Origin of the sequence: Streptomyces anthophorae (assembly GCF_049310305.1) — a bacterium.
Lineage (GTDB): Bacteria > Actinomycetota > Actinomycetes > Streptomycetales > Streptomycetaceae > Streptomyces.
The window spans coordinates 9,059,785-9,117,455 of sequence record NZ_JBLWQQ010000001.1 but is presented as its reverse complement, the minus strand read 5'-3'; the positions used below and the strand labels follow the sequence as shown (position 1 = coordinate 9,117,455).

Sequence of the window (57,671 nt, the reverse complement as noted above, 5' to 3'; positions counted from 1 at the left end):
GTCCGCCCGACGCCGCCGATCCTGTCCCGCCTCGCCGCGCTCGACGACGAACTGCGCTCCCCGGCCCCGTACGCAACGTAGCTGCAACGTCCGGACTCCTAGCCTCCCCTGCGAACGCTGCCCAAAGGCGGGCAGCCGCACAGGAGGCAAGCCAACATGACCCGCTATGCAGCGCCCGGAACCCAGGGCTCCGTCGTCTCCTACCAGGCCCGCTACGACCACTTCATCGGCGGCGAGTACGCGCCGCCCGCCCGCGGCCAGTACTTCGAGAACCCGAGCCCGGTCAACGGACAGCCGTTCACCGAGATCGCCCGCGGCACGGCCGAGGACGTCGAACGCGCCCTCGACGCCGCGCACGCCGCCGCGCCCTCCTGGGGCCGCACCGCCCCCGGCGCCCGCGCGGACATCCTCCTCAAGATCGCCGACCGCATGGAGCAGAACCTCGAACTCCTCGCCGTCGCGGAGAGCTGGGAGAACGGCAAGCCGGTCCGCGAGACCCTGGCCGCGGACATCCCCCTCGCCATCGACCACTTCCGCTACTTCGCGGGCGCGGTGCGCGCGCAGGAGGGCAGCCTCTCCGAGATCGACGACGACACGGTCGCGTACCACTTCCACGAGCCGCTCGGCGTCGTCGCGCAGATCATCCCGTGGAACTTCCCGATCCTGATGGCGACATGGAAGCTCGCCCCGGCCCTCGCGGCGGGCAACGCGGTCGTCATCAAGCCGGCCGAGCAGACCCCTGCCTCGATCCACGTCTGGCTTGACCTGGTCAAGGACCTGCTGCCGCCGGGCGTCGTCAACATCGTCAACGGCTTCGGCGTGGAGGCGGGCAAGCCCCTGGCCTCCTCCTCCCGCGTGGCGAAGGTCGCGTTCACGGGCGAGACCACGACGGGCCGCCTGATCATGCAGTACGCCTCGGAGAACATCAAGCCGGTCACGCTCGAACTCGGCGGCAAGTCCCCGAACATCTTCTTCGACGACGTCTGGGCGAAGGACGACGACTTCCGCGACAAGGCCCTCGAGGGCTTCACGATGTTCGCCCTCAACCAGGGCGAGGTCTGTACCTGCCCGTCCCGCGCGCTCATCCAGCAGGGCCACTACAGCGAGTTCCTCGAAGCGGCCATCGCCCGCACCGAGGCCATCAAGCCCGGCCACCCCCTGGACACCGACACGATGATCGGCGCCCAGGCCTCCAACGACCAGCTCCAGAAGATCCTCTCGTACCTGGACATCGGCCAGCAGGAGGGCGCGAAGGTCCTCACGGGCGGCCAGCGCATCGAGTACGACGGCGAACTGGCGGGCGGCTACTACGTCCAGCCCACCATCTTCGAGGGCTCCAACCGCATGCGGATCTTCCAGGAGGAGATCTTCGGCCCGGTCGTCTCGGTCGCCTCCTTCGCCGACTACGACGACGCCATCAAGATCGCCAACGACACGCTGTACGGCTTGGGCGCCGGCGTGTGGACCCGCGACATCAACACGGCGTACCGGGCGGGCCGTTCGATCCAGGCGGGCCGCGTGTGGACCAACTGCTACCACGCGTACCCCGCACACGCGGCGTTCGGCGGCTACAAGCAGTCCGGTATCGGCCGCGAGAACCACAAGATGATGCTGGACCACTACCAGCAGACGAAGAACCTCCTCGTGTCGTACTCGGCACAGAAGCTGGGCTTCTTCTAGAGGCACAAAGAAGGCGCCTGACCTAGTCTTTTGCTCGTCAGGCGCCTTCCGCGCCACCCACTCAGACCAGAGCCCGAGTTGCTTCGTGACTTCCAGTTCCTCCCACAGCAATCCCATTCCTGACCAGCTGTTCCGGACCAGTCGCGGACCAAAGCCTCGACTCAGCCTCACGCGCCGTCAGGCCGACTGACGCGATCCCACTCCGCCATCGACGGCTCGATGAGGCGATTCGCCTGCTCCACCACGCCGTCCAGGAACTTGGCGTAGTGGCGGAAGAGGATCCTGCAAACCGCTTACTGAAGCGCAGGTCTGGGGGAGAATTGAAGCCGCCCGGGGAGCGCCTGGGGGGGAATCGGCTGCGTAAAACTGCACGACTCTGAAAGGCCCAGAGAGACACTCAAGCGCGGCCTGAAGCGTTCAGGCCGAATAAGGGCCAGTTGGTGATCGGACACAGGGCACGGCCGAGCCAACGCCTCACGACCTCGAAGGCCTGAGACTCTTGCACCGCCACGGGCATTTCCGCAGTGCCCTCTGATCGATTGACGCCAGGGACTCCTACGCCAGGGGCTCGTCGGGTCACGAATCGATGGTCTTCCAGAACGCGCACTGGTGTTCCGCGTTGCGGTCGGTCTGGCCGACGGTGGTGGTGGCGAGTGATTGCACCCAACCGTCGCCCTGGAAGGGCATCCAGCGGGGCTGGCCGCTGCTGTTGGGGTTTCCGGCGGCGGCGAACCGGGTCCAATAGCTGATCATCGTCGTGGAGAGCTGTTTCTGGGCAGGCGTCTGCGGGCCGGGGAGTTGCTCGTCGTCGAACAGGTACTGCAGTTCGGCTCCGTGGAACGCGCCGGTGGGGAAGTTGGGCTTGGGCAGGGTGGTGAACCACGGCGCCGTCTCGTCCGCGAACTCGTAGGCGTAGACCGGGGTGTGTGCGGCGAGTGCACGGTCCCGGTCCTGGGCGGTGCATCCCCAGGCCCAGTCGGTCACGACCGTGGCCAGTGCCTCGCCTGCGGAGTGGTACTTGGCGACCGGATACCGGGCCAGAACGCGCCGCAGGTCGGCCGGGCCGAACAAGGCGGCGAGCTGCTCGCGGTAGCTGTCCGGGGTGGTGACCTCTTTGGTGGCGGCCTCGATCGCCGCGGTGAACAGGTGGTGTTCGTCCCGGGTGGTTCCCTGCATGACAGGGACTCGGTTGAAGTGCCCGGTCGCGAAGGCGCGTTCCGGGCTCAGCGGCAGGAGCCCCCCGCCGACGGTGGGGCCCGACCCGACACCTACGTCGGACAGCTTGGCCAGTTTGCGTGCGGGCTTGGCGCGCAGGCAGGCCGCCGCGGTCTCCGGGTTGGTGCAGCCGGCCTTGGCCGCCACCGCGAGACCGTTCTTCTGGCGGTCGGCGCGGGACAGCGGGAACCAGGTCGGAGGTCCCGGCGACCACTTCTCACCGGTGCACTGCGCGCTCTGCACGATGGCCCGGTGGAACAGCCCCGCCGATGTCGGCGCGGCGAGTTGGGCGCAGACGCTGGTCCCACCCGCGGACTCGCCGAAGATCGTGACGTTGCCGGGGTCACCGCCGAAGGCCGCGGCGTTGCGCTGCACCCAGCGCAGTGCGGCCTGCTGGTCCTCGAGACCGAAGTTCCCGGACAGGTTCCGGGCCTTGCCGTGGTCGAGCGCCGGGTGGGCCAGGAATCCGAAGACTCCGAGCCGGTAGTTCGGGCTGACCACGATCACGTCACCTTCGGCCGCCAGCCGCTGCGCGCCGTACAGGCTGCCGGCGCCGCTGATGAACCCGTTGCCGTGGATCCACACCATCACCGGCAGTTTGCGCTTCGCGGGGGCGCGCGGCGTGGTGACGTTGAGGAACAGGCAGTCCTCTGTCGTGCTGGGCTCGTCGATCAGCCCGGCGGCCTGGGCGCAGCGGTTGCCGGGCTTGGTGGCGTCTCGCACTCCCTGCCACGGCTTGGCCCGTTGCGGCGAGGCCCAGCGCAGGGCGCCCACCGGTGGTGCGGCGTACGGGATCCCCTGGAACACCCTGGTCGCCGAATCGGCCCTGCCGCGGACAGCGCCGGCATCGGTTCGGACCACGGCGGAGGAGGCAAGGGCGTTGCCGCCGCGATCCGGTGACAGCGCGTCGACTGCCCCTCCGCCGCCGATCGAGCTCGCGAACGACGCCGCGGTCAGCAGCACCGCACTGCCGACTCTGCCGAGCCGTGGGATGCGTCGGCGCAGCGCGTGGTGTCGATGCAGCAGTTCCATGTCCCACTCCCCCTGACAGCCACCATTCGTGTGTGGGTCACACTAATTTAAGTGTGACCCACACACGAAGTCAAGGTAGAGTCCGCTGGACATGGATCCCCGGCCGAGCAGAGGAGGCAAGCGGATGCCGATCACGGATGACTCCGAGCTGCCGTCAGGGCTGGCCTTGGCGTGGGGCCTTCCCGTCAAGACGACCAAGCTCGGGCGTAAGCCGTCGCGGAGTATCGAGCAGATCGTCGGCGCGGCTGTCGAACTCGCCGATGCCGACGGCTTCGATGCCTTGTCGATGCCCAAGATCGCCCAGCGGCTCGGGCTGACCGCCAACGCGATATACCGGTATGTGAAGTCCCGGGACGAGTTGCTGGTTCTGGTCGCCGAAGCCGCCTGGGGCACGGCGCCCGACCTGGCGTCCGGCACAGGAGACTGGCGCGTCGCGGCAGACGTATGGACGCGGGCGATGATCGACCGGTGCGACGTCCACCCCTGGCTGTGCGATCTCCCCGTCCGCGGTGCCCCCGTGACGCCGAACCTGCTGGACTGGACAGAGGCGATCCTGAAAGTGCTGACCGGCGCCGGGCTGACCCCCACCGAGGCCTTGAGATGCGCGTTCGTGCTGGACGGCTACGCGCGGCAGATCGGCGGTATACGTCGCGACCTGCGGTACAGCACCGCGACTCCGGCACACTCGGAGACCGTGACCAGGTTCCTCCTGCCCCGGCTGCACGAACGCGGCCACTCGGTCCTGGCGTCCATGATGGACGGCAACGACTACACCGACGACGTCGTCGACGATGACGTGACCTTCGGACTCGACCGGATCCTGGACGGAATCGGCGTACTGGTCACAGTAAAACGCACCGCGGAACCTCCCGCGCACGGGGATCGCGGAACCCGCGAATGAGAGCTTCAGCCACAAAAGCTGCTGCCGTCCACCGCGGGGCTCACACGCCCACGCGTCAGGCCAAGCACCGGGATCCGGACCAGGTGCGGGCGAACTGGGACGCTACGTTGCGGCGATCTCAGTGGTGCGAAGCATGCGAGGAAGAGCAGACGGCGTCGGGTGGCGGGCGTGATCACACAGCAGTGTGCTCTCGGGTGGTCTCGAGGTCATTGAGCACCGCGAGGACTGGTCCCCAGCACATGCCGACGGTGTCTCGGTCCGGGATGACGCCGCGTTCTCGTTGCACTCGAACCGGCGCCGCCGGACCAAGATCCGGGCCATTTCCGGACCAGCCCTCGACCGAAGGCTGCGCCAACTACCTTTTCGCCTGGTCAGCATGGGTGCAGCTACTGTACCGACAGCAGACGAAGAACCTGCTCGTGTCGTACTCGGCACAGAAGCTGGGCTTCTTCTAGAGACACGAAGCAAGGCGCCCGACCTCGAGCACCACCCGTCGGGCGCCTTGCCTCTTTCGGCGGTGAAGCGGCAACTCACGCGCTACGTCTATGAACTGACGACACGTCAGGTTACGCTCCGGCGCATGACTTCCACGGTGGTCTGGGGCACCGGGAACGTGGGACGCGCGGCGATCCGAGCCGTCGACGCCCACCCCGGGCTCGAACTCTGCGGCGTGCTCGTGCACGACCCCGCCAAGGACGGCCGCGACGCGGGCGACCTGGCCGGTTGCGACCACGCCCTCGGTCTCGCCGCGACGACGGACGTCGACGCGGTGCTCGCGGCCCGGCCCGGCGCCGTGTTCTACGCGGCCTCCGGCGAGTTGCGGCCCGACGGGGCCCTCGACGACATCTGCCGCGCCCTGCGCACCGGCGCCGTCGTCGTCACCCCGGCCCTCTACCCGCTCTACGACCACCGCAGTGCGCCGCCCGAATTCACCGATCCGGTGCGCGCCGCCATCGAGGAGGGCGGCGGCTCACTGTTCGTGTCCGGCGTCGACCCCGGCTGGGCCAACGACGTACTGCCCCTGCTGGTCAGCGGTCTCGGCACCCGCGTCGACGTGCTGCGCTGCCAGGAGATCTTCGACTACTCGACGTACGACCAGGAGGACTCGGTACGCCATCTCGTCGGCATGGGGCACCCCATGGAGTACGAGCCCCTGATGCTGGCGGAGTCCGTACCGACGATGGTGTGGGGCGGGCAGCTGAGACTGATGGCGCGGGCGCTCGGGGTCGAACTCGACGAGATCCGCGAGACGTTGGAGCGCCGGTCCCTGGAGAGCGACGTCACGACGGCGGCCATGGGCGACTTCGCCGCGGGCACCCAGGGCGCGGTCCGCTTCGAGGTGCAGGGCGTCGTGGACGGCGAGGTGCGCATCGTCGTCGAGCACGTGACGCGGATCCATCCGTCCTGTGCGCCCGACTGGCCGGTGCCGCCCGATGGCGGGGCCGGCGCGCACCGGGTGATCGTCGAGGGCAGCCCGCGCATCGAGGTCACCGTCCAGGCCACCGACGAGGGCGGCAGCCACGCGGCGGGCGGCAACGCGACCGCCGTCGGGCGCCTCGTCGGCGCGATCGACTGGCTCCTGGCCGCGCCGCCCGGACTCTACGACGCGCTCGACGTGCCCGTGTCCCCCGCCGTCGGCCGGCTCGGAAGGAAGCAGCCATGAGCGAAGCAGCCATGAGGATCGACATACCTGAAGGACAGGAACCCATCCCGTACGTGTGGGGCGAGATGGTGCCCGGCATCGGGCCCGCGGCGGCGCAGTTCTCCATGGCCGTGTACGACCACTCGACCCTGGGGCTGCGGGAGTTCGAGGCCGCGCGGCTGCGGATCGCGCAGGTCAACGGGTGTCTGTTCTGCCTGGACTGGCGCACCGAGCGGGACGGCGAGAAGGTCGAGGAGTCGTTCATCGACGCCGTCGAGGACTGGCGCGAGACCGACGCGTTCGACGAGCGGACGCGGCTCGCGGCCGAGTACGCGGAGCGCTACGCCGTCGACCACCACGGCCTGGACGAGGAGTTCTGGCAGCGGATGACCGCCCACTACAGCCAGGCCGAGATCGTGGAGCTGAGCATGGCCATCGGCTCCTGGCTGGCCTTCGGACGGCTCAATCACGTGCTGGGACTCGACGCGGTGTGCGTCCTGCCCAGGTCCTGAACCACCCCTGGGCGGCCGGGACCTGGGCAGGTCGCGGCCGTCACAGGTCAGCGGCGACGATCTTGGCGATATTGCGCTCGGCGAGCGCCGTGATCGTCACGAACGGGTTGACGCTGGTGTTGCCCGGGACGAGTGCGCCGTCGATGACGTACAGGCCCGCATAGCCGTGCAGGCGACCGTAGTTGTCGGTCGCCTTGTTCAGCACGGCGCCGCCCAGCGGGTGGTACGTGAGGTGGTCGCCCCAGATCTTGTACGTACCGAACAGGTCGGTGCGGTAGATCGTGCCCTCCTTCGCGTTGATCTTGTCGAAGATGGTCTTGGCCATGTCGATCCCCGACTGTTTCCACGCCGTCTGCCAGTTGAGGTCGACGCCGCCGGACGTCGGGTTGTACGTGAACTCGGCCCGGTGCGGGTTCTTTGTGATGGACAGATAGAAGGACGCGTACGTCTCGATGCCGGTCGGCAGCGGAGCCACTTCGGCGAAGGCGCCGCCCGCGGCCCAGTTGTCGATCCCGCCGGTGGGGATGGACGCCTGGAGCGCGCCGGTCGGGTCCCACAGGTGGTTGGCGCGTCCGCACATGACGTTGCCGTTGTCGCCCCAGCCCTTGCCGATCTCGCCGTTGAGCGCGGACAGCGCGCCGGTCGCCTTGAGCCGGGTGAGCAGCTTGCTGGTGCCGACGCTGCCCGCGGCGAAGAAGACCCGGTCCGCGGTGACCTCCTTGGTGGTCGTGACGGTGCCGGCGGTGTCGAGCTGGTCCATGCGCACGGTGTAGCCGCCGCCGGCGGCCGGGGCGACGGAGGTCACCTTGTGCAGCGGGGAGATGGTGACCTTCCCGGTGGCCGCGGCCCGCGCGAGATAGGTCTTCTGCAGTGACTTCTTGCCGTAGTTGTTGCCGTAGAGGATCTCCCCCACGAGCGCCGACTTCGGCACCGTCCCCGCGGCCTCCTGCTTCATGTAGTCCCAGTCGTACACATCGGGGACGAACACGAACGGGAAGCCCGAACGCTGGGCGTGCTTACGGCCGACGCGCGCGTACTGGTAGCACTCGGCGGACTCGAACCAGTTCGGGTCGATGGTGGCGACGCCGAGCCCCGCGTTGGCGCGCGGGTAGTACGTGCCGTACATCTCGCCCGCGTCGACGGACGGCAGGATCGCCGCGAAGTTCTCCCGCTTGGGCGTCACCGCCATGCCGCCGTTGACCAGCGAGCCGCCGCCGACGCCGCGGCCCTGGTAGACGGTGATGCCGGCGAAGTCCTCGGCGTCCAGGATCCCGGTGTACTTCGGGATGTCCTTGTCGATCGGGAAGCCGAGGAAGTTGCTCAGGGGCTGCTTGGTTCTGGATCTCAGCCAGAACGATCTCTTGTCGGGTGTGGTGGTGTTGGCGAAGATCTTGCCGTCGGATCCCGGGGTGTCCCAGGCCATGCCCATCTCCACCATGCGCACGTCGACGCCGGCCTCGGCGAGCCGGAGCGCGGCCACGGAGCCGCCGTACCCGGTGCCGATGACGAGGGCGGGCAGGCGTGCGCCGTCGTCGACGGGGGCGAGCGCCGCCGCGGTGGAGCGGTCGGCCGCGGCGGCGTGACCGCTGAGGGCCACGGCGCCGAGAAGAGAACTCGTTCCTGCGAGGAAGCCGCGGCGGGAGATCCCGTTACGGGCCACTTCGGGACGGGTTGAGTCGGTCATTGTACGTTCCTCACTCTCTACGGAATGGGAACGAGTTCTACTGTTGATCGGTAATCAAGTCGATGCATACCGATAGGTAACGTGCGTCCAATTCACGCCAACTTCTACCGATCTTGGACAGCGACCTGGGATCCGATCTCAGACCGCGACGAGCTCCCGCTCACGGTCCGGCGTCTTGGCCGCGGGCTTCTCGGCCGACTTGTTCGGCTTGTTCGGCTTGTTCGGCAGGGAGAGCCGGAAGACCTTGTGCCACGCGGAGAACACCTGCTTGGGCAGCGACCCGGAGACGTAGTCCAGCTCGTACTTCTCGAACAGCGCGCGCACCTTCACCGCGACCTCGGCGTACCGGTTGCTCGGCAGGTCCGGGAAGAGGTGGTGCTCGATCTGGTGCGACAGGTTGCCGGTCATGAAGTGCATGGCCTTGCTGCCGCTGATGTTCGCCGAGCCCATCATCTGGCGCAGGTACCACTGGCCGCGCGTCTCGCCCTTGATCGACCGGCGCTCGAAGACCTGCACGCCCTCGGGGAAGTGCCCGCACATGATCACCGAGTGGGACCAGACGTTGCGGACCAGGTTCGCGGTGAACGTGGCGGCGAGCGTGGGGAGGAACGACGGGCCCGAGAGCAGCGGGTGGATCACGTAGTCCTTGAGCACCTGCTTGCGGATCTTGCGGCCCACGGCCTTGGCCCGCTCGCGGAACTCCGGGTTCTTGCGGCGGCGCTTGTTCAGGTTCTTGCCGAGCTCCAGGTCGTACGCCGCGATGCCGTACTCGAAGAAGCAGGCGTTGATGAAGTTCCACACCGGCTGGCCGAGGTGGAACGGGTGCCACTTCTGGTCCTCGTCGACGCGCATGATGCCGTAGCCGAGGTCGTTGTCCTTGCCGATCACGTTGGTGTACGTGTGGTGCAGCTCGTTGTGCGAGTGCTTCCACTGGTCGGACGGCGAGACGTGGTCCCACTCCCAGGTGGTGGAGTGGATCTTCGGGTCCCGCATCCAGTCCCACTGGCCGTGCAGGATGTTGTGGCCGATCTCCATGTTGTCCATGATCTTCGCCACGGACAGTCCCGCGGTGCCGAGCAGCCAGGCGGGCGGGAAGAAAGAGAACAGCAGCACGCCGCGGCTCGCCAGTTCGAGCGTGCGCTGCGCCTTGATGACCTTGCGGATGTAGGCGGCGTCCTGCTCGCCGCGGCCGGCGATCACCTCGTCGCGGATCGCATCCAGCTCGCGGCCGAGCTCCTCGATCTGTTCCGATGTCAGGTGGGCGGTGGGGTCGATGGCGGTCAAGGTGCTCCTACCGTTCGATGTCGCAGGGGCCCGCCGCGGCGGACACGCAGGTCTGGATGAGGACGCCCGGCTCGGCCTCGGTGATCTCGCCGGTGCGCAGGTCGCGGACGGCGCCCGCCTTGAGCGGCGAGACGCAGCCGAAGCAGATGCCCATGCGGCACCCGGAAGGCATGAGGACGCCGCTCTCCTCGCCGACGTCCAGCAACGGAGTGGCACCGTCCGCGTCGACGGTCTTGCCGGTGGCGCTGAACGTGACCTCGCCGCCGTCGCCGGCGACGACGACGCTGGGGCGGAAGCGTTCGGTGTGCAGGCGCTCTTGTACGCCGTGCTCGCTCCAGTGCTCTTCGGCGGCGTCGAGCAGGCCCGCGGGCCCGCAGGCCCAGGTCTCGCGCTCGGTCCAGTCGGGCACGAGCTCGTCGAGACGGGCGATGTCGAGCATGCCGTCCGTGTCGGTGTGCACCTCGATGAGCCGCAGCTTCTTGTCCGCGGCCAGGTCGCGCAGTTCCTCGCGGAAGATCATGTCCTGTGGCCGGGGCGCGCAGTGGATCATTACGGCGTCGTCGAGCCCGGTGTCGCGCAGCATGCCCATCACGGGCGTGATGCCGCTGCCGGCCGTGAGGTAGAGCACCTTGGCGGGCTTGGCCTTCGGGAGCACGAAGTCACCGGTCGGCTGGTCGAGCTGGATCAGCGTGCCCGGTTTCGCCCTGCGGACCAGGTGGTTGCTGACCTTGCCGTCCGGGATCGCCTTCACGGTGATCGTGACGCGGCCGTCCGGGCGGTGCGTCGGCGAGGTGAGCGAGTAGGCACGCCACAGACGCACCCCGTCGACGTCGACCCCGACCCGTACGTACTGACCGGCTCTGTGGCCGCGCCAGCCGCGTCCCGGCCTGATCACGACGGTCGCGGCGTCAGCGGTCTCGGGATGCACGGCCTCGATGCGCCCACGCAGGTCCGCGCCCGCGCGCAGCGGGCTGGCCAGGTCGAGGTAGTCCGACGGCAGCAGTGGCGTCGTGACCATCTCCAGCAGTTTCCACGCCCTGCTGCGGAGGGCTGTACTCGTCATGGCACCAGCTTGCTGTGCCCCAGGGCGTAAAGTCCTGACCGCAGGACGTAAATCTGGTCGACTGAATTGTTCGCAGGGAACAAAAACGTGAGCCATGCAACCCAGAGGGCCAGCGAACTGGCTCTGGACGAGACAACGGTCACCGCGATTCGGGGCGCGTTGAAGACCACCGCCGACGAGATCGTCCAGGCGATCATCGACGAGGTCCCGCCGTACGCGAACGCCCTGTCGGGCAAAATGGGCGGCACCATCCGCCGGGCCGTCCGCACCGCCCTGGGGCACTATCTGGACCTCGCGAGCGGGAACGCCACCGGTGGCGACGCCGGGGACGCGGCCTACGAGCTGGGCCGCGGCGAGGTGCGCGACGGCCGTTCGATGGACGCCCTGCTCAGCGCCTACCGCGTCGGTGCGCGCGTGGCCTGGCGGTGCCTGGCGGCGGGTGCGGTACCCGCGGGTCTGCCCGCCGCCGAGGTCGCCAAGTTCGCCGAGCTGACCTTCGCCTACATCGACGAGCTCTCCGCCGCGAGCGCCGCGGGCCACGCCGACGAACTGGCGGCCCGGGGCAGGGCCCACGAGCTCCACCTCGTACACCTGGCCCACGACCTCCTCGCCGGCGCGAGCCCGGACGTGCTGCTTTCCTCCGCGCAACGGGCCGGGTGGCAGCCGCCGGACTCGCTGACCGCGGTCCTGCTCCCCGCGGCCCAGGCCCGGCCCGCCTACCGCACGCTCGATCCGAGCACCCTCGTCGTCGACGATCTGCCGGACGCCACCGGTGTGCTGCTCGTCCCCGACGCCGACCGGTCACGGCTCCTGCGGCAGTTGACCGACCGCACCGCCGTGGTCGGCCCGGCCCGGCCATGGACGCGTGCGTCCGCCTCGTACGCGCGAGCCGTACGCGCGCGATCCCTCTCCGCCGACATTCGCGACACCGAGGACCACCTGCCCGAGCTGGTGCTGAGCGCCGACGCGGACGCGTTCGCGGACCTGCGGGCGCGAGCCCTCGCACCGTTGCGGCCCTTGCCTGCCGCTACCGCACGACGCCTCGAGGAGACGCTGCGGGCGTGGCTGCTTCACCAGGGCAGGCGGGACGAGGTGGCGGCGGCGTTGTTCGTCCACCCCCAGACGGTCCGCTACCGGATGTCGCAGCTGCGGAACCTGTTCCCGGATCTCGCATCGCCCCACAGGGTCCTCGAACTGACGCTGGCGGTCGGCCTTCGGGGCGGCTGACGCGTACGCCGCCCGACAGACGATGATGATCGAGACGCACAGACGCACAGACGCACAGACGCGATGACGGCACGACGGCACATACGGTCAGGAGCTTCCATGACGAACCGGGTTCACCGCCCCCGTGAGGACGCGGAGTTCGATTTCATCCTCAAGATGAGCGGAGTTCCGGTCCTGGCCTACTTCGTCGGAACATGGCCCAAGGCCGTCGAGCCGTGCCGGGTGATGGATCTCGTCGTGGGCGGCATCGCCGACGAGTACGCGGGCCGCCTGACGGTGCTCCGCGCCGACATCACGCGCTGCCCGGCCGCGACCGAGCGATACGGGATCACCGGAGCCCCGTCCTGCGTCCTGCTGACGGAGGGCGAGGCGGTGGCGCACGGCACGGGGCCCATGACCACCACCGAGGTACGGGAGTTCCTGGACGGCAGCCTCTGAGCGGCGATCACCCCCGGGATACTGGTCGCCCATGGATGAGGTCGAGGTCGAAGCGATGTCCCCCGCGCCGGTCCCGACGCCGGAGGTCCTGTGGCGCAAGCAGCCCGTGCTGGCGATGACGCCCGCGGCCAGCGGACTCCCCCTGGTCTGGCGCCGCACCCGGTCGGCCTTGCGGCGGGCCGCCCTGGTCCCTGTTGAGGCTTGAGGCGGACCTCACCGAGTTTCTGGCGGCCCTGTGCGTACAGGACGCCGGCACCGACAGCCCACAAGGCGCCGATGGTCAAGGCCGAATACGTCACCTGCCTCTGCCTGGGTACTGGTGCCGGATGGGCGACATACTCGTGGGCACCTGCTCCTGGACCGATCCGGCACTGGTCCGCAGCGGCTGGTATCCGTCCGGGCAGCGGGGCACCGAGGGGCGGTTGCGGTACTACGCCGGGCGGTTCCCCGTGGTCGAGGCCGACGCGTCGTACTACGCCCTGCCTCGGCGGCGCGTCTGCGAGATGTGGGCGGAGCGCACGCCGGACGGCTTCACCTTCGACGTGAAGGCCTTCTCGCTCCTGACCGGGCATCCCACCCGCGCGGCGGTCATGCCGGACGGGCTGCCGCCGGTCGCCCGGGACAGCGGAGTCGTCGACGCCGTGTGGTCGCGATTCGCCGAGGGAATCGAACCGTTGCGGAGTGCCGGTCGGCTCGGCAGTGTGCTGTTCCAGTTCCCGCCGTGGCTGCGGCCCGGCGCCAAGGCCGAGCGGATCCTCGCGCGGACCGCACGACGCACGGACGGCTGGCCGATCGCCGTGGAGTTCAGGCACCCCGACTGGTGGCGCGCGGAACAGGCCGGATCCACACGCGCCCTGCTCGCGGACCACGGCATGACGGCCGTCGCCGTCGACATGGTCCAGGGCCTGCCTTCCTCCCTGCCGCCCGTCACGCCGGTCACCACCTCCCGGCTGGCCGTCGTACGGTTCCACGGGCGCAGCGCGTCATGGGGGCGCGGGAGCAAGGAGGACCGCTTCCGGTACGCCTACTCCGAAGCCGAAATCGTCGAGTGGCTGCCCCGGTTGCGCGAGCTGGCCGACCGGACCGAACAGGTCCACGTCCTGTTCAACAACTGCTGCGCGGACGCCGCCGTACGGGCCGCCGAGCGGATGGAACACCTGCTGCGGGCGGGTCAGGCACCTGTCGTGTGATCCACGATGCTGTCGCCGTTGTTGTGGAACGTGGCGTTGGTGCCGAGGCGGCGGAAGTCGTTGAGAACGCCCGCGAAGGTCTTCCTCGACGGCAGGAATTCCAGCAGGGCGGCCCGGTCGTTCTCCGTGAGGTGCTCACGGAGCAGCTGGTTGTAGGCGTTGAAGGACGCCGCGGTGTTCGCCGGCGCCTTCGCGGCGTCGCCCCGGTGGTCATTGGTGACGGCGATGGACGCGAGGTCCATCAGGAAACAGTCGAACAGGTCCCTGACGTCCCGGGGGCTCCCCTCGTCCCGGAGCAACTCGGCCATGCCCAGTACGACATCGCGGTAGACGGAGTGCCGCCGGGTGAGGTGGTAGGCCGCCATGATGTGGTCCTTCTGCCCGGCGCCCTCCGTCGTCATGAACTTCCGGGGGCTCGGCCCTTCAAGGCCCGGCACCGGCAGTTCCGCGCCCTCGAACATCGCCTCCTCGACCTCGATCCGCGTGTCACGGGAGGCGAGGGGGTGCAGGCCGATCTCGTGGGCGAGCATTCCCATGACGTGACCGATGTCGTACTTCTCGAAGTAGTAGCCGGCGAGGTTGATCTGCACACCCTCGTCGCCCAGGTCCTCCACGTCGGCGGGGGGTTCCTGCTTCAGCAGGTCGCGCTTGTGCAGCGTGATGCGGCAGGGGCGGTTGCCGATGTACGTGTTGATGACCTCGTGGCCCTGGAGCAGTTCGATGATGCGCACCGCCTTGTCGCGATAGCGCTGGTCGGTGTGCTTCAGGTTGGTGAACTCGATGTTCCCCGACCGGAACGGCGCGTAGGCGGGTGCGACGTCGGGAACGGCGTTCGGGTCCGCCGGTGCGCGTGCCGGGACTTCCGTCGCCGTCTCCGTGGGGTCGGTGCCCTCGGCCGGCCGGGGCAGGGAGACCGGGTCGACCCATACGGCCTCGCGCCGTGCGGGTGCGGCGTCGAGGCGGGCCGCGTCCCAACTCGCCTCGCCGTCCTGCTCCCTTGAAGGCCGGTCGGCTGAAGGCGGGGCGATGTCGCCGATCAGCCTGCCGATCAGGGCCAGGTGCCGGCCGCGCAGGCCGGCGGCCGCGAGCGAGGAGTCCTCGGGATCCTCGTGCAGGGCGCCGAGCAGACTGCCGGGAACGTGGGGTCGGTGCGGGGAATCGGCGTCGCGGTACTCGTCCCTCAGACCCAGCTGGTGCGTCAACTCGTGGACCAGGCGCACTGGTTCGGCATCAGCCCACCACACGATCTGATCCATCGTCCGGTCACGACGACCCACCAGGTCCACCGTCAGATGCGGGGACTCCCCCGGCGCCACCAGCTCCACCGTCACATGCAGACGGTCACCGTTCGGCAGACGGTACGCCGGATCGTTCAAGAACTCCCTCACACCCGAGTTCAGCCTGTCGAAGACCAGCTGCGACTGGCCGTCCTCGCCACCGCGCAGTGCCACGCGCACCGTCAGATCCGTCACCGGCTCACCGCCGAAGGTGAACCGCCGCGCGTCGAAGCCCGAACGCACCACGAAACGCGGACGCGCATCCTGCGGACCCACCAGGGCCGGCGGAGTCACCTCCTGAACCGGCTCCGTAGCCACCGTATCCTGCGGTAGCCGGGGGCGCGCCTCACCCGACGGCGGCAGCGGGCGCTGAATGCTGTCGCCGCGATTGTTCGTGCCGAGACTGGCCGCCAGCGTGGTGAAGTCCCGCGCGACACCGAACCAGCCCTTGTCCGCCGGGACCAGCGCACGTACCGGACTGTCCGCCGCCAACTGCTGGACGAACAGCTCCTTGTAGGCGTTGTAGACCTTGGCGGTGTTGGCCGGCTCCTTGGCCGCGTTCACCCGATAGTCACTGGTGATGGCGATCGACGCGACGTCCATCAGATACGTGTCGATCAGATCGGTGACGTCCTTCGCCTTCGCGCCCTCCTCACCGATCCGCGCATCCGCCGCGAGAATGTCCGCCATCCCGAGGACGATGTCCCGGTAGATCCGGTGCCGCGTACTGCTCGGGAACGCGGCCATGATGTGGTCCGCCTGCCCCGCGCTCTCCGTATTCATCGTGCGCGGCGGATTCAGGTGTCCCAGGCCGGGAACCGGCAGCGGAATCCCCTGGAACATCGATTCCTCGTCCGGGATGTCCCTGTTCCGGGAAGCGAGCGGGTGCAGCCCGATCTCGTGGGACAACATCCCCATCACGTAGCCGATGTCGTACTTCTCGAAGTAATAGCTGGCGAGATTGATGTCGACACCCGCGTCACCACGATCGATGACATCGGCCGGGGTCTCCGTCGTGCGGACGTGCAGCGTGATGCGCACCGGGCGACCGCCGACATAGTCACGAATCGTCCGGTGCTTTTGCAGCACGTCAATGATCCGCACCGCCTTGTCGCGATACCGCTCATTCATGTGATTCAGGTTCGTGAACTCGAAGTTCCCCGACTTGAAGGGGATGAACGTCGGCTCGGCGTCCGCGTCCGGATCCGGTGGCGTACGGGCGGGCACCTCGGCCGCCGTGGTGTCCGTGGCCGTGGGCAGCGAGACCGGGTCCACCCACAGCGACGTACGCGACTCCGGCGCCGCATCGCCACGGGCCGTGTCCCAGCTCCGCTCGGTCTCCGGACGGCCCGTATGTACGTCGACGTCACCGATCAGCGCACCCAGCAGTGCCATGTGCCGTCCGCGTAGTCCGGCAGCGAGGAGGGTCGGGTCCTGGGGGCTCTCGTTGACCGCGCCGAGCAAGCTGCCCGGCACATGCGGGCGATGTGGCGCATCGGCTTCCCGGTACTCGTCCCTCAGACCCAGCTGGTGCGTCATCTCGTGGACCAGATGCACCGGTTCGGCATCAGACCACCACACCGTCTGATCCATCGCGGCCCGGTCGCGGTCCACCAGGTCCACGGTCAGATGCGGGGACTCCCCCGGCGCCACCAGCTCCACCGTCACATGCAGACGGTCGCCGTTCGGCAGACGGTACGCCGGATCGTTCAAGAACTCCGTCACACCCGAGTTCAGCCTGTCGAACACCAGCTGCGACCGGCCGCTGTCGCCGCCACGCAGTGCCACCCGCACCGTCAGATCCGTCACCGGCTCACCGCCGAAGATGAACCGCCGCGCGTCGAAGCCCGAACGCACCACGAAGCGAGGGCGGGAGTCCCGGCCGCCCCTTGGGGTCAGGCCGGTGATCTCGTCCGGGAGTTCGCCGCCGACCGTGTCCTGCGGGAGGCGGGGACGTGCCTCCCCGGCCGGATGGTTCGACTCCGTCGACGTTCCCGTGGGCGTCGAACGGCGAATGCTGGAGCCGCTGTTGTTCGTCGCCACGCGCGTGGCGAGCGTCGCGAAGTCCCGCGTGACGCCCCACCAGCCCTTGTCCGCAGGAACCAACGCACGCACCGGGCTGTCCGCCGCCAACTGCTGGACGAACAGCTCCTTGTACGCGTTGTAGACCCGCGCCGTGTTCGCGGGCTCCTTCGCCGCGTTGACCCGGTTGTCGCTCGTGATGGCGATCGACGCGACGTCCATCAGATACGTGTCGATCAGGTCCGTGACGTCCTGCCGCCTCGCGCCCGGCCTTCCGGCCCGCGCGTCGGCGGCGAGGACGTCGGCCATCCCCAGCACGATGTCCCGGTAGATCCGGTGCCGGGTGCTGCTCGGGAACACCGCCATGATGTGGTCGGCCTGGCGCGCGGTCTCCGTGCTCATCATGCGCGGCGGGTCCAGGTGCTCCAGGCCGGGGACCGAGAACGGCATCCCTTCGAGCAGCGGTTCCTCGTCACGTACCTCGACGTTCCGGGATGCAAGGGGGTGCAGGCCGATCTCGTGGGACAGCATCCCCATCACGTAGCCGATGTCGTACTTCTCGAAGTAATAGCTGGCGAGGTTGATCTGCACGCCCTCGTCGCCGCGGTCCACGACGTCCGCCGGGGTCTCCGTCGTGCGGATGTGCAGCGTGATCCGTACCGGTCGGCCGCCGATGTAGTCGCTGATCGTGCCGTGCCTCCCCAACAGCTCGACGATCCGTGCCGCCTTGTCGCGGTGGCGCTGGTCCGAGTCGTCGAGGTTGGTGAACTCGATGTCGCGCGGCGGGGTGTCGGGCGTCGCGTCCGGGGCGTCCAGGTCGTCCGGGGCGGGGTCGGCGCCCGACATGGTGTCCAGCTCGTACGCCTCGTCCGCCGGAGTGCGTTCCAGCAGCGGTACGAAGTCTCCGCCGCGGCGGCGGAGCCGGAGGTGCGGGCTGTCGGAGGACGGGCCCGCGTAGGTGTGCGCGGTGCCGTTCTCCTCGATCAGGGTGACCGAGGTGCCGGTCGCCGCGGCGGCCCATTCGGCCATCACGCGGTCCGCCTCCTGGTTCCAGGGGGCCTCGGCGAGGTGGCGGCGCAGTTGGCCTTCGCGGGCCTCCGGGCTGGGCGCGGGCGTGTTCCGGGCGGGCTTCGGCGGCGGGGGCGAGAAGAGCGAGGAGCGCTCGTCCGGCGTGCCGGGGAGGCCGTTCATCCGCATCAGTTGTGCGGCCGGGGCGCCGGCGCGGACGCGCAGCCGGGCCGCTTCGTGGCGTTCCGTGCCCGGGTGGGCGGCGGCATGCTGGAGCGCGGTGCTGAGGGCGCCGAAGAAGCCGTTGCCCCGGCCGGTCGGCCCGCCCTGGGTGTACGTGGCGCCGTCGGGTGCGGTGAGGACGCCGTCGCGGTCCAGGCGGTAGCGCGGGCCGCCGAGGTCGGTCGGCGGCGACCAGGGCGGGGTGGCGTGGGTGCGGTGTGCGGGCGGATTCGTCGCGGTGCTGGTCGTCGTCTTCGTAGCCGTGGCGGGCGTCGGCAGCGGCGTGGTGACCGGCACCGGTGAGCCGGGCATCAGCGTGGCGTGGAAGTAGCCGTCGTCGGTGAAGAGGACCGGGTCGTCGACCGGGTCGACGGTCGCCGGGTCCGCTCCGTGGGGCAGGAACACCTGGGAGCGGCCCTCCCCGGTGACGACGGTGAGGGGGGTGCCGAGGACGCGGGCGGCGAGCGCGGGAAGCAGATCGGCGCCTCCGTGGTCGGCGGCGACGCGCTGGGGCGGGGTCTGCTCAGCGTGCGTCCGGGTCGTCGAGGTGTCCTGGACCGGCTCGGCGGCGAACGGGCGGGCCAGTGCGGCCACGGCCAGGGCGACGCGTTGCGCGGGCGTCGGCCAGAAGGTCTGCGGCAGCCGTCCGAACGCGTCGAACTCGGACTGCTGCGCGGGCGTCAACCTCACCGCGGCGGCATCGAGTTCGTCCTGCGTGAAGGTGTCCTCGGCATCCAGGGCGAGCCCGTCGAGCAGGTCCTCGTTGCCGTTGTCGCCCAGTGCGGTGGCGAGCCGGTCGCGGGCGGCGCCGATGGCGTCCGCGGTGGCGTTCGGTTCACCGGGGTTGCGCGTGAACCGCTCGACCAGGTCGGTGCCGATCAGGTGCGGCAGCCTTCCGTGCGCGTCGGCGGTGGTGAGCAGCGCGTGGAAGAACGAGGCGCCGTCGTGCGGCATGTCGTGCACGTCGCGCACCGTGGTGCCGTCCGGCGAAGTGAGGGTGCGCGGGGTGGCTCCTTCGGCGTCGGTGACGGTGTACGGGTCGGGGGCCTCGGAGCGCCATGCCGGCTCGGTGTACTCCTGCGGCCGGTCCGGTACGGGGACGGTGGTCGAACCCTGGTGGTGGGCGGTGAGCCGGGACGCGGCGAGGTGGAGCCGGTGGTGGTCCGCGGCGGCGGTGTCGACGCGCTGCTGCCAGAGTCGGACCTCGTCACGGGCGGCCTGCCAGGCGGTCACGGTCGGGGACTCGGCGACGGCCCTCGGCAGGGCGGTCGCACGGTCCGGGTCGCCGTCGCCGAGCGCGGCCCGCTCGTCCGCGCTGAGGCCGAGCCAGGTCTCGCGGGCGCGGGCGCGGGCGTCGTAGTAGTTCGTCTCGGCCTTGGCGAGGTCGCCCGCCGCGTCGGACATGGTGTCCCAGGCGGCGGCGACGTCGTCGGGGAACGAGGTGTCGTCCAGCAGGCCGTAGTCGCGGGCGAGGTCCTCGCGCAGCCACATGAGGACGGTGGTCTCGGCCTCGGCGGCGCGCGGGCCGCGGACCGGTTTGCCGAGCGCCTGCATCGGGCGGCTGTCGGTGAGCCGGTGGTCCGCCTCGGCGACCGTCAGCCAGCTCACCGGGACGGCGAAGAGCATGCTGCGGTCGGTGACGACCTTGAGGTGGGTGCCCAGGGTGGTGTCGTTGGCGCCGCGGAGCGCGTTGGTGTCATTGCTGCCGCCGAACGGAACCGTGGTGCCCGGGATGACCAGGCCGGCGTCCTTGGTGCTGAAGATGGGGCCGGTACCCAGGGCGCCTTCGACGTTGTCGGTGATGCCGGTCTCGTGGGCGTCGGAGGTCTTCGCCCGTTGCATGGCCTCCATGCGGGGCTTGTTCTCGACGGCGAGGAGGCGGGCGCCGGTGCGGTGCATCTTCGCGTACAGGCGCGAGTCGGCGGTGTGGGACTGGCCGAAGAGGCGGGCGGACGCCTGGCTCGGCAGCTGGGAGCCGTGGGCGCCGAGCGCCTCGCGGAAACCGGCGGTCAGACCGCCCTGACCGGTGGCCTCTTGTTGGGCCTGCGCGGCGGCGGTGCCCAGGCCGGTGAGCGGGGTGAGACGGGCCATGCGCACCCGCTCGGCGAGGACGTTGCCGGTGTGCCGCTTGCCGGGGTCGCTGTCGCCGAAGCCGTCGGCGCGGGCGGTGGCGAGGGTCAGGGCGTCCTGCACATTGCCCGCGCCGCGGACGTCGACGGCGAGGATGCCGGAGCCGATCCGGTCGTCGAAGGGCAGGACGTCGGAGGCTCCTGGGGTGTCGCCCGCGGGCGTGGTGCGCCACTCGGCGATGCCGTCGGGGCGGGCCTGCTCGGGTGTCTTCATCCGGACCGCGCGCTCCGGTTCGGGCACGTCGTGTTCGGTGAGCGCGCCGTCGGCGCCGTCGCCGTCCGGGGTGAGCAGACTGGCCGGCGCGGTCTCGTGCAGGGTGCCGACGTGCGACACGGCGCGCGGCGAGAGCCGTCCGCCGGTCGCGTCGGTCATGGTGACACTCAGGATGTAGTCGGTGACGATCTCGGCGTGTGCCTGGGTGGTGGCGATGTTCGGCATCGCCGTGCTGCCCGCGGTCCGGGTGTGCGTGGTGGCCTGCTGCGCGGTGGCGGTGCCCTGGACCGCGGGTCCGGCGATCAGCGGGCCGCCGCCCATGCGCTCGCCGACGCCGAGGGTCACGTCGCCGCCGCGGTCCTGGACGGTGGCGTCGGCGTGGTCGCGGGCGTTGTTGCGGTAGTCCTCAAGCTCGTAGCCGGTGCGCAGTCGTTCGACGGTGGTGGTGACCGGGGTCAGCTTGAACGTCACCTGACCCGGGCTGCCGCCGACGGCCAGCTGATGCGGACGCGACCAGGCGCGGTAGCGGACCGGCAGGGTCATTCCGTCGGTGGTCAGCTCGTGCAGGTGGGCGCGGAGGAAGTCCGGGGAGAGCCGCTGGAGCACCTGCTCGCGGTCGTGCGAGGGCACGCCGATCTTCTCCAGGCGCGGCAGCAGTTGGTGTGCGGCATGGCCCGCGTCGAGCTGGCCGCTGGGGTGGGTGGGGAAGCGGCGACCGCGCAGGAACGCGGGGACGCGGTAGCCGCCGCCGAGGTTGCGCGGAGTGGCGGTGTTCAGCCCGTCCGGGGCGAGTCCGGCCTCGATGGCGTCCTGCATCGGCAGGTGCATCATGACGGCGTCCTTGATGCGGTGCAGCGCGGCGGCCGCCCTGCGCGGGGCGAGGCTCTGACCGAGGCGGTCGGAGACACGTCCCGCGGCGGAGCTGATCGCGGTGCCGGCGCGGGTGCCGATGGTGCCCATCGCGGCGGTCCACCGGTCCCGTACGGCGACGGTCTCGGTGGCGTCGGCGGCCAGCAGGTACATCCGGCCCGCGTAGCTGACCGTGGTGCTGCGGCCGCGGGAGACGGTCTGCGAGATGCTGCGGCCCTTGCCCCAGGCGTACTGGAGGGCCGTCTGGTACGTGCCGGTGGCGCCCTGGTGGCCGGGGGTGTGCTGATAAGGGATGTCACTGCCCTGGAGGCCGACGGTGGCCCGTGTGGTCGTGCCGGAGCTGCCGAGGATGCGGTGCTCGTTGCCGAGGGTGGCCTCCAGGCTGCCGGGCTTCGGGTCGCTCGTGACACGTACGTTGGTCAGCTCGCCGCGGACCGCTGCCTTCAGGTAGTGCGTGCGCAGCGGCCCGGCGCCGCTCAGTCCGGTGATCCGGGTGCCGAACGGCCCGAGGTACTGGCCGAGTTGACCGGCGATGCTCAAGTTGGCCGTCGCGCGGCGCAGTGCGGTGCGTACCGGGGCGCCGGGCGCACTGACGTGCCAGCTGGTACCGGAGGCGCGGTCGGCGGTGTCCTGCATGAGCCCGGTGCGTGGCCCGCCGCCCTCGGCGCTCAGGACGACGTGCGGGGACGTGAGCAGCTTGCGGGTCAGGTCCCGGTCGGCGCCTGCGGTATGCGGCAACGGGCGTGTGCCGTCGAGGAGTTGGTCGGCCTCGACGCTGGAGAGCCGCTGCGGCGACGGGGCCGGCGTGGTGGTCGGGGCGGTCGCCGGGTCCGTGGGGGCGTAGCGCTCGGAGCCGTGGGAGGAGGGCACGGCCAGCTCGACGCGGCCCACGCTCGCGCTGCCGCCGTCGAACAGCGGGCGCGCGGTGACCTTGCTGACGAAGATGCCGCCGCCGAGCACACCGGCCGAGGCGAGGCGGGTCCAGCCGCGCGGGCGGCGGTGGCCCTCGAAGGTGGCGCCCAGGTCGACGCGGTAGCTGTAGAGGTCGGCGGTGCTCTGGAACGCCAGGTTGTCGTGGGTGACGGCGGATGTGCTCCGGGTGGCCGTCTGGTCGGTCCTGCCGTAGCGGGCACCGAGGGTGACGTTGCCGATCTGGGCCAGCGAGGTGGTGCCTGGCACGGGGGTGTGGTCGCGCGGCGAGATGCCCAGTTCGACGCCGCCGGAGAGGGTGCTGGAGGCCTGCTCGCCCTGTCCTGACACCTCGGTGCCGATCACCGCGTTGCGCAACGAACGCTCGCTCATGGTGGTCTCGAACCGCCGGTCGGTGAGCCGGGCCCGCAGGATCAGGGTGTGGTGGCCGCGGCGTACCTTGCCGTCCTCGGTGAGCGTGACCGGAACGCCGGTGGTGGTCAGGTCGTCCAGGCTCTGCGCCAGGGTGGGTCGGTTCAGCGCCTCGCGGACCTGGCGGTCGTTGTGCAGCGCGGTGCGCATCCGGCCGTCGCCGTACCAGAGCTTGGCGAGTCGTGGGTGACGGAGCATCAGCGGCGGGACGAACAGCGACGGGTACGACCGGTGCAGTGTGTCGATGACGGTGTCGGCGAAGACCCGAAGGGGGTCGTGGCTCCGGGGCGCGTTCGTGTCGGTGGTCTCCGTCGGGCCCGTCGCGGGCCTCGGGGTCGGTGCGGGGGTCTGCGGGTCGTCCGGGCGGAAGCCCTCGGCGCGGATCTGGCCGCCGAGGTGCACCGGGTCCTGACGGGTCAGATACCACGGCACGGGCGGTGCGGCGTCCGGGTCGGGGCCCGACCGGCCGGGCGTGCGGCTGTCCCAGCCCGCCAGCCTGCGGGCGTCCTGCGTGGACATCCAGTCCAGGCTGACCACGCGCACCGGCCGGGCGGCGGAGGCCGGCTGTCCGGCCGCCCGCACCATGAGGGTGCGCTCCACCCGGTACAGCGCGACCGGGTGGTTGCGGACACGGCCGGTGACCTTGCGGGCCGCGTCGGCACCGTAGTAGTGGCCGCGCCCGGTGCTCACGTCCGAACGGATCTGGGGCCCGCCCTGGAGGCGTACGTCCACATCGGGGCCGACGAGGCTGTGGTTGGGGCCGGAGGTGACCTGGACGCCGAAGCGGGTGTCGCGGACGTGGCCGCGCTGGTTCTGGTACGTGGTCTGGGTGAGCTCGCGCACCTCCGCCTTGACGGACTCGGCGACCAGCGTGGCGCGGTGCGGCACCGACCGCTCCACGATCAGGTGGCCCAGCGGATGGTGGCCGCTGCCCCGGGTCAGTTCGGGGCTGCTGACCGGCCCCGCGAGCCGCCCGAACAGTCCGAGCAGCCGTCCCGGCCTGACGTAGGAGACGAGCGTGCGGTGCGCCGAACTGCCGGGTCGTGCACCGGAGATGGCGAGCGCCAGGTCCTCCGGCGGGTCCGTCAGGTGCAGGCCGGTGGTGTCGGTCATCCGGGGTTCGACGCCGTCCGGGAAGGTGAGTGTCTCGGGCGCGCGCCGGGTGCCCGTGTAGGGGACGGTGAGGTCGTCCGGCAGTCGCCAGCTCAGGCCGTCCCGCATGGCGAACTCGGCCGTGTGCACGGGCGTGCGCCGCCAGTCCGGCGTCCGGCCCCCATGGGTCGGGCCGGTGGTCTTCGGGGCCTCGGTGACGCGCTCCACCCGCACCCGGTAGTGCACGTCGTCCAGGTGCAGGTGGGAGCCCTCGAAGGCGCGGTGCTCCGACTGGTGGAAAGCCTGGGTGCCCAGCGTGAAGTCGGTCCTGCGGGTCCAGCCCAGCGAGACACCGATCTTCAGCAGCCAGTTGAGCGGCGGGCCCAGGCTCAGCGCACCGGCGATCCGGCGGCCCACGCCGACACTGCGTGCGCCGCCCGTGCCGGACTGGCCGCGCCGCATGGTGTCGAGGCGCGTGGTGCCGCCGTCGATGTCGTTGAACCGTTCCCAGCGGTGGTACGGGACGGCCTCGACGGTCAGCTCGTGGCCGATGCCGGACTTCTCCCGGCCCACGAAGCGGGCGCCGCGCGGGGCGGTGAAAGCGCTGGGCTGTTCGGTGAGCAGCCGCAGCAGCTCGGCCTCGTCGAACTGGGACCGCAGCTTCGGCGGCAGCGCGTCGAGGATCTGCCGGGCGGCCAGGTCGGGTGCCCGGAGGTTGAGCGTGCCCGGGCCGGTGAAGAGGCCGGTGCGGACGGCGGGTGTCCCGGTGTCCGTGGTGCCGTCCGTGCTCTTGTCGTTCGGGTCCGCGTCCGGGCTGATCAGCACGGTGGGCAGTCGGCTGCCGTCGTCGAAGGTGACGGTGCGCGGGGCCGGGCCAGGCGCGGCGGCGTCCGGTCCGGTGATGAGACGTGCGGGGCGGTGCCGGTCGAGCTGGTTCTCCAGCGGGACCGGCTCACCGCTGTCCTTGGGCTTGGTGTCGGCGCTGAAGACGTCGGTGACCCCGCCCATGCCGCGCAGCCACTCGCCGAACGGGTCGGAGCCGTTGGTGTCGGTCTCGGTGTCGGTCTCGGACGTGGCGGCCGTGTCCGTGGGGACCGGCGTCGCCTCCGTGGCCACCGGGGTGGTTGCGGTGGTCACCGGTGTCGTCCCGGTCCTCGTCAGCGGGGCGGGGGCCGGGATCAGGGCATCGAAATGGTCTCTGCCGTTGTACGCCAGGTGCAGGATGCCGTTGCGGCCGCCCGGGTTGAGCCGGGTGACGAAGGTGTCTCCCGGCGCCCCGTGCCGGTCGGGCTGGACGAGCCGCAGGTCGACGTCGAGGGTGTGCGCCAGTGCGTGCGGGAGCAGGTCGCCGAAGGGCGAGGACCACAGCCCCGTCCGCCCGGCCGCCGCGGCGATCAGCCCCTCGGTGCCGATCCGCCGCGCTTCGGCGGGAGTCGGCGCCACCTCGGCGAGCTGCGCATAGCCACTGTCCCCCAGGATCTGCCGCCACTGGCCTGGGTCGCCGTCGGTGACGACCTGGTCCGCGATCCGGTTCCAGTGCTCGGTGATTCGTGCCTGCTCGGCCGGGTCGGTGACCCCGGCGATGGCGGTCATGCGCAGGTCGTCCACCACGGAGAGCACCGGGTCGGGTGTCATGGCGGCGGCCGTGGCGACGAGTTCGGAGCCGGCCAGGCGGTCGCGCAGCAGACCACGCAGCCCGGCGACGTTGCGGGCGGCCCAGGCGGGCGGGATGTCCTGGCCGCGCGCGCTGTCGAGCAGGGACCGGAAGAGGCAGTCGCCGTCGGCGCGGGTGACGAGGCGGACCAGCGAACGGCCGTCCACGTGAACGGTGTTGGTGGGATCGGGTGTCGTCGCCCCCTTGCTGAACAGGGTCACGTCGCCGGCGAGGCTCTCCGGGCGGCTCGTTGCGGGGGCCAGATCGGGCCTGCGGCGCAGCAGTTCGGCGGTGTCGTCGGAGCTGAGGGCCAGCTCGGACAGGGGCAGCGGCTCGTTGGAGAGCGACCAGGTGACGCGCGCGGACGGCGCGTAGCCGAGGCCACGGACGTCGTCGGGTGAGACGAGCGTGCTCGGTGGCAGTTCAGCAGGGGGCGGCGGCAGCAGCGCGTCGAGGGTGGTGTCGGGTCCGGCATCGGCGCGCAGGTCGGCCGCCGCTTGGAGAAAGTCGGTGTACTGCTCGACGGTGGGTCCTGCCGTCGGATCGGCGAGGGTGTCGCCGGTCGTGTCGAGCCGGTCGGTGACCATGCGGTTCAGCAGGTCAGGGGTCATCCGGCCGTCGCCGTAGCGTGCCGCGCCGTGCGTGCTCCGCCAGCGCAGGGCGTCGGCGTAGGCGAGGCCGGACAGCACCCCCCGGTTTTCCGGGCGCTGTTCGGCGTCCGGGCCGAGCGCCTCGCGCAGTGTGCGGACCTGCTGGAGGGTGCGGGCTCGGGCGAAGGGGTCGGCCGGTTCCGGGCCGCGGTGCAGGCCCGCGTCGCGGGCCAGCTGGTCGAGGGTGGCACCGGCGGGTTCGGGGGTGAACAGCCGCCAGCGGCCGGGGCCGTCCGCGCCCTCGGTGAGCACCGCGCGGACGTTGCCGTCACGGTCGCGGGCGGTGCCGACCTCGGTGGTCGGCGCGTACACCGGTCGTCCCGTGCGGTTGGCGACGTGCTGGGCGACGGGCAGTCCGGCCACCGCGGGCTGCCGTCCGGTCTCGCAGGAGAACAGGACCAGCGGCCGGTCCTGACTGCCGTCCTGCGACCACGACGTGAGCACCTCACCGAGCTGCACACCGCTGACCTTGACGCTGGGGTGCTCGGTGTCGTCGGTGCCGAGTGTGACCGTACGAGAGGTGCCGTGTCCGGCGAAGTAGTCGGCGCCGCGCTCGGTGCCGGAGCCGGGCAGGCCGGTGGGCGGTCCGGTGAACACGGTGCGGGAGGTGTGGTCGGGCCCCGACGTGGTGCGCACGCCGCGGAAGCTGTCCTGCCCGAGGAGTTCGCCTCGGCGCTCACCGATCGGTGTGCCGTCCTCGGTCGGGCTCTGCGAGATCGTCAGCGTCTGCACGGGTTGGCCCGGCCGTGGGTGTGTGGCCGACTCGGGGATCCATCGTCGCAGTTGGGCGACCGGCACGGTCTGCCCGTCCAGGGTGGTGACGACCGGCTCCGCCGGGGTGGTTCGGTTCTCGGTGACGGGACGTACGACGATCTTCGCCGGCGGCGGTGGGGTGCCGCCGGTACCGCGACCGCGTCCGCCACCGGGGCCCGGAGCGTGTGCGTCCGTGCCGTGGCCCGACTCCAGATGCACTCCGGTGGCCTCTTCGGTGAGGGGGCGGGACTCGGTGTCGGGCCGGGTGGGCGGGCCGAGGGCATCGGAGAGCGGCAGCAGTACGTCCGCGCCGGGGAACCCGGTGGCGGAGGTGGTGTCGGGGTGCGCGGCGGGCGCAGGACCGGCTAGCGGGCGGACCTGGACGGGGGCGCTCGGTCCGACGCGGGTCAGTTCCACGGCGGAGCGCATCGGGCGACCGGTGCCGTCCGGGGTGACGCCGGGCCCGAAGACGACGGCCCGGTCGGTCCCGGCCCCGTCCAGGACGGCGCTCGCCTCGGGGGTTCCCTCCGGCGGTGGCGGGGTCTGAGAGACGACGATGGTGAGCGGTGACGTTCGCGGGTCCGGGTTCGCCTCGGGCACGGACTCGGTCCGTACGGTGGTGCCGCCGTCGGTGTACGACCCGGTGGTGGCCACGGTCGGCGGAGTGGCGCCGGGTTCGCCGGAGTTCGAAGTGACTTTGGCGTCGGGCGTGTTGGGGGCATCCGGTGAAGTGACCGGGTCCGAGGACGCCGTGCCGTCGCGGGTGCTGACGGTGTGCGTGGACGTGTGCGTATCGGGAGAGGTGACGGTCTCCGGCGCAGGTGAGGTCGGCAGGGCCTCGACGGGTGCCGCGTTCTCCGGGGTGGTGGTCCAGGGCTCGCTCCTCGAAGTGGAGGTGGCGCCGGGACGAGGACTGGTGGAGCTGTTCGAGCCGGGCGTGGGACCGGGGTTGGTGCCGTTGCCGGGCGCGGCCGAGGGCGGGGCGACCGGTGCGGGCCCGTTCCCGGGAGCGTTCGACGTGTCGGCGTCGAGCGCCGCCGAGCCGTCGAGGTCGGACGTCGCGGACGGGGCGGTGTCCGCCGTGGTGCCGGGGGTGCCGGGGGTTCCGGACGCGGTGGTGCCGGGTGTGTCCGGGGCGCCGGACACGGTGGTGTCGGGTGTGTCCGGGGCGCCGGACGCAGTGGTGTCGGGTGGGTCCGAGGCACCGGACGCAGTGGTATCGGGCCCGGTCGAGGCGTCCGTGCCGGGCGCGCGGGAGGTGTTGATGTCCGGTGCGGGCGAATCGCCGGGTGCCGGAGCGGTTCGGGCGCCCGGCTGGTCGGACACCTCGGGGTCGCTCTGCGGCGAGCCGTCCGCCTCCGGCGCGTTCGACGTGTCGGAGGCGGTCCCGCTCGAGGTACCGGAGCCAGGCACGCCGGACGTACCCGTACCGCCCGCGTTCGAGCTACCCGAGTCAGGCACGCCAGACGCGTCGGCGCCCGGGCCACTCGCAGTATCGGAACCCGGCACGCCGGACGTACCGGTACCGCCCGCGTTCGAGCTGCCCGAGCCAGGCACATCAGACGCGTTCGCGTCCGGGCCACTCGCAGTACCGGAACCCGGCACGCCGGACGTTTCCGTGCCCGGCACGTTCGATGTGTCCGAATCGGCCGTGTTCGAAGTACCCGAACCAGGCGCGCCGGACGCGTCCGCGCCGGACCCACTCGAAGTACCAGCACCGGCCACGCCAGACGAGTCCGTACCGCCCGCGTCCGCCCCCTGCGAGTCGACCCCGTTCGACGCCTCCGGGTCGGGGACCGTCGAACCGTCCAGGCCGGACACGCCACTGTTGCCGCCCGACGCGCTCGTCGACCCCGAGCCGGGCGCCGTCGAGGCGTGGGGACCAGCACCGGCCGCCGCGCCGCCGCCCGGCAGCGTGGTGGCCCGGTCGTCGGGGGCCGCTCCCCCGGACGCGTTGCCCGCGTCCCCGAAGTCGTTCCCGCCGACGCCCGGCGAGAGGCCCCGCGTAGTGACCGGCGCGCCCAATCCGTCCAGGACACCACGGACGTGGTCGACGTCGGCCTGGGCGGTGGGTCCGTCCGGGGACACCACCCGTACCTCGGGGACCTGCGACAGGCTGCCGCGCAGACCGTCCCGCAAGGCGATCTCGGCGCTGCCGGGCGGCGGCGTGCCGCGCAGCGCGCCGAGGTCGTTCAGCGCCTGTTGGCGGACGTCGGGCGGGCCGGTGAGTGTCTGCTGCCACAGGTGGCTCTCGTTGGTGGACGACGAGGGCGCGAACGGCGTGTACGGCGGCGGGTCCATGGGCGAGTACGGGGGCAGACCGTCCGTAGGCACGGACGCGTTGCCGGAGGCGTCGCCGGTGGCCGGGGGCTGCGTGGCCGCGGAGCCGTCGCCGCCCTCGCTCTCCGTGTGCGGGCGGCCGTTACCGCTGACCGAGCGCGTGGACCCGGTCTCGCCGCCGCTGACCGTCGGCGGCGTACGCAGGTTGTCGATGGTGTTGCGCAGTTCGGCGCCGCTGTTCAGGGCGGTCGAGGTGAGCGAGGACTCGACCTGGCTGCTGACACCCGCCCCGACGAACGTGGACCAGCTCGTGGACCAGTCCCCGTCGAACACGCCCTTGATGAAGATCTCCGCGAGCGCCTCACCAGCACCAGCGGCCAGGAAGTCGGTCGTCCCCTTGAGCCCGTAGTGCCCGGCGAGGCCCCGCAGGTTGTCGGCGTTGTCGCGCAGGATGGTGCTGTTGCGCCACAGGTTCGGGTTGTTGAGGAACGACAGCGAGTTGTTGTGCAGCAGCGGGGGTGGGTTGCGGGTGATGCCGGGTCCGCCGGGTTCCGGTGTCGGCTCCGGTGTCGGCTTCGGGTCGGGGCCGGGCCCGGGGTCGTTCGGCTTCGGGTGGGGGCCCGGGGTGTGGTCCTTGAGGCCTGGCCCCAGGTCGTTCTTCAGGTTCGGGTTGTTCTTGAAGTCGAGGTCCGGGCCGTCCTTGAGGAACTTGCTGTCGTAGCTCTTGACGATGTTGTGCGCGAACTTGTCGAAGATGCTGGTGAGTCCGCCGGCGGCGGCACCGAACGCGCCGTCCTTGAGGATCTGGTTCCAGTCGAAGCCGTCCGGGCGGCGGTTGTTCGGCGCGAAGTTCATCATCGCCAGGCGCACCGCGAACGTGGTGAACGCCTCGGCGAACGCCTCCGTCAGCGACGGCGCGAGGTGCAGCCGTTGCAGCAGATGGCTGAGTGTGGTGAGGATCATGAAGCGGCTGCGCAGCTTGGCCATCAGGATCTGGCTGGCCGATGCGCCCCCGGTGAAGAACGACATCGCGAGGTAGATGGCGATCTCGATCAGCAGCCGGATGACCTCGGCGATCACCTGCCACTTGGACTCCATGATGTCCATGGAGGTCTTCCGCCGACCCTCGGCGATCTTGTCGAGCTGCTCGGCGAACTGCCGCAGGTAGTTCTTGCCGTTGTCGTCGGTGAGCGTGCCCATCGCCCTGGCGTACGACTTGGACAGGTCGTCCGGCATGGCCTCGGCGATGTCATGGACCGACTTGTCGATCAGCGACGACAGCCGGTCCATCTTCCGGCCCAGGCCGGAGTAGGGCTGACGGCTGTCGTAGGCGAGGTCCTCGTCGGCGTCGATCAGCTTCTCGCCGGTGAGGATGAAGATCATCGCGTTGACCTCGGGCGAGGCCTTGATGCTCATCGGGGTCCGCCCGCGAGGGCGTTCCGGCAGGCCTGCGCGGCCGCTGCCGCCAGGAGGCGGGAGCGGCCGCTACGGCGTACGTCAGTGGTGACCACGGTTGCCGACACCGTCGACATCGACGCCGACGTCGTCGCCCAGTCCCCCGGTCTCGATCCGGCTGTTGCCCCGCTCGACGTCCTCGATGTTCTGGTCGCGGGTGCGCTTCATCATCTCGACCTGGCTGAGCGTGGAGTCGGTGATGCCCACCACGGCGTCCCGGATGGACATCATGGTGTCCTTCGTGGTCTGCCGCTCCTTCTGCTCCTGCGGCTTGGCCTTCTCCGCGAACTCGCCCTCGTGCCCCGGCCAGTTCACCGTGGGCGCCAGTCCGTCGAGGAACTCCTCGGTCATGCTCCTGACGAGCGTCGCGATTTCTTCGAGCTGGCCCGTGCAGGCTTCGATGCGCTGCGGGTCCACGTGGTAGCGCTGCCCCATGGTCAGTCCTCCCCGTCCTCGCCGAGCGCGTCCCGCCAGACGGGCGTGGCCCGGGTGTCGTCGCGTGCCGTGTCCTCGTCGTCGCGCAGCACCTCTGGGCCGAAGATCCGCTCCCAGTCCAGTTCGAAGCCCTTCAGCTCCGGCACGTTGCTGCTCGGCTCGGCGAACGGCGCCATCGCCTTCATGACATGCCGGTTCATCTTGATACGGGCCGCGCTCGACGCCTCCAGAACGCTGGCGGCCAGTTCCTGGGGCGACATGTCGCGGTGCTTGTTCTCCAGGAACTCGATCCCGGTCAGTTCGCCCTGGGGGCCCACGGTGGCACGGACCGCGCGGTCGGAGGAGAGCACCGAGAACGACGCCTGCCGCAGCTCGCGCTCGGTGCGCGCGATCGCCTCCTGGGCCTCCTGGAGTTCGACCATCGCCTTCTCCAGGCGCTTCTCCAGCGGTTCCGTCACGTCGGATCAGCCCCCTTCCCCGTCGGTCTCTTCGGTCTCTTCGTGCTGTTGGTACATCAACTGCCGTCATGATCTTGCCTGGTGAGGGAGGTGCGGCGGAAGCCGGGGCCGGGTGGTGTTCGTCTCTACGGCCGGCAGTTTCGCGGCAGCGCGCGACCGTTCACCGGCCGATGACGGCGGGGGCGCCGCCCTCGTCGGTGCCCCACACGTCCGCGTCCTCCTCCAGGTAGTCGGCGGAGCTGGTGGTCCGTCGGCCGGTGCTGTCCGCTTCCTGGTCGGTACCGCCATGGCTGCCGCCGCTGGTGGTGGTCGCGACGCGGGGGGCCGGCGCGAGGAAGGTGTCGCTGTCCTCTTGGCGGTTCCACGGGTTGCGTCGGCGGCGGTTGCGCCGCTCGCTCTCCTCGGCCGCGTCGACCAGGACGGCGCGCACCCGCTCGCCGTTGCCCTTGTCGGCGCCGCCCGCACCCATGCCGCCGGCGCCGCCCATCGGCATCCCGGGTGTGCCCGGCGTACCAGGGGCGCCCGGCGTCCCGGGCTGCTGCGCGCCGCCACCGCCCATGTCCCCCAGGGAGCCGGTGCCGTTCGCGCCCAACCCCAGGGACGCGCCGACGGATTGGGGGCTGCCGACCGAACCGCCCGAACCGCCTGCGCCGAGATTCAGGTCCGAGGTCGGGATGTGCTGAGTGCTCGGTGTGTCGCCGCCGGTCAGGTTCAGGCCCTTCGGGTCCTTCACGTCGTTCAGATCGTTCAGGTCGTTCAGGTCCTTCAACGGGTCCGAGGTGCTGTTGCCACCGCTGTTCAGGTCGTGCAGGTTGACCTTCTCGGTGTGGCCCTGCGCGTCGGTGGTGGTGGCGAGGCCCGTGTCCGGATCGATGGTCTGGGTACTGCCGTCCGGGTACGTGGTGGTCAACTGCCCGTTGTCGAGCGCGGTGGTGGAGCCGTCCGGGTTGTGCACCGACGCACCGTGGGTGAGGTCGGTGGTCGTGGTGGTTCCGTCCGGGTTGGTCACGGTCAGCGAGCCGGTGTCGGGGTCGAACGAGGAGTGCCCGCCGTCGGCGAACGTGGTGGCGAAGTCGTTGCCGTCCATCCCGGTATGCCCGCCGGTCGGGGTGTCCAGGCTGTTGCCGCTGTTCAGGTCGCCGAAGTTGCCGAGGTCCGACGTGGTCGGGATGTTCGAGTCGATGTTCCCGAGGTCGTTCAGATTGTTCAGGTCGCCCGGGTTGTTGTTGCCGTTGAGGTTGCCCAGGTTTCCGAGGTTGCTCGTGGTGGTGTGACCGTTCGGGTCCGTGGTGGTGGCCTGTCCGTTGGACGGGTCGACGGTCTGGCTGCTGCCGTCGGGGAACGTGGTGGTCAGCCTGCCGTCGTCGCCCAGCGTGGTCTTCGAGCCGTCCGGGTTGGTCACCGAGTGACCGTCGCCCAGGTCGACTGTGTGGGACGAACCGTCCGGGCTGGTGGTGGTGAGCGAGCTGTCGTCCGGGTTGAACGAGGACTCGCTGCCGTCCGGGAAGTCGGTCGCCAGGTCGCCGTTGCCCGTCAGTTGGGTGTGTCCACCGGTCGGGGTGTCCAGGGACCCGTTCCCGAGCTGTTCGTTCAGCGCGTTGTTCGCGTCATTGTTGTTGTTCAAGCCCTGGAGGCTGCCCAGGTTGTCCGTGTGGGTGGACCCGTCCGGATTGGTGGTGAGGCTCTGGCCGGTCCCGGGGTCGACGGTCTGGGTCGTGCCGTCGGGGAACGTGGTGGTCAGCCTGCCGTCGTCGCCGAGCGTGGTCCGGGATCCGTCCGGGTTGAGCAGTTGCTTGCCATTGCCCAGATCCGTGGTGGTGGTCGAGCCGTCGGGGCGGGTGGTGGTGACCTCTCCGGTGCCGGGGTCGAACGAGGTCTTGCTGCCGTCCTCGAAGTCGGTGTTCAGCTTGTTGCCGTCGAGGCGGGTGTTGCCCCCGGTCGGCGTCCTGAGCGCGCTCCCGCCGCCCCCGTTGAGGTTGCCGAGGCTGCCCATGGTCTGCGTGATCGGGACGTTCGGGTTGTTCCCAAGTCCCTGCGCGTCGCCGTTGCCCTGCTGCTGGTCGCCGCCCCCGTTCAGGCCGCCGAGGTCGCCGAGGCTCTCGGTGACGGGATTGTTCCGACCGCCTCCCTCGCCGCCTCCGGCCTGCCCGTCGCCGTTCAGCCCGTCCATGCTGCCCAGGCTCTCGGTGGTCGGGCCGTTCTGCTTCAGGTAGTCGTCGAGCTTGCCGAGGCCATCGCCGCCGCCTCCACCGCCGTTGATGTCACCCAGGCTGTCCTGCAAGCCCTTGGCCTGCTCGTCGGCCGCCTTCTGGGCCTCCTCCTGCTGCTTGCGCTGCTCCTCACGCAACTCTTCCTGGTAGGCCTTGTCCTCTTTGCGCTGCTCTTCCTGCTCCTTGCGCAGCTCGTCCTGGTAGGCCTTGTCCTCGTTGCGCTGTTCCTCCTGCTCCTTGCGCAACTTCTCCTGATAGGCCTTGTCCTCCTCGCGCTGCTTGTTCTGCTCGTCGCGGAGCTCCTCCTGCTCCTTGCGGTTCTTCTCGTTCTCCTCCTCGATGCGCTCCTTCTCCTCCTCGGCCTGCTGCTTCTCGTAGTCGTCCGACGCCGTGCCGGTCGACTTGGGCTTCGGCACGTTTCCGGAGAAGTCCTTGGAGAGGTCGAGAAAGTGGTTGTTCAGGTTCGACTGCACCGTGCGGGCGGGCTCACCCAGGTACTCGTCGATGCCCTGGTTCCAGAGCTTGACCGCCTTGTCGCCGACCTTGGCCCAGTTCTCGATGTTCGTGAGGTCGCCGTACTCCGGGTGGTCCTGGGTGAAGCCGTCCTTCGGGGAGTGGTACGTGCTCGAGGAGTACATGCTGGTCGTCGTCTGGATCTCCGTCATGGCGACGTTGTGCTCGTCCACCCACATCGCCAGGTCGTCCAGGACGTAGCGCAGTACCTGAAGCGGGTCGTAATACGGGGAGTTGGCCCACTTGCTCCATGCCTGGAGCAGTTCCTTCGCCGAGTTCTCCAGGTACGTGCGGCCCAGCGAGAGGGCGCGCGAGTACACGGTGGCGCCCTTGCCCGTCGCGTCTCCTTCGCCGGCCGTCTCGTCGAAGGTCTCGATGTAGTTCTCGTAGTTCTCGCGGACCTTCTTCAGCAGGTTGCGGAAGACCTCCGCCGCCTCGCCCTTCCAGCTCGCGCCGTCGCCGCCGAACCGCTTCTCCCAGTCCTCCAGTACTTCCTTGGTCTCGCGGAAGAACTTGGCCGCATAGTCGAAGGATTCCCCGGTGCGGTCGAACGAGCCGAGGTCGACCGCCGCGTCCTCGGCCACCCCCAGGTTGCTGAACCGGGCGTCCCCGGTGCCGCCGCCGAGCAGCTTCATGAGCGCCTCACGGGGCCCGTTCATGTACCGGGCGAGCGCGACCGTACTCATCTTGTCTTTGTTGTAGTCGGTGAAGTCGTTGCCCGAACTGACCGACGCGTCCTGGTAGTTGTCGCTCCCGGGGTCCGCGAAGTGGATCTCGTCACCCGACTTGACGCGGCCCTCGAAGACGATGCGGGCCTGTTTGATGACCGTCTTCTTGCCGCTGTCGAAGAAGTAGATGTCGTAGTCTTCGCCGCTGTTCTGAAGGAACCCGGAGTCCTTGACCGCGTTGCTGAGGCTGTGCTCCTGGATGTCCATCCGGAAGAGCTTGCCGCCGTGGTCGGAGCGGAGCGTGTCGAAGACGGTGGAGCGGTCCGGCACCGGGTAGCCCGTGATGTGCGTGACCAGGTTGGCCCAGATGTCGCTCTGCGGGTCCTTGGCGTTCTTGTACTCGCCGATGTGGTCCCGTGAGTCCTTGTCGTACCGCTCCGCCACCGGGCGCCCTTTCTCGTCTTCTCTTCGGTCGTCAGCCGATCTCGTCAGCTGGTCTCGTCGGTGGTTCCGGAGCTGCCGGAGGTCAGCGAGTCGACGTCCTCGAACTTCTGAAGCAGGGTCTGCGCGTCGATCGCGTCGAGGTTCTTGTCCTTGGTCTTCTCGGCCTCGTCGATGGTGTCCGTGAGGGCCTCTTTCAGCTCTTTGAACAGGTCCATCTGGTCACCGAGCAGCTTGTCGATCGCCGTGGCCGCGGTGGTGATGCCCTCGATCAGGGTCGGCCCCGAGACCAGGGGCTCCTTGTTCATCTTGCCGAGGCGCAGGAGCTGTTGATCCTGGGAGAGGTTGTCCGCGGTGGTGTGTCCGTCGATGAGCTCGCCGAGCGGGCGGACGCTGCCGCCGTCGCCGTCCTCGCGGTGCTTCTTCGCCTGGGTGTGGACGGGCTGCACCTCGTGGTCCCGGAAGTTCTCCATCTGCTTGAGGTCGAAATGTGTGACGTCGGCCTTGTCGTCGGCCATCGGACGCCTCCTGCCGCTTGCTGCCTGACGGGACGGGCGGCCCGACGGGCGCCCCGAGCAGGGCCCCGGCCGCTTCGCCGGGGCCCGAAGAGGAACTAACGGGCCCGCACGCTGCCCCAGTTGTCGGCGCTCTTGCGCTCGTCACGGGAGTGGTTGTCGTGGATGCTCTGGATCAACTCGCCGTTGTCGCCCAGGAGCTGCGCCATGTTCTTGGTGGCCTGGTCCCACTCCGCCTGGACCCCCCGGTACATCTCCTGGTCCGCACCCTCCCAGGAGGCGATGAGCGGCTTGAGCTCGTCCTCGAGGTTGTTCAGGGTGGTGATGATGTGCTGGGTCTGCTCGCTCAGCTCCTCGATCGCCTGCCGGACCTTGGGGTACTGCACATCGATGATGCCGTCGGCCATGACGTCTCCTCTTCGGTGGCCGGGCGCCGTGGCCCGGAAGACTCACGAGCCCGCGGTCAAGGGGCCCGTGCCGCGGGGTGGTTCAGCGCAGCGCTTCGAAGACGCCCTGGCTGGTCTTGCTGTTGAGGACCTCGGTCAGGTCCTGGTTCTCCTGCGCCAGACGGTTGGCGGAGGTCACGTTGTCCTGGAGGGCGTCGACCATCTTGCTGATCTGGACGACGACCTTCTGCGCCTCGCCGTTCCAGCTGCGGAAGAGCTTGAGGAGGGCCTGACCCTCGTCGCCGCCGACCCCCGAACGCGCCGCGATCTCGGCGACGTTGTTCTGAATTTTCTCGACCTGGTCCCTGGCCGTCTCCAGGGAGGAGACGCCTCCCAGACCCTTGGCATATTCCGCTTTCCTTGCGGCGCTGTCCGCCATGTCGCGTTCCCTTCGCTGGGCGAGTCTCGTCGCACGTTGCTCGCTGAGGCTAAAGAGAACCTGCGCTTCCGCGCAACGCGTGCCGGAAAGATTTGCATATCCGGACCGGGGCCAAAATGCGTGTGTGGCGGCGGAGTTGAGAACGTGTTTCGGTGGGATGAACGCAGACGTGACGGCCCAATCGGGCAGCCGGACATGGACCGTTCACCAATGTCCGCGATACGGACGGAAAACGGGCGCGGGCACCTTCCGAACGGGCATCGCGACGGCGTGAATCCGCCAATGAAGACGCGTCCGTGACGTTGCGCGGATCCGCTCGGAGGGAAATTCTGAGCTTTATCTGAGGTTCGGAGCCGTGACCGGATGCCGTGCCGGCCGAATCGACTCGGTGTGCCCGGCAATCAGTTGACCCGAACCGTTATCCCCCTGTTGTCCCTTTCGCTTTCTCGGCCGCCGTGTCGCAGGCCGGGGCCGTGACCTTGGCCCGGGTCGCGCCGGTGGCGGCGTCCGGGTCGAGGTCGGCGCCCGACGGCAGGGAGGCGAGCAACGGGGCCGGGACCGAGTCGACGTCACCGGCGGCGAAGCCGAGCGCCGTCAGTGAATCCTCGTTGACCACGCGGTACTTCACCCCGTTCTCCGCCACCAGGTAGGTGGTCCCGGCATGTGCGGCACCGCTCGCGTTCAGCGCCCTCACCAGGGCGGCACGGCCGGGACGCACCACCGTGGCGTCGGTACGGACGCACGCGTCCCGCACTCCCGCGGTGCCGGCGGGCACCGCGACCGGGGACAGCGAGGTCAGCGGGGCCAGGACCGACCTGATCCGGACGCCGCCGTCACCGCCCTCGATCTGCGCGCACAGCGCCGTACCGCGCGGCGTGGACTGCGGGGCGGGCGGCGCGTCCGGCAGCTGGGTGGAACCGGCAGGACCGGCATTCTCGGCCCGGTGCTCACGCAGCGCGTCCGCGCCGACCGTACGGGCCCGGGGCGACTTTCCCTGATAGGCGTCCTTCTGCGTGGCCGGATCGCCGAGGACAAGGGCGGCGTCGAGCCGGGTCAGCGGCACCAGGCCGTCCTTGCGCAGCAGGTGGTACGTGCTGTCACCGCCGGGCACGCTGACCTTGAAGACCTGGCCGATGCGGCTGGGCTCACCGCCGATGACCGGGCCTTCTTCGCCGCGGCCCGGGGCGGCGGGCGGCTTCAGGGCGGGCCCGGCGGCGAGTGCGTCCAGGAAGGCCGCCGAGACCGGGATCGGGCGCTGCGAGCCGTATCCGAGGGCATTGCGGGCGTCGGACGCGCGGTCCAGGGGCAGCCGGCTGCCGCGCCAGACCAGGTACTCGGCGCCCTTCGGATCGCGTACCAGCACGCCGCGGTCGGCGGCGATGCCGGTCGAGTCCAGCGGCGCCCCGGCCACCAGAGTGGTGGCGCCGGGCTCGTTCACGCCGGTGTTCGACACGGCTCCGGAGGTGTCGGCCAGGGCGCCACCGGGCCCGGTGACACACATGTGCCAGGCGTCCGCGTCGAGTTGACCGGGAGCGGGCACGGAGTCGGGGGCTCCGGGGATACCGACCGGGGAACCGACTGGGACGCCCTCCAGGGAGGGCGTGTGGACGTCGGAGGTGGCGAGGTCGGAGCCGCCGAGCAGGCGCGCCGACGCGTAGTTGCGCACGGGGTGCAGCACGCCGTCGGTGTCGGTCCACAGGTAGCGGGCGCCGGTGTCACGGTTGACCACCAGGTGCTTGCCGTCGCGCCAGCTCTCGTTGCCGCCGGGGCGCAGAAGTCCGTAGACCGTGGCTCCGGCGCCGATCAGGACCGTCGCCAGGAGGCCGAAGACCACACCGCGGGTGGTGCGCCCCAGCGGGCTCTCGGGGGCGTCCGGGTCGGCCATCAACAGGCCCGAGCTGAGTCTGCCCATCATGAAGGTGTGGGCGTGTACCTGGTCGCGTTTGGACTGCACGGCCTCTCCTCGACGTCCTTCTCTGGTTCCGCCCGCGCGTGCGCTCGGCTCGCGTGCGTACGGGTGTGCTCAGCCGAACAGGCCGCGGAGCCAGCCGAACAGGCCCGCCACCCAGAGCGTCAGGGGCAGCACCGCCACCGCGAGCAGGGTGTGCAGGACCTCGGCGGCACGGCCCCAGTAGGGCAGCATGCGGCGGCCGGGCACCGTCCAGGCGGCGATCACGAGTCCGGCGGCGGCGGCCAGCAGCACCACGAAGACCACCACGCGCGTGGTGCCCTCGGAGTCCACGGCCCAGGCGCGGGCGAGGAGCAGCAGCCCCCAGATGCCCGGGACGGCCAGGGTGAGGCGCTGCCCGATGTGCACCAGGCCGCGCGAGTGCAGGAGCAGCAGCAGGCTGAGCGCCGCGGCGGTCAGCACCTCGGGCAGGTTGGGGTGTTCGGTGAGGACGACCAGGGCGGCCGCGACGACGGTGCCGGTGGCGGCGAACAACGCGGCGACCCAGCGTCCGGCCAGTTCGGTGCGCTCGGCGACCTCGTCGCCCGCGTACGGTTCGATGCCCTCCTGGAGCTGGCCGGCCGACGAGGGCAGTGCGGGCAGCCGCATCCCGGCCAGCTTGAAGGCGAACGGCGCCACCGCTCCGGCGGCGAGCGCGACGACGGTGGCCACCACGGTCACCGCGGCCGGTACGTGCAGTCCTGTGTAGCCCATGAGCGCACCGGCGATCGCGGTGGCCACGGCGACGACAGCGGTGGCGAACAGGGCCGGGGCGCCGACCGCGGTGGCGGCAAGGGCGAGGACCGCGCCGCCCGCGCCCGCGGCGCCCGCGGCGAGCAGCCGGGCACCGGCGACGTGCGCCGCGTCCGGGCCGGTCAGGTCGCCGCCGGGCAGCAGCCACCCGGCCAGGGCCAGGCAGGGCGCGACCAGCAGGCCGAGGGCGGTCGCCGAGAGCCGGTCGCCGACGGCGCGGCTCGCGGACCCTGCGCCCGCGAGGACGAGAAGACCGGTCACGGCGGCGCAGGCGGCGCGGGTGGAGTCGGTGGCGGTGATGCCGGGCCACAGGAGCAGGACGAGGGCGGCCGCCACCGTCACCAGGGCGGTGACCACCAGCGTCCAGCGGGCGGCCGCCGGGCGCCAGGTGTGCAGGCGACGCCCCACGGTGTCGGCCATGCCGTCCACCAGGTCGTCGAGCCGGGCCTCGGGCAGGGCCTCGGTGTGCGGGCGCAGGTAGAGCACGTCTCCGTCGGCGAGTCCGGCGCGTTCGAGGGTGGTCTCCTCGTCGAGCGGGGTGTCACCGAGCCGTTGGAGCGACCAGCCCGCGTGGTCGAGTCCGGACTCGTCGGCCCCTTCGCCGATGTAGCGCAGCAGCGTGGGCAGCAGATCGGCGACCGGGACGTCGGCGGGGACGGCCAGATCGACGGAGACGCTGGGCGCGCGTACGGTCAGGCGGCACAGGGCCGCCACCACGCTGTCGGTCATCGGCTGAACTCTCGTCTTCCGTGGGGGGCTTTGTCGGAGCATTTCCCAAGAGGAACTTCTCCGAGAGGGACGTGCGAAGACTACGGAAAGCGCTCACGGTGACGAACGGCGGCCCCGCGCTGTGGAATTGAGCCTCGCGAGTCGACGGTCGCCTCGTCCCGCGTGGACAGGGCACGTTCCGTGAATGCAGACTACTGCCTACGCCCGCCGGGTCGCACTGCCGACCGGACTCCCTTTGTCCGGGCCGGACTTGCTCCTGGGGCGCGACTGCCCCGTTATGCGCCCGAAGTTTTCATCCGGTGTTCACCGCGCGAGCGGCGCCCCCGGAGAATCGCCGTGGTGCGGTCTTTTCCGAGTGCCGGTGCGCCGGTGCTCGGTACGGGCCGGAAAGTCAGTGAAACCGGAGGTTCTGTTCCTTGAGCGTGGTGCTGTTTCGCCGACCGGCCCGTAGGCGCGGCCCGGAGATGCCCGACGGGCAATTGACCCTCCAGGAGCCACCGGTACTCGCCGAGACGGTGCCGGACACATCGGCGATATGGACCTATTTGCCGATGGCACTGATGTCGGTGTCGATGATGCTGATGTTCCTGCGGACCGGCGGCAGCAACGGCATCTTCATGTATCTGGCGATGGGCGTCATGGTGATCGCCGCCGCCGCGATGCTCCTGGGACAGCTGATGCGCCGCGCCGGTGAGCGCAAGCAGCGCCTCAAGGGCGAGCGGCGCGACTACCTCCGCTATCTGGCACAGATCCGCAAGCGGGTCCGCACCACCATCGTCGAGCAGCAGCGGGCGCTCGCCTGGCGCCACCCGGAGCCCTCCTCGCTGCGTTCGGTGGCCCGCACCTCACGGCTGTGGGAGCGGCGTCCGGCCGACGAGGACTTCGGCGAGGTCCGGATCGCGGTCGGCGAGCAGCAGCTCGCGGTGGCACTGGAGCCTGTCTCCACCCGCCCGGTGGAGGACCTGGAACCGCTGTGCGCGCACGCGCTGCGCCGCTTCATCCGCGCCTACTCCACCGTCCCCGACCAGCCGCTCGGGCTGTATCTGCGGTCCTCGGCACGGGTGTTGCTGCGTCCCGAGGAAGCGGCCGGCGAGGAGGGGGCCGAGCGGGACACCGAGGCGGTGCGGGACCTGGTGCGGGCCGTGCTCGGACAGCTCGCGGTCTTCCACGCGCCCGAGGAGCTGTGGCTCGCGCTGTGCGTCAGCGACGAGCGGCGGGCCGACTGGGAGTGGGCCAAGTGGCTCCCGCACGTGCTGCACCCGCACGAGGAGGACGGCGCGGGCCAGGTCCGCCGGATCACCGGTGACATCACCGAACTGGACGATCTGCTGGGCGCCGAGTTCGCCGAGCGGCCCGGCTTCGACCCGGACGGCCGCCCCGGCCGCGACGAGCCGTACACGGTGGTCGTCCTGGACGGTGTCACCGTCCCCGAGGGGCACCGCTGGGAGGGCCACGGCTACCGCAACGCGCTGGTGCTCGACATCTCGGGCGCCCTGCGCTGGAGGCCCGGCCGCAACACACTGCGGCTGACCGTCGGAGACGGCCGGGTCAATCTGGTGCGCACCGACCGCAGCCGCAAGGAGCGCTCCGTGCCGCTCGGCACACCGGACCGGCTCGGCGTGCTCGGCGCGGAGGCACTGGCCCGACTGCTCGCACCGCGCCGCATCAGCCTGGGCGGCGACATCTCCCAACCACTGGACGCCGACGTCGAGCTGACCACCCTGCTCGGCATCCCGGACCTGCACCGGCACGACCCGCGGACCCTGTTCGAGCGGCACTCCGGGAGCAGCCGGCTGCGCGTCCCGATCGCGGTCGGCGAGAACGGCCGCGCGATGGAACTCGACATCAAGGAGTCCGCGCAGGGCGGCATGGGCCCGCACGGCATGCTCATCGGTGCCACAGGATCCGGCAAGAGCGAGCTCCTGCGCACCCTCGTCCTCGGGCTCGCCCTGACCAACTCCTCCGAGACACTCAACTTCGTCCTGGTCGACTTCAAGGGCGGCGCGACCTTCCTCGGCCTGGACGAACTCCCCCACACCGCGGCCGTCATCACCAACCTCGCCGACGAGGCCGCGCTGGTGGAGCGCATGCAGGACGCCCTGCACGGTGAACTCATCCGCCGCCAGGAACTGCTGCGCGCCGCGGGCAATTACACCTCCGCCCTGGAGTACGAGCGGGCCCGCGCGGCCGGCGCCGATCTGAAGCCGCTGCCCAGCCTGTTCGTGGTGGTCGACGAGTTCAGTGAACTGCTGTCCGCGCACCGCGAGTTCATGGATCTGTTCGTGATGATCGGCCGCCTGGGCCGCTCGCTCGGAGTCCATCTGCTGCTCGCCTCGCAGCGTCTCGACGAGGGCCGGATGCACCAGTTGGAGAGCCACCTCTCGTACCGGATCGGGCTGCGCACCTTCTCCGCCATGGAGAGCCGCGGTGTGCTGGGGGTCCCGGACGCGTACGAGCTGCCGGCCCAGCCCGGCAGTGGCTACCTCAAGTCCGGTGTGGAGTCGCTGACCCGGTTCCGTGCCGCGTACTCCTCCGGCACCTACCGGCGCCGCACGGGCGCCGTCGTGCAGGCCCGGGTGGCCAGCCAGGTGGTGCAGTGGACCAGCGGCTGGGTGGTGCCCCGCACCCTGGAGGCAGCCCCCGAGCCGGAGCCGGCCGAGGAGGAGAACGGCGACGAGCAGACCCTGCTCGACGTCGCGCTCGACAGGCTGCGCGGCTCGGGCCCCGATCCGCACCGGGTGTGGCTGCCGCCGCTCGGCGCGCCCTCGCCGCTGGACGAACTCCTGGGCGGGGTGGTGCCCGACGAGGAGCGCGGGCTCACCGCGGCGAAGTGGTCCGGCACCGGCAGGCTGCGCGTCCCGGTCGGCCTGGTGGACAAGCCGTTCGAGCAGCGCCGCGACCCGCTGGTCGTGGACCTGTCCGCGGCGGGCGGCCACGTCGCCGTCGCGGGCGGTTCGCAGAGCGGCAAGTCGACGCTGGCCAGGACACTGATCGCCGCGCTGGCCCTGACCCACACGCCCCGCGAGATCCAGTTCTACTGCCTGGACTTCGGTGGCGGTGGTCTCTCCCAGTTCGCGGGCCTGCCGCACGTCGGCGGTGTCGCGGCGCGCCTCAACCCGGAGCGGGTGCAGCGCACCGTCTCCGAGGTGATGACACTGCTCGCACGGCGTGAGCAGTTCTTCGTGGACCACACCCTGGACTCCATGCAGTCCTACCGGCGCCGCCGGGCTGCGGGAGAGTTCGCGGACGAGCCGTTCGGCGACGTGTTCATGGTGGTCGACGGCTGGTCCACGGTCCGCCAGGACTACGACGAGCTGATCCCCAAGTTCAATGAGCTCGCCGCCCGCGGCCTGAACTACGGCATCCACCTCATCGTCACCACGACCCGCTGGGTGGAGCTGTCGGCACAGGTCCGCGATCAGTCGGCCACCCGTCTCGAACTGCGGATGGGTGATCCGATGGACTCCGAGATCGACACCCGCAAGGCCCGCTCGGTGCCGCGCAGCGGCGGCCGCGGCATCACCGCCGACAGCAAGATGCACTTCCTGGCGGGCCTGCCACGCCTGGACGGCAGCGGCTCCCTGGAGGACCTGGGCGACGGTGTCTCGCACCTGGTCTCCGAGATCTCCCGCGCGTGGACGGGGGCCCGCGCCCCGCAGGTCCGGATGCTGCCGCACCAGCTCCCCCTGGCCGAACTCCCGGCGCCCGAGAGCACCGAGGGCGGGGGCATGCGGCTGCCGCTCGGCATCGACCAGGACGCGCTCGAACCGGTCTGGCACGACTTCAGCCGCACTCCTCACCTGGTCGTGGTCGGCGACACGGAGAGCGGCAAGACGAACCTGCTGCGCCGTGTCACGGACGGCATCGTCAGCCGTTACGCCCCCAACGAGGCGAAGATCATCGCAGTGGACTACCGCCGCACCCTGGTCGACGCCGTCCCGGCGGAGTACCGCATCGGGCATGTGATCTCCCTGGACAACCTCACGGAGACCGTGGACGGCGCGGCGCGCGCGCTCAAGACCCGAGTGCCGGGCGCGGACATCGCCCCCGCGCGGATGCGCAAGTGCGACTGGTGGAGCGGCCCGCGGCTGTTCCTCCTGATCGACGACTACGACATGGTGTCCGGCAACTCGTTCCAGAACCCCTTCGAGCCGCTCTTCGAGCATCTGGCCCTCGGCTACGAGATGGGGCTGCACGTGATCGTCGCCCGCAGCGCGCTGGGCGCGGGACGCGGTGTCAGCGACGCGCTGATACGCCGCCTGGACGAGGCCAACAACCCGGCGGTGCTGCTGTCCTGCCCGCCCACGGAGGGCCGCCTGTTCGGCAACACGAAGCCGCTCAACCTGCCGCCGGGCCGGGCCCTGCACATCGCCCGCGGCCGGGCACGGCTGATGCAGACGCCGCTGATGGCGGAGTCACCGGAACAGGAGAGCTGAACCGGCTGACACACAAAGGGAGCGGGGGCCACCTGTGGTGCCCCCCCCGCTCGCCCGTTCCTCAGGCGCTCACCGCGGGCCCTGTCCTGCCGGGCGCCAGCCGCGGGCGCGGGCCCGGGGCAGTGCGAACGCCAGCCAGCCGACCAGCAGGACGACGGCGGAGCCGCCGAGCAGCAGGACGGTCGCCCGGCCCGTGGCCCGCTCGGCGTCCGAGGTGTCGCGCACGGTCACCGGTTCCGAGTCCCTCTCGGGGCCGCCGGAACCGGACGTCCCTGAGCCGCCGAGGACCGTGGTGACGGCCGCGTACGGGTCCAGTTGCGGGGTGTCGGCCGGATAGGCGGTGGCGGTGAGCCGCTGGGTCACCTCGCTGGCCGAGTCGTCAGGGCGCGCGGCGCGCACCACGGCGGCGGCGCCGGCCGTGAACGCGGTGGCCGCCGAGGGGCCGCCGCCGAGGTAGTGGCCGGTGCCGCGGGCGCCGCCCGAGACCACCGCGACGCCGGGTGCGGCCAGGTCGACGCCCTCGGTCGGCAGCGCGTCCTTCGGCCGGGAGCCGTTCGGCAGCATGTCGGCGACGGACAGGACACCGGGCTCGGCGGCCGGCCAGTAGCGGCGGGCCGGGACCTCGTCGCTGCCGAGGCTCTTCGGCGGGTCCGGGGTGGCCGCGGCGACCACGACCGCGCCTCCCGCGCGGGCGTCGGCGATCGCCCGGCTCAGCTCCTTGTCCCGCTGGGGCAGCGCCACGCCGATGGCGATCACACCGGCGCGGGCCCGGGCCGCCGCGCGGACCGACGATGTCACGAGCGAGGCGTCGGCCCGGCCGTTCTTGTCGGTGCCGCGCAGCGCCAGGATGTCGGCGCCGGGGGCTACTCCGGCGAGCCGGGTGCTTGCCCCGCCGTCACCGGCGATCAGCCCCGCCAGGAAGGAGCCGTGGCCCACGCAGTCCTCCCCGGCGGCGCCGGACGCGGTGACCCGGCCGTCGAGCCCGGCGGCGTCCTTCGCGACCCCGGTGTCGATCACGGCGACGGTCACGCCCGCACCGGTGCCTTCGCGGCGCACCTTGTCCAGGTCGAGGCGCTGGCGGGACCAGTCCTGCTTCTTCGCCCGCTCCTTGGAGGCGGGCACACAGGACGCTGTGCCGTACTTCGTGTCGAGCGTGGACGGCATCGCGGGCAGGGCCTGGCCCTTCTCGCCGTCCGCCACCGGCAACCGCGGCGGGGCGGCCGGCGCCGGCGGAGCCACCGACAACAGGAGGGCGGCGGCGGCCGAAGCGCCCCAGAGCGCGCGTACGGGCGGCCTCATCGGCGTGCCGCCTTCGGCCCGGCGGTGGTCACGTCGTCGGGCAGCAGGATGCGCAGGTCGTCCAGGGTGGGCGCGGCCAGTGAACTGAGCCGTCCCGCCTGCCGGGTGACCATCGAGTCGACCACCTGACGGGCGAGCCGGGCGTTGCCGAAGGAGCGGTCCCTGGGCAGCGCGTCGAAGTACTCCTTGAGCAGCGGTCCCGTGCCCGGACCGCACTCGTAGCCCATCGCGGAGGCCTGGGCGCGCACGATGGTGACCAGTTCCTCGGAGGAGTAGTCGGCGAAGGCGATCCGGCGCGGGAAGCGCGAGGACAGGCCGGGGTTGGAGCCGAGGAAGCGCTCCATCTCGTCGGTGTATCCGGCGACGATGACGACCACCTCGTCGCGGTGGTCCTCCATCAGCTTCAGGAGCGTGTCGACGGCCTCCTGACCGAAGTCGGCGCCGCCGCCGCGCGGGGTGAGGGTGTAGGCCTCGTCGATGAACAGCACACCGCCGCGGGCCCGTTCGAAGACCTCCTTGGTGAGCTGCGCGGTGTGGCCTATGTAGCGGCCGACGAGGTCGGCGCGGGCCGCCTCGACCAGCTGACCGCGCTCCAGGATGCCCAGTTGGGTGAGGATCTCGCCGTAGAGGCGGGCCACGGTGGTCTTGCCGGTGCCGGGCGGTCCCGTGAAGACCAGGTGGTGGCTGAGCGAGGGCACCGGGAGTCCCGCGGCGGCCCGGTGCCGGGCCGTGGTGATGAGGTTGACCAGGTCGGCGACGTCGCGCTTGACCTCGGACAGACCGACCATGTCGCCGAGGCGGGTCAGCGGGTCGTCCTCCTGGACGGCGCTCCCGCCGCCCTCGGCGCCGGCCGTCGCGGACACGTCCTCGGGCAGCAGCAGCCGCAGATCGTGTTCGGAGACCTGCTGCTGGGTGGCGAGCCGGACCGCCTGCCGGTCCACCATCTCCTCGAACACCCCGCGCGCGGCGCGGCCGTTGCCGAACCCGGCGTCGCGCGGCATCGCCTCGAAGTGCGCGGCCAGCGCCTCCGCGGTGCCCTCCCCCAGCTCGTACTGGTGCTGGGCGCACATGCTCTGCATGATCGCGACCAGGTCGGGCACCGAGTAGTTCTCGAACTCGACGGTGCGTGAGAAGCGGGAGGCGAGGCCGGGGTTGGAGGCCAGGAACGCGTCCATCTCACGGGAGTACCCGGCGGCGACCACCACCACGTCGTCGCGGTGGTCCTCCATCAGCTTCAGGAGCGTGTCGACGGCCTCCCGGCCGAAGTCGGCTCCGCCGTTGCCGCTGTCCGCGGCGAGGGTGTAGGCCTCGTCGATGAACAGGACGCCGCCGAGGGCCCGTTCGAAGGTCTCGGTGGTCTTGATCGCGGTGCCGCCGACGACCTGGGCGACCAGATCGGCCCGGGACACCTCGACGAGGTGGCCGCTGCGCAGTGAGCCGAGCTCGGCCAGGATCGCGCCGTAGAGGCGGGCCACGGTCGTCTTTCCGGTGCCGGGCGGTCCGGCGAAGATCAGGTGCCGGCTCATCGGCGGGGCGGTCATGCCGAGCTGCTCGCGGCGCTGGGCGAGCTGAGTCAGGCTGACCAGGGTGCCCACCTGCTGCTTGACGTTCTCCAGGCCGATCAGCGCGTTGAGCGCGCCGAGCGGGCCGTCCTCGCGGTCCGGGGGCGGCGCGTCGGCGGCGCCCGAGCCCGCCGGGTCGGTGTTCTCGGCGCTGCCACTGCCCCAGGCGTCGCGCTTGCCGTTCCCGGTGCTGTTGAGGCCCTCGACCGCGAGCCGTTCGCCGGGGGCGGTCTGCACCAGGCCGCCGCCCTCGTTCTCCCGGGCGGTGCAATTGACCAGCGACACCGGGGCGGTGGACTCCACCCGGAAGCCGTCCTGGGCGCCGCCGTTGGCCTCGCAGCCGCTGAGCGAGGCGAGCGAGCCCTCACGGAGCAGCCAGCCGTGGCCCTTGGCGGCATGCACGGTGGCACGATTGGCGGTGAGTTCTCCGCCCCCTGCGACGGCCACGCCCTCCTCGGCCGGTGTCTCGACGCGGAAGTCGCGGACGGTGACGTTGCCGCCGTCCTCGACGACCAGTCCGCTCTGCCCGGCGTCGGAGACGCCGCCGCCGGCCAGGTAGAGGGTGCTGCCCGCGGCCACGCGCACGCCGGTGCCGCCCGGTCGTACGATCTCGCAGTCCTCGGCGCGTCCGCGGGCGTTGTCGGTGGCCGCGATGCCGTCGCCGTTCGGTTCCACGAGGCGGGCGCGACGCAGCAGCGGGTTGGCGCCGCCGCGCACGGTGACGGCGGGCGAGCCGCCGATGACCTCCAGACGGTCCAGCTCCGGTGCCGCGTCGTCCTCCAGGAGCAGTCCGCTCTGGTCGGCGTCGCGGACGGTGAGTCCGGTCAGCGCCGGGGAGGCTCCTCCGGCGACGCGGAGGGCGGCGCCGCGCGTGCCGTCCACCCAGCAGTCCTCGAAGGTGCCGCGCGAGCGGTCGGTGACCAGGATGCCGTTGCCCCGGCTGCGCGAGACGCGGCAGCGGCGCAGGACCGGGTCGGTTCCTGCGGCCAGCGCGATCCCGTTCCCCGATGCCCCGGTGACGCGGACGTCCTCCAGGGTGGTGCGGCCCGCGGTGCTCAGGTGCACACCGGTACTGGTGTCGTGCACGACGGTGCGGGCGACCGTGAGGGCGGAGTTCTGCTCCAGGGCGAGGGAGGGCTTGTCGGTGGAGGAGAGGTCGCAGTCCTCGACGGTGCCGCGGGACTCGCCGTTGGCGAGGATTCCATTGCCGCGGGCGTCGCGCACCGTGCAGTCACGGATCCGGGCCTCGCCCTGCTCGGCGATGACCAGGCCGCTGGTGCCCAGGTGCTCGAAGGTGCAGGACTCCACGGTGGTGGGCACGGTGGAGGTGATCACGACGCCGGCGCCCTGGGAGTTGCTGACCCGGCACTCGCGCAGGGCGAGCGAACCGGTGCCGCCGGCCAGCATCGCCGTCCAGGCGGCGCCGATGATCTCGCAGCCGTCGAACGCGGCCTGCCCGCGCCGTACGTCCACCGCCGGCAGCTCCGGATCACCGCCGCGCAGGGTCACCTCGGAGATCATCGCGGCGTCGGCGCGCAGCGCGATCACGCTGCCCGTGCGCGGCCGGATCTCCACGGTGCCGCGTCCCTCGGCGGCGGAGAGGGTGACCCGGGTGGAGATCACCAGGTTCTCCGCGTACGTCCCGGGCCGCACGCTGACCAGCGCGCCGGTGCGGGCGGCAGCGAGTGCCTCACCGATGCTCCGGTAGCGGTCCCCGGTTCCGGGTCCGACCGTCAGTACCTGGCGCGACACGCACCAACCTCCTTGCTACGGCGGCGTCTTGGATCTGCTCCCCCGGACCTGGACATCCGGTCAGACGCTCCACTTCTGTGCGTCCGCGCCGTTGCAGGTCCACAGCTGCACCGGGGCCTTGTTGTCCGGGTTGCTGCCCTTGATGTCGACACACTTGCCGACAACGGTGTTGACCAGGTCGTGGGCCTCGTTCAGGACGAACTTCTGGGCGTCGTTGCCATTGCACCGGGCGATCTGCATCGGGGTGCCCGGGGTGAAGTCGGCATTGGCGACGTCCAGGCACAGGCCGTGGATCCGGACGGTGCCGTCGGAGGCGAACTGCCATTGCTGTGCGGGGCCGTTGTTGCAGTCCCACATCATCAGCTTCTTGCCGTCGGTGAAGTCGGCGGCGGGCACGTCGAGGCAGCGACCCGCGAGGTGGCTGCGCAGGGCCATGGGCGCGCTGAAGGTGACGTTGCCCGCCTTGGCGGGTGTGTTCTTCTCGCCCTCCGGCTTCTTCGCCGGTGCCTTCTTCCCGGCGGGCTCGCTCTTCGGCTTGTCCGTGCTCTTGCCGGACTCGGCGGAGGGCGGGGCGGCGGTCGCACCCTTGCCCGAGCCCTTCTTCTCCGCGTCCTTCTTGTCGTCCTTCGGGGCGCTGGCGCTGGGCGTGGCCGTGGACGCCGAGAACGCCCCCGGGGCTTCGGTCTCGTCGCCGCCGAGGACGGTGCCGGCCGCGGTCGTCTCCTTGGGGCCGTTGTCGTCCTTGTCACCGCCGAGCACCAGGAACGGCACGGAGACGAGCAGCGCGCCCACGACCGCCGCACTGGCGAGCACCGCCTTCCCGGGGCGCCCCACCGCCGCGGCGGACCGCGGCTTGTCGATGGCCGTGGCGGACATGGTGCGCACGAGGGCGGGAAGCCGACTCTTGGCCTCGGTGGCCGCGCCGGGATCCGTCTCGGCGCCCGTCCCCGCGTCGGGCTCGGCATCCGGCCCGGTGTGCGTGCTGGGCGGGTCCGTCGTCGCGGCGTCGGCGGCGGTCGAGCCCTTCCCTGGCTCGGCCGGGGCACCGGGCTCGGCCGGGGCACCGGAATCCGCCCCGGTCGCCTCGGGCGTGGCGGCGGGGCCGGAGGCGGCGCTCGCGGCCGGGGCCGTCTCCTCGCCGTGCGGCCCGGTCTCCGCCGTGGCGGACGTGGGGGGTTGCTGGGCCGAACGCGTCACGGGGTCCTCCCTGTGATGTGGGGCCGGGGTTCGGGGCCGAGCAGGCGGTCCGCCGGGACGAGCAACGGTGCCGCCGCCCCGGCGTTGGCCAGCAGCAGGGCGCCGGATCCGCTCAGAGTCCGGGCCAACTCCCGGGCGGGAAGCCTGTCATGGCGAAGTGTTGCGGGCATGAACTCGTGTGCCGCGGAGGTGAACAACAGCACCACCTGTTCCCCGTCCCGTCCGGCCGCCGTGAGCGGGGCGCCGTCCGGTGCGCGGACCACGGTGACCTCGGCGTCGGCGAGTGCCTCGGCCGCGTCCTCCGCCGCGCCGTACCCGGTGGCGGCCCGCTGCGCCGCCGCGTCCACGGGGTCGGTCGGCTCGGGCCAGCCGAGCATCCGGGCCGACGGCCGGTACTCCGGATTGGCGCGGAACTCACCGACGTCGCCGCCGTCGTCCGACCGCCATTCGCCGAGCACCGCCCACTGCGGCGGGGGCAACTCCTCGGTCCACTCCGGGTCGGCCACCCCGATCCAGTGCCCGGGCGCGCGGCGGGCGGCGGCCCGCACGGCCTCGGGTATCGCGGGGGCTTCGGCCGTGTCCGCGACAGGGGTGACGGCGGCCTCAGGACGTTCGCCCGGGCCGGGTCCTTCGGGCGCCCCGGGCGAGGCCTCTCGCCTGCCGTCCTGCCGTGCTTCGGGCCGCATCTCCACCTGAACTCTTTGGTTCCGTACGAATTCCTGGGTGTGCCGCACGACATGGGCACACGCCGACACAGATCAGGCGTCAACAGGATGCCACACACGTCCCTTCGGTATCGGACCGAGGGAGACCCGTATCGAGCCGCAACCTGCCCGTTTGCCGCCCGACTGCGGAACTTACCGGGAGCAGTGCGGCGTTGGCGGACATAGCGTCGCCGGTGTGTGGCGGGAGGAACGGCCGCGGCGGATGTGACGGGCTAAGTTGGGCAGCCCGAACTGTCGCTCCCCGCGGACGCGTTCGCCCCGCCTCGCCGCACACGCCGACGACTCCGACCCCCACCAGGAGTACCGCATGTCCACCGAGCAGCAGCCTCCCGGCTCGAACGGGGCGGCCACCGCCGCGTCCCAAAAGGCCGGTGCCGAACCGGCATCGGGTGCCGCGTCCGACGAGCCCGGCACCGGCACACGGGAGTCGGGCACCGCGCAGCAGGATCCTGGGCCCGCGAGCTCCGGGGTCGGCGCACTGCCGCCGGAGACACCCGACTCCGGCTCCTCGTCCCCGGACACCGAGAGGACCACCGGTGCGCGGAGGCCGAACGAGGGCGTCGCGGTGGCGACGGCCGTCGCTGCCGTGCAGCCGAACGCCAGGACCCGTACCGGCGTGGACGGCGGACGCCCGCGCAAGCCGGTCCTGGCCGGGGCCGCCCTCGCCGGGGCGGCGCTGATCGCGATACCGGTGCTGCTGATCGGCACGAACGACGACGGGCCCCGCGACGACAAGGGCCCGGCCGCGGCGGAGTCCGACACGGTCCTGAGCGCGGGCTCCTCCCCCGACGACCTCGGCGACTACGTGGCGAAGGAGCCGAAGCCCTCCCCCACCAAGGAGAAGGAGACCCCGAAGGCCGTCGTCAAAACCGTCGCCCCGCCGCCCGCGCCCACGACGAGCGCGCCCGCACCGAAGGCGACACCCAAGCCGAAGCCGACCCCGAAGCCGGACTGGGGCGTCACGACCATCGGTGCGCCCAGCGTGCTCGAGGTCAATCAGGCCTGGACCACCAACCGTATCCGTATGATCATGCAACCCGACGGCAATCTCGTCGTCTACAACGAGAAGAACAAGCCGATCTGGGCGTCCATGACCTTCGGCAAGAACCATCGGGCGATCTTCCAGAGCGACGGCAACCTCGTCGTCCACAACGGCGACGACCGGCCTATCTGGGCCTCCAAGAGTCATGGCCACGAGGGCGCCCGACTGGTCCTGCGCGCCGACGCCAAGGTGGTCATCGTGCACAACGGCCAGGTCGTCTGGTCGACCTGACCCGCAGCGGGGAGTGGCGGCCGGGTGAATACGGTGCCGGTGTGAGGGATTTGGGTGTATTCCGCTGTTCCATTACCCGATCAGTCGGTGTTCGTTGGGCTGGGTGACCGTTTCCCCTGCTTCCAGGAGTCACCCGCCCATGCCTGAGGAATTCGTGCGCCGGCTGCATTTCAAAGGGTTCGACTATGAATGCCGCGTCGTCGAGAACCCTGCCCCCCGGACGGAGCCCATCGTGTTGCTGGGCGGCTCCTTCCAGGACATGTACGCCTTCCGCCGCCTGGAGAAGCCGTGGACCGAGGTGGCGACGGTCATCACCGTCGACCTCCCCGGGTCCGGCAACGCCGACGACCTGCCGGCGCACTACGGCTTCGACTTCCTCGCCGAGGTGCTGGGCCATCTGCTGGAACAGCTGGAGCTGTCCTCCGTCAACCTGTTCGCCGCCTCCTACGGCGTGCCCATCGCGTACCGGCTGGTCCAGCGGCGGCCCGAGCTGGTCAGGCGGCTGATGCTGGCCGGGGCCTCCATGGAATATCCGGCGGAGTGCCGGACGGCCCTGCGGGCGATGGTCGACAGCCTCGCCGCCGGAGACATCTCCAGCGCGTACGGCCGGGTGACGGTCGAGGCACTCATGGCCCACCCCGACCGCCCCGTCCGCAAGCGTGCCGTCACGGCACGGCTCCTGGCGTGCACGATGAGCGCCATCACCGCGGCCGACGTGCCCCGTCACCTCGCCATCCTGGAGCGGGTCCTGGCCACGCCCGGCCTGCCGCCCGGCGGCATCCCCGACGTGCCGGCCCTCTGTTTCACCGGTGAATACGACGAGTTCTCCACTCCGGACCGGGTGCGCGAGGTCGCCGCAACGATTCAGCAGGGACGGTTCTCCCTGATCCGTGAGGCCGACCATCTGCCCAATCTCGAACGCGGCAAGGAGTTCTCCCGACTCATCGCCGACTACTTCACCGACCAGCCGCTCGACGCCCTCGACTTCCTGACCGAGGTCGAACGTCCGGCGCTGGAACGGGTGCCGGTCGGCGCTTCGTCGTAGACACCCGGTCGCCCGGTCCCGTCACCGCGATCCCGCGGCCACCAGCGTCCCGGTGATGGGTTCGAGTTCCGCGACCAGTTCGTCGAGCTCCGCGGGCGAGAGGGCTTCGTAGGGCGCGGCGGCGAGTTCATCGGTCAGGGCTTCGATGCGTTGCTTCGCCTCGCGCCCTGCGTCGGTGAACCGGCCCTCCGCGTCGACGAGTCCGCGCTCGCGCAGGCCGTCCATGACCGCGGCCAGGCGTTCTTTCGGCAGATGGTGGATGCGGCCGAACGACTCCGGTGGGTGGATGCCCATGTCCAGAGCGGACAGGACGTGGGCCTCCGTGCCGCCGATGCGCGCCCCGACGAGCGCGGCGACGTGGCCGTCGGCGCGGTGCTCGCGCAGCATGGTCGCGGAGTGCCACAGCCGGGCGAACGGGTCGCTCGGCACCGCGAGGCTGCGCATCCCGGCGTACATCACCCGGCCCGCCGTGGGCGCGCTCGTCGCCGCCTTGGTGGTCAGGTCCGCCGCGCGCACCACGGTCGTCCCCGCGCCGAGGATCCGCCGCAGGGAGGCCGCGCTCCCCCGCTCCCGCGCGACGAGCGACGCCTCGGGCGGGATCGTCTCCCACGCGCTGGGGATGTGGCGCGCGACCTCCCCCTCGGCGAAGCTGTAGAAGGCCGCGTCCACCACCTGCGCCGGCACCCGCCCCAGCGGCGCGGCGCGACTGGCGAAGTAGCCGTCCCAGTAGGTGCGGTGGCCGAGCGCGGCCAGCTCCTCGTTGCACTCGTCCGCGAAGAACGTGACGAGGCAGATCGGCTCCAGGAGCTCGAACATCCGACGGGCGGTGTGCGTCATGGCCCCCATCATGCCCGCGGCCACTGACACTGCGCCGGAACCCTCACGGCGTCAGGATCGCCCGGCCCCGGATGCGCCCGCCCTCCAGGTCGTCCAGCGCGTCCTGGAAGCGGTCGAGCGGGTACTTCGCGGTGTGCAGGCGGACGCGGTCCTGTGCGGCAAGGACCATCAGTTCGCACAGGTCGTTATAGGAGCCGACCAGGTTGCCGATGAAGTTGATCTCGGCGGAGATGATGTCGATGGTCGGGACGTCGATGTTCTCGCCGTAGCCGACCACGTGGTAGTCGCCGGCCGGGCGCAGCATGGCGACGCCGTCCTTGGTGGAGCCGCCCTCGCCGACGAAGTCGATGACCGTCTCCGCCCCGTGCCCGCCGGTGAGTTCGCGCACCCGGTCGACGTGGCCGCCGTCCGCGACGATGCCGTGGTCCGCCCCGATGGAGGCCGCCAGGGCCACCGCGTCGGGGTTGCGGTCGACGACGAGGAGTTCGGCGGCGGTGAGGGCCCGCAGGACCTGGACGCCGATGTGGCCGAGCCCGCCCGCGCCGATCACCACGCAGCGGTCCCCCGGCCGCAGCTTTCGGGCCGCCTTGGCCGCGGCGTGGTACGCCGTGAGGCCCGCGTCGGCGAGTGCCGCGACGTCGGCCGGTTCGAGGGAGTCGTCGATCCGTACGACGCTGCGCGCTGAGGTCTTGAGGTACTCGGCGTAGCCGCCGGCCGTGTCGATGCCGGGGAACCGGTTGTTCTCGCAGTGGACGTCGTCGCCCGCCCGGCAGGCCCGGCAGAGCCCGCAGGTGATCAGCGGGTGCACGATGACCTTGTCGCCCTCGGTGACGTTGGTGACGGCGCTGCCGACGGCGTGCACCCAGCCGGCGTTCTCGTGGCCGATCGTGTAGGGCAGTGTCACACCGGACTTCTGCGCCCACTGCCCTTCCAGGATGTGGATGTCGGTGCGGCACACGCCGGCGCCGCCGATCTTGACGATGACGTCGAAGGGGCCGGTGATCTCGGGGGCCGGTACCTCGGCCATCTCGAGGTTCTTGCCGTAGCCCACGACCTGGACTGCCTTCACGAGACTCTCTCCTTCGATTGCGATGGGTCGGCCGCGGACTGCGGATAGCGGGTGCGCAGCAGGCCACGACAGAAGTGCGCGTTGCCGTCGATCGACACCCGGACCGCGCGGGCGAAGCGCAGCCGCAGCGGGATCTCGCCGCGCGGGACGCGTCGCCCTTCCTCGTCCACCAGCGCCGGGTCGGACGGTGCCACGCCGAGGCCGAGTGCCTCCCGTCGCCGCAGCAGCGCGGCGGAGGTCGCCGCGTCGGGGAGGTCGCCGAGGACCACGTCGTGCAGGTCCTCCTCGGTGAGGTCGGGGTTCTCGCGGAGCAGGCGCGTCAACGCCCGCTCCATCGCGGCGGAGTGTGCCTTGCGGCGGAACGTGAGCCGCAGCGCTTCGAGGTCCTTCTCGGCCTCGGCCCCGAACGTGCCGCGGTAGCCCGCGTCCGCGGCGAGACCCTGGTTGATGAGGTCCGAGTCGTGGTGGTCGTCGAGCAGCACCACGACATCGCGCGTCCAGGGCAGCGCCGTCAGCGCGTCCTTGGAGTCCGAGGCCATGAGGTACGCGAAGTTGGGCGAGCAGAACGAGGTGGGGAGCCTGAGTCGGACAGTGAGCGCCCCGTCGGGGGTCACCGTCACGGAGCTGACGAAGCCCAGGTCGGTGATCGGCTCGTCCAGCTCCGGGTCGAGGACCGCGTCGAGCGCGGTGCGGGCGGAGTGTTCCCTCACGTCGGCGCGCATGTCAGGCCGCCGCCGGTGTGTCGACACCGAGCCCTGCCGGGACCTCGATGTCGTACATGGCCGCCGCGTTGAGGCCGAGGATCTTCTTCTTCTGCGCCAGAGTGATCGGCGCGTACTCGGGGGTCATGTCCTCGGGGATCTGGAAGTCGACGAACCGCTCGATCAGCCAGCGGGGCGTCCAGAGCGCGTAGTCGCTGGAGAACTGGATGCGGTCCTCGTCCAGCCAGTAGAGCAGTTCGCCGATGATCTGCGCGAAGTACCGCGGCCGGGTGTGGATGAAGGGGATCGCGACGGCGAGGCCCGCGTGCACGTTGGGCTCCTGCGTGGCGATCCAGCAGAAGTCCTCCAGGCGCGGCAGTCCGCAGTGCTCGACGACGAAGTTCATCTCGGGGAACTGCGTGGCCGCCTTGTCGACGTCCGCCACGTCGAAGGCGTCCCGGTCGAGGGGGCGGATCGTCGGTCCCTTGTGGATGTGGATGTTGTTGATCCCGAGTTCCTGGCAGACCTCCAGGTAGCGGTACGTCCACGGGTCGTCGAGCTTGTAGCCGCGGCTGTCGCCCTTCCACTCGGCGGTGTAGAGCTTCACGCCCTTGAGCCGGAACCGCTCGGCGTCGCGCCGCAGTTGGTCGATTCCCTTCTGCTCGTACCGGGGGTCCCAGGAGTGGTTGTACGTCAGCTTGTCGGGGTGCTGCCGGGCGAGCGCGAAGGCTTCCTCGGTCTGCCCGAAGCCACCGCGGTAGAACGCTCCGAGGCGTGCGGGCTGGAAGATGGCGTGGTCGACGTACCCGTCGACGAAGAGGTCCTTCATCAGGCGCTCGCCGCCCTGGTAGAGGTACTCCTCGTACGGCCACACCTCGGATTCCGGGCTGAGGTTGCGGTGGTAGTCGTAGAAGCAGTCGATGAACTGCTTGCCGTGGATGTTGAGTTGGTTCTCCGGGCGTGCGTCCCAGAGTGCGATGTGCGCGTCGACGATGAAGTAGTTCTCGCCGTCCTTGGAATACATCGGTCTCCTCGGCTCTTCGGGTTCTCAGGTCCTCGGCTTCTCGGTGTGCGTCAGGAGAACTGGATGCCGCCGTCGATCATCACGGACTGGCCGGTCATGTAGTCCGCGTCCCGTGAGGCCAGGTAGGAGACGAAGGACGCGACGTCGGTGGGTTCCTCGACGCGGCCGAGCGCGATGGCCTCCGCGTACTTCTTGATGGCGCGGCCCTTTTGCAGACCCTCTTCCTGTGCGAGGCGCTCGTCGATGAGGTCCCACATGTCGGTGCCGACGATGCCGGGGCAGTACGCGTTGACGGTGATGCCGTGCCGCGCCCACTCCATGGCGGCGGCCTGGGTCAGTCCGCGTACGCCCCACTTGGACGCCGAGTAGGTGCCGAGCAGCGCGAACGGGCGGTACGCGACGATCGACGCCGCGCCGATGA

Annotated in this window: 33 protein-coding genes and 1 pseudogene (2 of these 34 only partly in view); 12 read left to right on the top strand and 22 right to left on the bottom strand. The window is 70.9% G+C overall.

Translation table 11 applies throughout. The features are described 5' to 3' along the window. Together ACNYS0_RS41535 and exaC are read left to right on the top strand one after the other, a co-directional pair. A protein-coding gene (locus ACNYS0_RS41535; protein WP_422481902.1) for a GAF domain-containing protein crosses the window boundary here: on the top strand, window positions 1–81 show its 3' end. 1,188 nt of this gene lie to the left of the window's left edge; 81 of the gene's 1,269 nt are visible here — the last part of the coding sequence; the start codon falls outside the window, past its left edge; the stop codon is at window positions 79–81. Between the two features lie 75 nt (window positions 82–156). Continuing rightward, window positions 157–1,680 (top strand): acetaldehyde dehydrogenase ExaC, encoded by a 1,524-nt coding sequence (exaC, locus tag ACNYS0_RS41530; RefSeq protein ID WP_422481900.1) that lies wholly within the window; start codon window positions 157–159, stop codon window positions 1,678–1,680. Between the two features lie 576 nt (window positions 1,681–2,256). Here the strand turns inward: exaC and ACNYS0_RS41525 are convergent. Continuing rightward, the gene (locus tag ACNYS0_RS41525) at window positions 2,257–3,927 is read right to left on the bottom strand and encodes a carboxylesterase/lipase family protein (RefSeq protein ID WP_422481898.1); all 1,671 of its coding nucleotides are present in this window, start codon (window positions 3,925–3,927) and stop codon (window positions 2,257–2,259) included. Between the two features lie 124 nt (window positions 3,928–4,051). Between ACNYS0_RS41525 and ACNYS0_RS41520 the strand changes: the two genes are divergently transcribed. From ACNYS0_RS41520 to ACNYS0_RS41510, 3 genes are all read left to right on the top strand, one after another. Next, the gene (locus ACNYS0_RS41520; RefSeq protein WP_422481896.1) at window positions 4,052–4,828 is read left to right on the top strand and encodes a TetR/AcrR family transcriptional regulator; all 777 of its coding nucleotides are present in this window, start codon (window positions 4,052–4,054) and stop codon (window positions 4,826–4,828) included. A gap of 580 nt (window positions 4,829–5,408) precedes the next feature. Beyond that, window positions 5,409–6,491 carry an NAD(P)H-dependent amine dehydrogenase family protein gene (locus tag ACNYS0_RS41515; RefSeq protein ID WP_422481894.1) on the top strand — a complete coding sequence of 361 codons (1,083 nt, stop codon included), beginning with the start codon at window positions 5,409–5,411 and terminating at the stop codon, window positions 6,489–6,491. Window positions 6,492–6,502: 11 nt separating this feature from the next. After that, the gene (locus tag ACNYS0_RS41510) at window positions 6,503–6,982 is read left to right on the top strand and encodes a carboxymuconolactone decarboxylase family protein (RefSeq protein WP_422482910.1); all 480 of its coding nucleotides are present in this window, start codon (window positions 6,503–6,505) and stop codon (window positions 6,980–6,982) included. A gap of 40 nt (window positions 6,983–7,022) precedes the next feature. Here ACNYS0_RS41510 and ACNYS0_RS41505 read toward each other — a convergent pair whose 3' ends face one another. From ACNYS0_RS41505 to ACNYS0_RS41495, 3 genes are all read right to left on the bottom strand, one after another. Beyond that, on the bottom strand, window positions 7,023–8,666 hold the full coding sequence (locus ACNYS0_RS41505) for a GMC oxidoreductase (protein ID WP_422481892.1): 1,644 nt from the start codon (window positions 8,664–8,666) through the stop codon (window positions 7,023–7,025). Window positions 8,667–8,804: 138 nt separating this feature from the next. Continuing rightward, window positions 8,805–9,950 carry a fatty acid desaturase family protein gene (locus tag ACNYS0_RS41500; protein WP_422481890.1) on the bottom strand — a complete coding sequence of 382 codons (1,146 nt, stop codon included), beginning with the start codon at window positions 9,948–9,950 and terminating at the stop codon, window positions 8,805–8,807. A gap of 7 nt (window positions 9,951–9,957) precedes the next feature. Beyond that, window positions 9,958–11,013, bottom strand: a complete 1,056-nt coding sequence (locus ACNYS0_RS41495) for a ferredoxin reductase (RefSeq protein ID WP_422481888.1) — start codon at window positions 11,011–11,013, stop codon at window positions 9,958–9,960. Between the two features lie 87 nt (window positions 11,014–11,100). Here ACNYS0_RS41495 and ACNYS0_RS41490 point away from each other — a divergent pair, with 87 nt between their 5' ends. The 4 genes and pseudogenes from ACNYS0_RS41490 (at window position 11,101) to ACNYS0_RS41475 (ending at window position 13,868) form a co-directional block, all read left to right on the top strand. After that, complete coding sequence (locus tag ACNYS0_RS41490; protein ID WP_422481886.1) at window positions 11,101–12,240, top strand: PucR family transcriptional regulator; 1,140 nt, start codon at window positions 11,101–11,103, stop codon at window positions 12,238–12,240. Window positions 12,241–12,339: 99 nt separating this feature from the next. Further along, window positions 12,340–12,678, top strand: coding sequence for a thioredoxin family protein (locus tag ACNYS0_RS41485; RefSeq protein WP_422481884.1), 339 nt, complete (start codon window positions 12,340–12,342; stop codon window positions 12,676–12,678). Between the two features lie 43 nt (window positions 12,679–12,721). Further along, a pseudogene (locus ACNYS0_RS41480) lies at window positions 12,722–12,796 on the top strand (aminoglycoside phosphotransferase family protein); the annotation flags it as partial. Between the two features lie 208 nt (window positions 12,797–13,004). After that, window positions 13,005–13,868, top strand: coding sequence for a DUF72 domain-containing protein (locus tag ACNYS0_RS41475; protein ID WP_422481882.1), 864 nt, complete (start codon window positions 13,005–13,007; stop codon window positions 13,866–13,868). Here ACNYS0_RS41475 and ACNYS0_RS41470 read toward each other — a convergent pair. The 9 genes from ACNYS0_RS41470 to eccD form a co-directional block, all read right to left on the bottom strand. After that, window positions 13,850–30,796: a WXG100-like domain-containing protein gene (locus tag ACNYS0_RS41470; RefSeq protein WP_422481880.1), complete on the bottom strand. Its 16,947-nt coding sequence runs from the start codon at window positions 30,794–30,796 to the stop codon at window positions 13,850–13,852. The genes ACNYS0_RS41475 and ACNYS0_RS41470 overlap by 19 nt on opposite strands. 81 nt (window positions 30,797–30,877) lie before the next feature. Beyond that, window positions 30,878–31,270: a hypothetical protein gene (locus tag ACNYS0_RS41465; protein WP_422481878.1), complete on the bottom strand. Its 393-nt coding sequence runs from the start codon at window positions 31,268–31,270 to the stop codon at window positions 30,878–30,880. Window positions 31,271–31,272: 2 nt separating this feature from the next. Further along, window positions 31,273–31,728 carry a YbaB/EbfC family nucleoid-associated protein gene (locus tag ACNYS0_RS41460; RefSeq protein WP_422481876.1) on the bottom strand — a complete coding sequence of 152 codons (456 nt, stop codon included), beginning with the start codon at window positions 31,726–31,728 and terminating at the stop codon, window positions 31,273–31,275. Window positions 31,729–31,888: 160 nt separating this feature from the next. Further along, window positions 31,889–35,563 (bottom strand): AAWKG family protein, encoded by a 3,675-nt coding sequence (locus ACNYS0_RS41455; RefSeq protein ID WP_422481874.1) that lies wholly within the window; start codon window positions 35,561–35,563, stop codon window positions 31,889–31,891. 44 nt (window positions 35,564–35,607) lie between these two features. Further along, entirely contained in the window at window positions 35,608–36,078 is a 471-nt protein-coding gene (locus tag ACNYS0_RS41450) for a type VII secretion system-associated protein (protein ID WP_422481872.1), read from the bottom strand. A 95-nt stretch (window positions 36,079–36,173) separates the two neighbouring features. Then, window positions 36,174–36,482 (bottom strand): WXG100 family type VII secretion target, encoded by a 309-nt coding sequence (locus ACNYS0_RS41445; RefSeq protein WP_422428804.1) that lies wholly within the window; start codon window positions 36,480–36,482, stop codon window positions 36,174–36,176. Window positions 36,483–36,564: 82 nt separating this feature from the next. After that, the gene (locus ACNYS0_RS41440; RefSeq protein ID WP_422428805.1) at window positions 36,565–36,900 is read right to left on the bottom strand and encodes a hypothetical protein; all 336 of its coding nucleotides are present in this window, start codon (window positions 36,898–36,900) and stop codon (window positions 36,565–36,567) included. A gap of 418 nt (window positions 36,901–37,318) precedes the next feature. Then, the gene (eccB, locus tag ACNYS0_RS41435; RefSeq protein ID WP_422481870.1) at window positions 37,319–38,854 is read right to left on the bottom strand and encodes a type VII secretion protein EccB; all 1,536 of its coding nucleotides are present in this window, start codon (window positions 38,852–38,854) and stop codon (window positions 37,319–37,321) included. Window positions 38,855–38,923: 69 nt separating this feature from the next. Next, window positions 38,924–40,330 (bottom strand): type VII secretion integral membrane protein EccD, encoded by a 1,407-nt coding sequence (gene eccD / locus ACNYS0_RS41430; protein ID WP_422481868.1) that lies wholly within the window; start codon window positions 40,328–40,330, stop codon window positions 38,924–38,926. Between the two features lie 464 nt (window positions 40,331–40,794). Between eccD and eccCa the strand changes: the two genes are divergently transcribed. Next, entirely contained in the window at window positions 40,795–44,766 is a 3,972-nt protein-coding gene (gene eccCa / locus ACNYS0_RS41425; RefSeq protein WP_422481866.1) for a type VII secretion protein EccCa, read from the top strand. Between the two features lie 69 nt (window positions 44,767–44,835). On the opposite strand, the gene ACNYS0_RS41420 is transcribed toward eccCa, so the two are convergent. Genes ACNYS0_RS41420 through ACNYS0_RS41405 form a run of 4 tightly spaced genes read right to left on the bottom strand, consistent with a single transcriptional unit; the run spans window position 44,836 to window position 51,262 of the window. Beyond that, a complete protein-coding gene (locus tag ACNYS0_RS41420) occupies window positions 44,836–46,065 on the bottom strand; it encodes a S8 family serine peptidase (RefSeq protein WP_422481864.1) in 1,230 nt (409 codons plus the stop codon). Beyond that, window positions 46,062–49,379: a right-handed parallel beta-helix repeat-containing protein gene (locus ACNYS0_RS41415; RefSeq protein ID WP_422481862.1), complete on the bottom strand. Its 3,318-nt coding sequence runs from the start codon at window positions 49,377–49,379 to the stop codon at window positions 46,062–46,064. The genes ACNYS0_RS41420 and ACNYS0_RS41415 overlap by 4 nt, the downstream gene beginning before the upstream one ends. Before the next feature lie 60 nt (window positions 49,380–49,439). Then, a complete protein-coding gene (locus ACNYS0_RS41410; protein ID WP_422481860.1) occupies window positions 49,440–50,576 on the bottom strand; it encodes a ricin-type beta-trefoil lectin domain protein in 1,137 nt (378 codons plus the stop codon). Further along, window positions 50,573–51,262 (bottom strand): type VII secretion system-associated protein, encoded by a 690-nt coding sequence (locus ACNYS0_RS41405; protein ID WP_422481858.1) that lies wholly within the window; start codon window positions 51,260–51,262, stop codon window positions 50,573–50,575. The genes ACNYS0_RS41410 and ACNYS0_RS41405 overlap by 4 nt, the downstream gene beginning before the upstream one ends. Before the next feature lie 346 nt (window positions 51,263–51,608). Between ACNYS0_RS41405 and ACNYS0_RS41400 the strand changes: the two genes are divergently transcribed. Next, the gene (locus tag ACNYS0_RS41400) at window positions 51,609–52,574 is read left to right on the top strand and encodes a mannose-binding protein (RefSeq protein WP_422481856.1); all 966 of its coding nucleotides are present in this window, start codon (window positions 51,609–51,611) and stop codon (window positions 52,572–52,574) included. Window positions 52,575–52,713: 139 nt separating this feature from the next. Continuing rightward, entirely contained in the window at window positions 52,714–53,619 is a 906-nt protein-coding gene (locus ACNYS0_RS41395) for an alpha/beta fold hydrolase (RefSeq protein WP_422481854.1), read from the top strand. Between the two features lie 21 nt (window positions 53,620–53,640). Here ACNYS0_RS41395 and ACNYS0_RS41390 read toward each other — a convergent pair whose 3' ends face one another. The 5 genes in view from ACNYS0_RS41390 to ACNYS0_RS41370 are tightly spaced (at most 50 nt apart) and all read right to left on the bottom strand, a layout consistent with a single transcriptional unit that may run on beyond the window. Further along, window positions 53,641–54,456, bottom strand: coding sequence for an SCO6745 family protein (locus tag ACNYS0_RS41390; RefSeq protein ID WP_422481852.1), 816 nt, complete (start codon window positions 54,454–54,456; stop codon window positions 53,641–53,643). Window positions 54,457–54,499: 43 nt separating this feature from the next. Next, window positions 54,500–55,525: an NAD(P)-dependent alcohol dehydrogenase gene (locus ACNYS0_RS41385; RefSeq protein ID WP_422481850.1), complete on the bottom strand. Its 1,026-nt coding sequence runs from the start codon at window positions 55,523–55,525 to the stop codon at window positions 54,500–54,502. Next, window positions 55,522–56,247: an iron-sulfur cluster assembly protein gene (locus ACNYS0_RS41380; RefSeq protein ID WP_422481848.1), complete on the bottom strand. Its 726-nt coding sequence runs from the start codon at window positions 56,245–56,247 to the stop codon at window positions 55,522–55,524. The genes ACNYS0_RS41385 and ACNYS0_RS41380 overlap by 4 nt, the downstream gene beginning before the upstream one ends. Window position 56,248: 1 nt before the next feature. Then, the gene (locus ACNYS0_RS41375) at window positions 56,249–57,250 is read right to left on the bottom strand and encodes an amidohydrolase family protein (RefSeq protein WP_422481846.1); all 1,002 of its coding nucleotides are present in this window, start codon (window positions 57,248–57,250) and stop codon (window positions 56,249–56,251) included. Between the two features lie 50 nt (window positions 57,251–57,300). After that, a protein-coding gene (locus tag ACNYS0_RS41370; protein ID WP_422481844.1) for an acetoin reductase crosses the window boundary here: on the bottom strand, window positions 57,301–57,671 show its end. It continues 424 nt past the right edge of the window; the window shows 371 of its 795 coding nt (coding positions 425–795); its start codon lies beyond the right edge, outside the window; the stop codon is at window positions 57,301–57,303.

Coding starts and splice junctions, on each gene's coding strand:
- exaC (WP_422481900.1), top strand. CDS start 157: ATGACCCGCTATGCAGCGCCCGGAACCCAGGGCTCCGTCGTCTCCTAC.
- ACNYS0_RS41525 (WP_422481898.1), bottom strand. CDS start 3,927: ATGGAACTGCTGCATCGACACCACGCGCTGCGCCGACGCATCCCACGG.
- ACNYS0_RS41520 (WP_422481896.1), top strand. CDS start 4,052: ATGCCGATCACGGATGACTCCGAGCTGCCGTCAGGGCTGGCCTTGGCG.
- ACNYS0_RS41515 (WP_422481894.1), top strand. CDS start 5,409: ATGACTTCCACGGTGGTCTGGGGCACCGGGAACGTGGGACGCGCGGCG.
- ACNYS0_RS41510 (WP_422482910.1), top strand. CDS start 6,503: ATGAGGATCGACATACCTGAAGGACAGGAACCCATCCCGTACGTGTGG.
- ACNYS0_RS41505 (WP_422481892.1), bottom strand. CDS start 8,666: ATGACCGACTCAACCCGTCCCGAAGTGGCCCGTAACGGGATCTCCCGC.
- ACNYS0_RS41495 (WP_422481888.1), bottom strand. CDS start 11,013: ATGACGAGTACAGCCCTCCGCAGCAGGGCGTGGAAACTGCTGGAGATG.
- ACNYS0_RS41485 (WP_422481884.1), top strand. CDS start 12,340: ATGACGAACCGGGTTCACCGCCCCCGTGAGGACGCGGAGTTCGATTTC.
- ACNYS0_RS41475 (WP_422481882.1), top strand. CDS start 13,005: ATGGGCGACATACTCGTGGGCACCTGCTCCTGGACCGATCCGGCACTG.
- ACNYS0_RS41470 (WP_422481880.1), bottom strand. CDS start 30,796: ATGAGCATCAAGGCCTCGCCCGAGGTCAACGCGATGATCTTCATCCTC.
- ACNYS0_RS41465 (WP_422481878.1), bottom strand. CDS start 31,270: ATGGGGCAGCGCTACCACGTGGACCCGCAGCGCATCGAAGCCTGCACG.
- ACNYS0_RS41450 (WP_422481872.1), bottom strand. CDS start 36,078: ATGGCCGACGACAAGGCCGACGTCACACATTTCGACCTCAAGCAGATG.
- ACNYS0_RS41445 (WP_422428804.1), bottom strand. CDS start 36,482: ATGGCCGACGGCATCATCGATGTGCAGTACCCCAAGGTCCGGCAGGCG.
- ACNYS0_RS41440 (WP_422428805.1), bottom strand. CDS start 36,900: ATGGCGGACAGCGCCGCAAGGAAAGCGGAATATGCCAAGGGTCTGGGA.
- eccD (WP_422481868.1), bottom strand. CDS start 40,330: ATGACCGACAGCGTGGTGGCGGCCCTGTGCCGCCTGACCGTACGCGCG.
- eccCa (WP_422481866.1), top strand. CDS start 40,795: ATGCCCGACGGGCAATTGACCCTCCAGGAGCCACCGGTACTCGCCGAG.
- ACNYS0_RS41420 (WP_422481864.1), bottom strand. CDS start 46,065: ATGAGGCCGCCCGTACGCGCGCTCTGGGGCGCTTCGGCCGCCGCCGCC.
- ACNYS0_RS41405 (WP_422481858.1), bottom strand. CDS start 51,262: ATGCGGCCCGAAGCACGGCAGGACGGCAGGCGAGAGGCCTCGCCCGGG.
- ACNYS0_RS41400 (WP_422481856.1), top strand. CDS start 51,609: ATGTCCACCGAGCAGCAGCCTCCCGGCTCGAACGGGGCGGCCACCGCC.
- ACNYS0_RS41395 (WP_422481854.1), top strand. CDS start 52,714: ATGCCTGAGGAATTCGTGCGCCGGCTGCATTTCAAAGGGTTCGACTAT.
- ACNYS0_RS41390 (WP_422481852.1), bottom strand. CDS start 54,456: ATGACGCACACCGCCCGTCGGATGTTCGAGCTCCTGGAGCCGATCTGC.
- ACNYS0_RS41380 (WP_422481848.1), bottom strand. CDS start 56,247: ATGCGCGCCGACGTGAGGGAACACTCCGCCCGCACCGCGCTCGACGCG.
- ACNYS0_RS41375 (WP_422481846.1), bottom strand. CDS start 57,250: ATGTATTCCAAGGACGGCGAGAACTACTTCATCGTCGACGCGCACATC.